General features: G+C 65.3%; 63 protein-coding genes and 1 tRNA gene (2 of these 64 only partly in view). 22 read left to right on the forward strand and 42 right to left on the reverse strand.

From position 1 onward, the window contains the following. The 5 genes from AWJ14_RS15505 to AWJ14_RS15525 form a co-directional block, all read right to left on the reverse strand. Nucleotides 1-512 carry the 5' portion of an AzlC family ABC transporter permease gene (locus tag AWJ14_RS15505; RefSeq protein ID WP_245304304.1) on the reverse strand. It extends 169 nt beyond the left edge of the window, so only the first 512 of its 681 coding nucleotides appear in the window; the start codon lies at nt 510-512; its stop codon lies off the left edge, out of view. Between the two features lie 105 nt (nt 513-617). Further along, on the reverse strand, nt 618-1,454 hold the full coding sequence (blaOXA, locus tag AWJ14_RS15510) for a class D beta-lactamase (protein ID WP_066181098.1): 837 nt from the start codon (nt 1,452-1,454) through the stop codon (nt 618-620). Nucleotides 1,455-1,545: 91 nt separating this feature from the next. Further along, nucleotides 1,546-4,083 carry an ATP-dependent Clp protease ATP-binding subunit ClpA gene (gene clpA / locus AWJ14_RS15515; protein WP_066181101.1) on the reverse strand — a complete coding sequence of 846 codons (2,538 nt, stop codon included), beginning with the start codon at nt 4,081-4,083 and terminating at the stop codon, nt 1,546-1,548. A gap of 10 nt (nt 4,084-4,093) precedes the next feature. Then, nucleotides 4,094-4,432, reverse strand: coding sequence for an ATP-dependent Clp protease adapter ClpS (clpS, locus tag AWJ14_RS15520; protein WP_066181714.1), 339 nt, complete (start codon nt 4,430-4,432; stop codon nt 4,094-4,096). Between the two features lie 238 nt (nt 4,433-4,670). Beyond that, complete coding sequence (locus tag AWJ14_RS15525) at nt 4,671-5,000, reverse strand: phasin family protein (protein ID WP_066181104.1); 330 nt, start codon at nt 4,998-5,000, stop codon at nt 4,671-4,673. Nucleotides 5,001-5,385: 385 nt separating this feature from the next. On the opposite strand from AWJ14_RS15525, the gene AWJ14_RS15530 reads away from it, so the two are divergent. Then, nucleotides 5,386-6,702: a D-alanyl-D-alanine carboxypeptidase gene (locus tag AWJ14_RS15530; RefSeq protein WP_066181717.1), complete on the forward strand. Its 1,317-nt coding sequence runs from the start codon at nt 5,386-5,388 to the stop codon at nt 6,700-6,702. Between the two features lie 81 nt (nt 6,703-6,783). Here AWJ14_RS15530 and AWJ14_RS23115 read toward each other — a convergent pair whose 3' ends face one another. From AWJ14_RS23115 to AWJ14_RS15550, 4 genes are all read right to left on the reverse strand, one after another. Then, nucleotides 6,784-7,479: a DnaJ domain-containing protein gene (locus AWJ14_RS23115; protein WP_066181111.1), complete on the reverse strand. Its 696-nt coding sequence runs from the start codon at nt 7,477-7,479 to the stop codon at nt 6,784-6,786. Continuing rightward, a complete protein-coding gene (locus AWJ14_RS15540; protein WP_066181114.1) occupies nt 7,476-8,246 on the reverse strand; it encodes a hypothetical protein in 771 nt (256 codons plus the stop codon). Before AWJ14_RS15540 ends, AWJ14_RS23115 begins: the two co-directional genes overlap by 4 nt. 127 nt (nt 8,247-8,373) lie before the next feature. Beyond that, nucleotides 8,374-8,811 (reverse strand): DUF1489 family protein, encoded by a 438-nt coding sequence (locus AWJ14_RS15545; RefSeq protein ID WP_066181117.1) that lies wholly within the window; start codon nt 8,809-8,811, stop codon nt 8,374-8,376. A 99-nt stretch (nt 8,812-8,910) separates the two neighbouring features. Continuing rightward, nucleotides 8,911-10,311, reverse strand: a complete 1,401-nt coding sequence (locus tag AWJ14_RS15550) for an L-serine ammonia-lyase (RefSeq protein WP_066181120.1) — start codon at nt 10,309-10,311, stop codon at nt 8,911-8,913. A 656-nt stretch (nt 10,312-10,967) separates the two neighbouring features. On the opposite strand from AWJ14_RS15550, the gene AWJ14_RS15555 reads away from it, so the two are divergent. The 3 genes from AWJ14_RS15555 to AWJ14_RS15565 are packed head-to-tail and all read left to right on the forward strand — an operon-like array spanning nt 10,968 to nt 12,906. Beyond that, nucleotides 10,968-11,666 carry a DUF599 domain-containing protein gene (locus tag AWJ14_RS15555; RefSeq protein ID WP_066181123.1) on the forward strand — a complete coding sequence of 233 codons (699 nt, stop codon included), beginning with the start codon at nt 10,968-10,970 and terminating at the stop codon, nt 11,664-11,666. Continuing rightward, on the forward strand, nt 11,663-11,977 hold the full coding sequence (locus tag AWJ14_RS15560) for a DUF3253 domain-containing protein (protein ID WP_245304306.1): 315 nt from the start codon (nt 11,663-11,665) through the stop codon (nt 11,975-11,977). The genes AWJ14_RS15555 and AWJ14_RS15560 overlap by 4 nt, the downstream gene beginning before the upstream one ends. Continuing rightward, complete coding sequence (locus AWJ14_RS15565) at nt 11,974-12,906, forward strand: DMT family transporter (RefSeq protein ID WP_066181129.1); 933 nt, start codon at nt 11,974-11,976, stop codon at nt 12,904-12,906. Before AWJ14_RS15560 ends, AWJ14_RS15565 begins: the two co-directional genes overlap by 4 nt. On the opposite strand, the gene AWJ14_RS15570 is transcribed toward AWJ14_RS15565, so the two are convergent. Continuing rightward, a complete protein-coding gene (locus AWJ14_RS15570; RefSeq protein ID WP_066181132.1) occupies nt 12,873-13,700 on the reverse strand; it encodes an aldo/keto reductase in 828 nt (275 codons plus the stop codon). The two genes, AWJ14_RS15565 and AWJ14_RS15570, sit on opposite strands and share 34 nt — an antisense overlap. A 72-nt stretch (nt 13,701-13,772) precedes the next feature. On the opposite strand from AWJ14_RS15570, the gene AWJ14_RS15575 reads away from it, so the two are divergent. The 3 genes from AWJ14_RS15575 (at nt 13,773) to AWJ14_RS15585 (ending at nt 15,911) form a co-directional block, all read left to right on the forward strand. Then, nucleotides 13,773-14,747 carry an acetyltransferase domain-containing protein gene (locus AWJ14_RS15575; RefSeq protein WP_066181135.1) on the forward strand — a complete coding sequence of 325 codons (975 nt, stop codon included), beginning with the start codon at nt 13,773-13,775 and terminating at the stop codon, nt 14,745-14,747. Between the two features lie 81 nt (nt 14,748-14,828). Then, the gene (locus AWJ14_RS15580) at nt 14,829-15,293 is read left to right on the forward strand and encodes a methyltransferase family protein (protein ID WP_066181138.1); all 465 of its coding nucleotides are present in this window, start codon (nt 14,829-14,831) and stop codon (nt 15,291-15,293) included. A 204-nt stretch (nt 15,294-15,497) separates the two neighbouring features. Next, nucleotides 15,498-15,911, forward strand: a complete 414-nt coding sequence (locus AWJ14_RS15585) for a hypothetical protein (protein ID WP_139112668.1) — start codon at nt 15,498-15,500, stop codon at nt 15,909-15,911. Between the two features lie 63 nt (nt 15,912-15,974). Here AWJ14_RS15585 and AWJ14_RS15590 read toward each other — a convergent pair whose 3' ends face one another. Beyond that, nucleotides 15,975-16,361 carry a MerR family transcriptional regulator gene (locus AWJ14_RS15590; protein WP_066181146.1) on the reverse strand — a complete coding sequence of 129 codons (387 nt, stop codon included), beginning with the start codon at nt 16,359-16,361 and terminating at the stop codon, nt 15,975-15,977. 90 nt (nt 16,362-16,451) lie between these two features. Then, nucleotides 16,452-17,885, reverse strand: coding sequence for a magnesium transporter (mgtE, locus tag AWJ14_RS15595; RefSeq protein ID WP_066181722.1), 1,434 nt, complete (start codon nt 17,883-17,885; stop codon nt 16,452-16,454). Between the two features lie 421 nt (nt 17,886-18,306). Between mgtE and AWJ14_RS15600 the strand changes: the two genes are divergently transcribed. After that, the gene (locus tag AWJ14_RS15600) at nt 18,307-18,594 is read left to right on the forward strand and encodes a hypothetical protein (RefSeq protein WP_066181149.1); all 288 of its coding nucleotides are present in this window, start codon (nt 18,307-18,309) and stop codon (nt 18,592-18,594) included. A gap of 121 nt (nt 18,595-18,715) precedes the next feature. Here AWJ14_RS15600 and AWJ14_RS15605 read toward each other — a convergent pair whose 3' ends face one another. After that, nucleotides 18,716-19,204 (reverse strand): RrF2 family transcriptional regulator, encoded by a 489-nt coding sequence (locus AWJ14_RS15605; RefSeq protein WP_066181154.1) that lies wholly within the window; start codon nt 19,202-19,204, stop codon nt 18,716-18,718. A gap of 165 nt (nt 19,205-19,369) precedes the next feature. Here AWJ14_RS15605 and cydD point away from each other — a divergent pair, with 165 nt between their 5' ends. From cydD to cydX, 5 genes are all read left to right on the forward strand, one after another. Next, the gene (gene cydD / locus AWJ14_RS15610; protein WP_210183557.1) at nt 19,370-21,031 is read left to right on the forward strand and encodes a thiol reductant ABC exporter subunit CydD; all 1,662 of its coding nucleotides are present in this window, start codon (nt 19,370-19,372) and stop codon (nt 21,029-21,031) included. Further along, the gene (locus AWJ14_RS15615) at nt 21,028-22,707 is read left to right on the forward strand and encodes an amino acid ABC transporter ATP-binding/permease protein (protein WP_066181159.1); all 1,680 of its coding nucleotides are present in this window, start codon (nt 21,028-21,030) and stop codon (nt 22,705-22,707) included. Before cydD ends, AWJ14_RS15615 begins: the two co-directional genes overlap by 4 nt. A 134-nt stretch (nt 22,708-22,841) precedes the next feature. After that, nucleotides 22,842-24,452 carry a cytochrome ubiquinol oxidase subunit I gene (locus AWJ14_RS15620; protein WP_066181162.1) on the forward strand — a complete coding sequence of 537 codons (1,611 nt, stop codon included), beginning with the start codon at nt 22,842-22,844 and terminating at the stop codon, nt 24,450-24,452. Nucleotides 24,453-24,457: 5 nt separating this feature from the next. Beyond that, nucleotides 24,458-25,621, forward strand: coding sequence for a cytochrome d ubiquinol oxidase subunit II (gene cydB / locus AWJ14_RS15625; RefSeq protein ID WP_066181164.1), 1,164 nt, complete (start codon nt 24,458-24,460; stop codon nt 25,619-25,621). A 16-nt stretch (nt 25,622-25,637) separates the two neighbouring features. Then, a complete protein-coding gene (gene cydX, locus AWJ14_RS15630; protein ID WP_066181166.1) occupies nt 25,638-25,772 on the forward strand; it encodes a cytochrome bd-I oxidase subunit CydX in 135 nt (44 codons plus the stop codon). A gap of 107 nt (nt 25,773-25,879) precedes the next feature. Here the strand turns inward: cydX and AWJ14_RS15635 are convergent. Continuing rightward, a tRNA-Leu gene (locus tag AWJ14_RS15635) sits at nt 25,880-25,964 on the reverse strand. A 263-nt stretch (nt 25,965-26,227) separates the two neighbouring features. Here AWJ14_RS15635 and lipB point away from each other — a divergent pair. From lipB to fghA, 4 genes are all read left to right on the forward strand, one after another. Next, on the forward strand, nt 26,228-26,977 hold the full coding sequence (gene lipB / locus AWJ14_RS15640; protein WP_066181169.1) for a lipoyl(octanoyl) transferase LipB: 750 nt from the start codon (nt 26,228-26,230) through the stop codon (nt 26,975-26,977). Nucleotides 26,978-27,440: 463 nt separating this feature from the next. Further along, nucleotides 27,441-27,836 (forward strand): helix-turn-helix domain-containing protein, encoded by a 396-nt coding sequence (locus AWJ14_RS15645; protein WP_066181174.1) that lies wholly within the window; start codon nt 27,441-27,443, stop codon nt 27,834-27,836. A 192-nt stretch (nt 27,837-28,028) separates the two neighbouring features. After that, complete coding sequence (locus AWJ14_RS15650) at nt 28,029-29,138, forward strand: S-(hydroxymethyl)glutathione dehydrogenase/class III alcohol dehydrogenase (RefSeq protein WP_066181176.1); 1,110 nt, start codon at nt 28,029-28,031, stop codon at nt 29,136-29,138. Nucleotides 29,139-29,267: 129 nt separating this feature from the next. Beyond that, entirely contained in the window at nt 29,268-30,101 is an 834-nt protein-coding gene (gene fghA, locus AWJ14_RS15655; protein ID WP_066181182.1) for an S-formylglutathione hydrolase, read from the forward strand. 3 nt (nt 30,102-30,104) lie between these two features. Here fghA and AWJ14_RS15660 read toward each other — a convergent pair whose 3' ends face one another. From AWJ14_RS15660 to crcB, 5 genes are all read right to left on the reverse strand, one after another. Beyond that, nucleotides 30,105-31,046, reverse strand: coding sequence for a hypothetical protein (locus AWJ14_RS15660; protein ID WP_066181185.1), 942 nt, complete (start codon nt 31,044-31,046; stop codon nt 30,105-30,107). Nucleotides 31,047-31,158: 112 nt separating this feature from the next. Beyond that, nucleotides 31,159-31,941 (reverse strand): ATP12 family chaperone protein, encoded by a 783-nt coding sequence (locus tag AWJ14_RS15665; RefSeq protein WP_066181187.1) that lies wholly within the window; start codon nt 31,939-31,941, stop codon nt 31,159-31,161. Between the two features lie 53 nt (nt 31,942-31,994). Then, nucleotides 31,995-32,705 (reverse strand): HAD-IA family hydrolase, encoded by a 711-nt coding sequence (locus AWJ14_RS15670; protein WP_083220303.1) that lies wholly within the window; start codon nt 32,703-32,705, stop codon nt 31,995-31,997. Further along, nucleotides 32,702-33,688 (reverse strand): RluA family pseudouridine synthase, encoded by a 987-nt coding sequence (locus tag AWJ14_RS15675; protein ID WP_066181189.1) that lies wholly within the window; start codon nt 33,686-33,688, stop codon nt 32,702-32,704. The genes AWJ14_RS15670 and AWJ14_RS15675 overlap by 4 nt, the downstream gene beginning before the upstream one ends. A gap of 18 nt (nt 33,689-33,706) precedes the next feature. After that, nucleotides 33,707-34,081, reverse strand: a complete 375-nt coding sequence (gene crcB / locus AWJ14_RS15680) for a fluoride efflux transporter CrcB (RefSeq protein ID WP_066181190.1) — start codon at nt 34,079-34,081, stop codon at nt 33,707-33,709. 317 nt (nt 34,082-34,398) lie between these two features. On the opposite strand from crcB, the gene AWJ14_RS15685 reads away from it, so the two are divergent. Next, nucleotides 34,399-34,653, forward strand: a complete 255-nt coding sequence (locus AWJ14_RS15685; RefSeq protein WP_066181192.1) for a type II toxin-antitoxin system HicA family toxin — start codon at nt 34,399-34,401, stop codon at nt 34,651-34,653. Further along, nucleotides 34,650-35,015, forward strand: a complete 366-nt coding sequence (locus AWJ14_RS15690) for a type II toxin-antitoxin system HicB family antitoxin (protein ID WP_066181195.1) — start codon at nt 34,650-34,652, stop codon at nt 35,013-35,015. Before AWJ14_RS15685 ends, AWJ14_RS15690 begins: the two co-directional genes overlap by 4 nt. Before the next feature lie 34 nt (nt 35,016-35,049). Here the strand turns inward: AWJ14_RS15690 and AWJ14_RS15695 are convergent, their stop codons facing one another. The 3 genes from AWJ14_RS15695 to AWJ14_RS15705 all read right to left on the reverse strand — a co-directional run bounded on the left by AWJ14_RS15695 (nt 35,050) and on the right by AWJ14_RS15705 (nt 39,039). Further along, nucleotides 35,050-36,084: a 2-dehydropantoate 2-reductase gene (locus tag AWJ14_RS15695; protein WP_066181198.1), complete on the reverse strand. Its 1,035-nt coding sequence runs from the start codon at nt 36,082-36,084 to the stop codon at nt 35,050-35,052. A gap of 89 nt (nt 36,085-36,173) precedes the next feature. After that, on the reverse strand, nt 36,174-37,487 hold the full coding sequence (locus tag AWJ14_RS15700) for a replication-associated recombination protein A (RefSeq protein ID WP_066181201.1): 1,314 nt from the start codon (nt 37,485-37,487) through the stop codon (nt 36,174-36,176). Nucleotides 37,488-37,491: 4 nt separating this feature from the next. Next, on the reverse strand, nt 37,492-39,039 hold the full coding sequence (locus tag AWJ14_RS15705; RefSeq protein WP_083220305.1) for a DegQ family serine endoprotease: 1,548 nt from the start codon (nt 39,037-39,039) through the stop codon (nt 37,492-37,494). 260 nt (nt 39,040-39,299) lie between these two features. Between AWJ14_RS15705 and msrP the strand changes: the two genes are divergently transcribed. Together msrP and msrQ are read left to right on the forward strand one after the other, a co-directional pair. Continuing rightward, complete coding sequence (gene msrP, locus AWJ14_RS15710; RefSeq protein ID WP_066181203.1) at nt 39,300-40,247, forward strand: protein-methionine-sulfoxide reductase catalytic subunit MsrP; 948 nt, start codon at nt 39,300-39,302, stop codon at nt 40,245-40,247. Between the two features lie 2 nt (nt 40,248-40,249). After that, nucleotides 40,250-40,879, forward strand: coding sequence for a protein-methionine-sulfoxide reductase heme-binding subunit MsrQ (gene msrQ, locus AWJ14_RS15715; protein ID WP_066181204.1), 630 nt, complete (start codon nt 40,250-40,252; stop codon nt 40,877-40,879). Here msrQ and AWJ14_RS15720 read toward each other — a convergent pair. After that, the gene (locus tag AWJ14_RS15720; protein ID WP_066181206.1) at nt 40,876-41,298 is read right to left on the reverse strand and encodes a ribosomal maturation YjgA family protein; all 423 of its coding nucleotides are present in this window, start codon (nt 41,296-41,298) and stop codon (nt 40,876-40,878) included. The genes msrQ and AWJ14_RS15720 overlap by 4 nt on opposite strands. 149 nt (nt 41,299-41,447) lie before the next feature. On the opposite strand from AWJ14_RS15720, the gene AWJ14_RS15725 reads away from it, so the two are divergent. Continuing rightward, nucleotides 41,448-42,323: a DUF817 domain-containing protein gene (locus AWJ14_RS15725; protein WP_066181727.1), complete on the forward strand. Its 876-nt coding sequence runs from the start codon at nt 41,448-41,450 to the stop codon at nt 42,321-42,323. A 128-nt stretch (nt 42,324-42,451) separates the two neighbouring features. Here the strand turns inward: AWJ14_RS15725 and rplQ are convergent, their stop codons facing one another. The 19 genes from rplQ to rplP all read right to left on the reverse strand — a co-directional run. Continuing rightward, nucleotides 42,452-42,880, reverse strand: coding sequence for a 50S ribosomal protein L17 (rplQ, locus tag AWJ14_RS15730; protein WP_066181209.1), 429 nt, complete (start codon nt 42,878-42,880; stop codon nt 42,452-42,454). A gap of 105 nt (nt 42,881-42,985) precedes the next feature. Then, the gene (locus AWJ14_RS15735; protein WP_066181212.1) at nt 42,986-43,996 is read right to left on the reverse strand and encodes a DNA-directed RNA polymerase subunit alpha; all 1,011 of its coding nucleotides are present in this window, start codon (nt 43,994-43,996) and stop codon (nt 42,986-42,988) included. Between the two features lie 102 nt (nt 43,997-44,098). After that, nucleotides 44,099-44,488, reverse strand: a complete 390-nt coding sequence (gene rpsK / locus AWJ14_RS15740) for a 30S ribosomal protein S11 (RefSeq protein WP_066181215.1) — start codon at nt 44,486-44,488, stop codon at nt 44,099-44,101. Nucleotides 44,489-44,630: 142 nt separating this feature from the next. Further along, nucleotides 44,631-44,999 (reverse strand): 30S ribosomal protein S13, encoded by a 369-nt coding sequence (rpsM, locus tag AWJ14_RS15745; protein ID WP_066181218.1) that lies wholly within the window; start codon nt 44,997-44,999, stop codon nt 44,631-44,633. A 350-nt stretch (nt 45,000-45,349) separates the two neighbouring features. Beyond that, complete coding sequence (locus AWJ14_RS15750; RefSeq protein WP_066181222.1) at nt 45,350-45,934, reverse strand: adenylate kinase; 585 nt, start codon at nt 45,932-45,934, stop codon at nt 45,350-45,352. Beyond that, a complete protein-coding gene (secY, locus tag AWJ14_RS15755; RefSeq protein WP_066181225.1) occupies nt 45,931-47,271 on the reverse strand; it encodes a preprotein translocase subunit SecY in 1,341 nt (446 codons plus the stop codon). Before secY ends, AWJ14_RS15750 begins: the two co-directional genes overlap by 4 nt. Nucleotides 47,272-47,468: 197 nt before the next feature. Next, complete coding sequence (gene rplO, locus AWJ14_RS15760) at nt 47,469-47,951, reverse strand: 50S ribosomal protein L15 (RefSeq protein ID WP_066181228.1); 483 nt, start codon at nt 47,949-47,951, stop codon at nt 47,469-47,471. Between the two features lie 16 nt (nt 47,952-47,967). Beyond that, nucleotides 47,968-48,168 carry a 50S ribosomal protein L30 gene (rpmD, locus tag AWJ14_RS15765; RefSeq protein ID WP_066181230.1) on the reverse strand — a complete coding sequence of 67 codons (201 nt, stop codon included), beginning with the start codon at nt 48,166-48,168 and terminating at the stop codon, nt 47,968-47,970. 38 nt (nt 48,169-48,206) lie between these two features. Then, nucleotides 48,207-48,767: a 30S ribosomal protein S5 gene (rpsE, locus tag AWJ14_RS15770; RefSeq protein ID WP_066181232.1), complete on the reverse strand. Its 561-nt coding sequence runs from the start codon at nt 48,765-48,767 to the stop codon at nt 48,207-48,209. A 45-nt stretch (nt 48,768-48,812) separates the two neighbouring features. Further along, a complete protein-coding gene (rplR, locus tag AWJ14_RS15775; RefSeq protein WP_066181236.1) occupies nt 48,813-49,175 on the reverse strand; it encodes a 50S ribosomal protein L18 in 363 nt (120 codons plus the stop codon). Nucleotides 49,176-49,187: 12 nt separating this feature from the next. After that, on the reverse strand, nt 49,188-49,721 hold the full coding sequence (rplF, locus tag AWJ14_RS15780; protein ID WP_066181239.1) for a 50S ribosomal protein L6: 534 nt from the start codon (nt 49,719-49,721) through the stop codon (nt 49,188-49,190). 38 nt (nt 49,722-49,759) lie between these two features. Continuing rightward, nucleotides 49,760-50,158 (reverse strand): 30S ribosomal protein S8, encoded by a 399-nt coding sequence (rpsH, locus tag AWJ14_RS15785; RefSeq protein WP_066181241.1) that lies wholly within the window; start codon nt 50,156-50,158, stop codon nt 49,760-49,762. Between the two features lie 12 nt (nt 50,159-50,170). Then, nucleotides 50,171-50,476 (reverse strand): 30S ribosomal protein S14, encoded by a 306-nt coding sequence (gene rpsN / locus AWJ14_RS15790; protein ID WP_066181244.1) that lies wholly within the window; start codon nt 50,474-50,476, stop codon nt 50,171-50,173. A gap of 33 nt (nt 50,477-50,509) precedes the next feature. Then, a complete protein-coding gene (gene rplE, locus AWJ14_RS15795) occupies nt 50,510-51,067 on the reverse strand; it encodes a 50S ribosomal protein L5 (RefSeq protein WP_066181247.1) in 558 nt (185 codons plus the stop codon). Continuing rightward, nucleotides 51,060-51,371, reverse strand: a complete 312-nt coding sequence (gene rplX / locus AWJ14_RS15800; RefSeq protein ID WP_066181250.1) for a 50S ribosomal protein L24 — start codon at nt 51,369-51,371, stop codon at nt 51,060-51,062. Before rplX ends, rplE begins: the two co-directional genes overlap by 8 nt. Nucleotides 51,372-51,382: 11 nt before the next feature. After that, nucleotides 51,383-51,751 (reverse strand): 50S ribosomal protein L14, encoded by a 369-nt coding sequence (gene rplN, locus AWJ14_RS15805; RefSeq protein ID WP_035528307.1) that lies wholly within the window; start codon nt 51,749-51,751, stop codon nt 51,383-51,385. Nucleotides 51,752-51,987: 236 nt separating this feature from the next. Beyond that, the gene (gene rpsQ / locus AWJ14_RS15810) at nt 51,988-52,227 is read right to left on the reverse strand and encodes a 30S ribosomal protein S17 (RefSeq protein ID WP_066181256.1); all 240 of its coding nucleotides are present in this window, start codon (nt 52,225-52,227) and stop codon (nt 51,988-51,990) included. A gap of 13 nt (nt 52,228-52,240) precedes the next feature. Further along, nucleotides 52,241-52,441, reverse strand: a complete 201-nt coding sequence (gene rpmC, locus AWJ14_RS15815) for a 50S ribosomal protein L29 (RefSeq protein ID WP_066181259.1) — start codon at nt 52,439-52,441, stop codon at nt 52,241-52,243. Nucleotides 52,442-52,452: 11 nt separating this feature from the next. Then, on the reverse strand, nt 52,453-52,668 hold the 3' portion of the coding sequence (rplP, locus tag AWJ14_RS15820; RefSeq protein ID WP_045648399.1) for a 50S ribosomal protein L16. 198 nt of this gene lie beyond the right edge of the window; 216 of the gene's 414 nt are visible here — the last part of the coding sequence; its start codon lies beyond the right edge, outside the window — the gene reads right to left on this strand; it ends in the stop codon at nt 52,453-52,455.

Below are 52,668 nucleotides of genomic sequence, written 5' to 3' on the forward strand. Positions count from 1 at the left end.
CAGATCGAGGTCAGGAAATAGACCGGGGTGAGAAAGAACAGCGCGCCCGCGACCATGGCCGGCAGCTGCGAGACGGTCGAATACAGCACCGCCACAAGCACGATATTGGCCCCCGTCACGGTGATGCCGAAACCCGCGAAGAAGGCCACGCGGTGCTCGCGCGGCACATCGCGGATGCGTTCCATGGTGAAGACATAGGCCGTGATCGCGATGAAATGCGACAGCAGCAGCAGCAGCCAGGTGGGGGTCTTCTCGGTGCGGATCTCGGGGATCAGCGCCGCGACCATCGGCATCAGCCGGATCGAGGACAGCGCCACGGTGATGAAGGCAGCGGGCAGCGAGGCGCCGGCGAGAATCGACCCCACCAGCAGCACCTTGGCCGGCAGTGCCCAGATCATGCCGGTCATGAACACGGTCTCGCCGAACGGCACGCCGGCCTCGACCGCGAAGCCGCAAAAGCCCACGAAGGCGCTCATCAGGATGATGGCCGGAAGGGAGAAGATGCCGCGCATCCCCCGGAAAAACCAATGGGATCCGCCGGCCGGATCGGCAGGTAAACTCATGCTGACTTGGTAGAGCGTTTTTCGCGCGGCGCAAAATCAAAAATGGCGCGCCGGCTATTTCCGCTCTCCGGCGAGCGCACCCGACGGCCCGAACAGATCGGCGATCACCCCGTCGCGGGCACGAAACCCGGGCGGTTCGGGCTGCCGCTTGCGGTCGCGGATCAACCGCGCAAACACCACCTGCCTGCCGTCCCGCTCGGCCCAGCCCACGAACCAGCCAAAAGGCTGGCCGCGCAGCGGCTTGCCGTCCGCCCCCTTGGGCAGGCCGGCGCCGGTCTTGCCGTGAACGCGCCAGCCGTCGCCCTTCATCCCGTAATCGGTGATCTCGGCGGTAAGCGCCACCGCGGCCTCGCTCACCGGCAGCTGGCCGCCGATCATCCGGCGCAGGAACGCGACCTGCTCGCGCGGCGAGATCTCGAGCGAGGAACTGAGCCAGGCATTGGTAAGGCCGTTGTTCTTGCCGGGGTCGCCGGAGAGGTCGCGATTGCCGTAATCGAAAGCCTCGACATAGGCGCTATAGCGCTCCATCCCGAGCATTCGGGTGACCTGCTGCGAATACCAGACCACCGACAGCTTCATCCAGCGCGCGGGCGTGGTCGGCTGCTTCCATTCAGGCCGCCAGTCGACATAGCCCGGCTGGAACGGCAGTTCGGGACGATCGGCGGTTTCGAGAACGCCCGCATCATGGCCCATCAGCGCGATCGCGATCTTGAAGGTGGAGGCGGGCGACATCCGCGCCGCGCAATCCCCTTGCTCGACTAATACCGCGCCGCTGTCCGCGTCGGCCGCCAGCGTGCAGACCACGTAGGTTTCGGACGGCGTTTCTGCCTGCGCCGGCTGAAACACGAGCACGACAAGCGCGGCTGCGGCGCAGACGGACCGGATCTTCATCGAAAAACTCCTCAAGCAGCAAAAGCACATCTCAAAAGACAAAAATGCCCCGGTTGTGGCCGGGGCATTCTGGTGGCCGGGAAAAATCCGGTCATTTCTTGCGCGGCACCTTCGGCACGGCGCTGGCGGCCTTTTTCGGCGCCGGCTTTTCGGCAACCTCGGCGCTCGCCTCGGCCTGCTTCGGGGCATCCGGCTCGGGATCCTTGCCCTTGGACGGTCCCTTGTCCGTCGACGGCTTGCGCGCGGCCTTGGCCGAGGCCGTCTTGGCCTTGGCCGTCGACGCCTTCTTCGCCGGCGCCTTTTCCGCCTTCGGCTTGACCGGCACTTCCGCCGGGATCGCCTCGAGGATCAGCCCCTTGCGGCCGTCGGCCTTGTCGCCGACGGAGACCTTGACGGTGCCGCCATGCTTGAGCTTGCCGAACAGAAGCTCGTTGGCGAGCTCCTTCTTGATGTTTTCCTGGATCACGCGCCCCAGCGGCCGCGCGCCCATGCGTTCGTCGTAGCCCTTCTCCGCGAGCCAGGCGACAGCGTCCTCGCCGAGATCGAAGGTGACGTTGCGTTCGGCCAGCTGTGCTTCGAGCTGCATGACGAATTTCTGCACCACCATGTGGATGACCTGCGTGGGCAGGCTGCCGAACGGGATGATGGCATCGAGACGGTTGCGGAACTCCGGCGTGAACAGCCGGTTGATCGCCTCCATGTCGTCGCCCTCGCGCTTGGACGAGCCGAAGCCGATGGCGGCCTTGGCCATATCGGACGCGCCGGCATTGGTGGTCATGATCAGGATCACGTTGCGGAAGTCGATCTTCTTGCCGTTGTGATCGGTGAGCGAGCCGTGGTCCATCACCTGCAGCAGGATGTTGAACAGGTCCGGATGCGCCTTCTCAATCTCGTCGAGCAGCAGCACGCAATAGGGATGCTGGTCGACGCCGTCGGTCAGAAGCCCGCCCTGGTCGAAGCCGACATAGCCGGGCGGCGCGCCGATCAGGCGCGAGACCGTGTGCCGCTCCATGTATTCGGACATGTCGAAGCGCAACAGTTCCACCCCGAGCGAGGAGGCCAACTGCTTGGCGACCTCGGTCTTGCCGACGCCGGTGGGGCCGGAGAACAGGTAGGAGCCGATCGGCTTGTCGGGTTCGCGCAGGCCCGCCCGCGCCAGGCGGATCGCGGCGGTGAGCGCGTCGATCGCCGTGTCCTGGCCGTAGACCACCGAGCGCAGTTCCTTGTCGAGATTGGCGAGAACGGTCTCGTCGTCCTTCGACACGGTCTTGGCCGGAATCCGGGCCATGGTGGCGATGGTGTTTTCGATCTCGATGTCGGTCAGGACCTTCTTGCGGTCCTTTTCCGGCAGCAGCATCTGCGCGGCGCCGGTTTCATCGATCACGTCGATCGCCTTGTCCGGCAGCTTGCGGTCGGTGATGTAGCGCGCCGAGAGTTCGACGGCCGCCTTGATCGCGTCATCGGTGTAGCCGACCTTGTGATATTCCTCGAAATAGGGCTTGAGGCCCTTGAGGATCTCGACCGCATCCGGGATCGACGGCTCGGCGACGTCGATCTTCTGGAACCGGCGCACCAGCGCCCGGTCCTTTTCGAAGAACTGGCGGTATTCCTTGTAGGTGGTCGAACCGATGCAGCGGATCGCGCCGGAAGACAGCGCGGGCTTGAGCAGGTTGGAGGCATCCATCGCCCCGCCGGAGGTCGCGCCGGCGCCGATCACCGTGTGGATCTCGTCGATGAACAGCACGGCGCCCGGCAGGTCCTCGAGTTCCTTGACCACCTGCTTGAGGCGTTCCTCGAAATCGCCGCGATAGCGCGTGCCGGCAAGCAGCGAGCCCATGTCGAGCGAGTAGATCACCGCATCCGAAAGCACGTCCGGCACATCGCCCTCGACGATGCGCTTGGCGAGCCCCTCGGCGATCGCCGTCTTGCCGACGCCGGGATCGCCCACATAAAGCGGGTTGTTCTTCGAGCGGCGGCACAGGATCTGGATCGTACGGTTGACCTCGTCCATGCGGCCGATCAGCGGATCGATCCGGCCGGTCTTGGCCTTCTCGTTCAGGTTGACGCAATAGGCGCTGAGCGCGTCCTGGCCCTTCTTCTTGCCGCCCTCTTCCGCGCCGGTCTCGGACTTGGCGGATTCGGATTCGGTCTCCTCCGCCCCGCGCACCGGCCGGGATTCGTCGGCGCCGGGGCGCTTGGCGATGCCATGGGAGATGAAATTGACCGCATCATAGCGGGTCATTTCCTGCTCCTGGAGGAAATAGGCGGCGTGGCTTTCGCGCTCGGCGAAGATCGCCACGAGCACATTGGCCCCGGTCACCTCTTCGCGGCCGGAAGACTGGACATGGATGACCGCGCGCTGGATGACGCGCTGGAACCCCGATGTCGGCTTGGAATCCTCGTCATAGCCGGTGATCAGGTTGCCGAGTTCCTTGTCGACATAATCGATCACGGTGCGGCGCAGCTGGTCGAGGTCGACATTGCACGCGCCCATGACCGCGGCGGCGTCGGGGTCCTCGATCAGGGCCAGGAGCAGATGCTCGAGCGTCGCATATTCATGATGCCGTTCGTTGGCGTAGGTCAGCGCCTGATGGATCGCCTTTTCGAGACTGTGTGAAAAGCTGGGCACGTTCAGGTCCTCATTTCTTTTCCATCACGCATTGCAGCGGATGGTGGTGTTCGCGGGCGAAATCCATGACCTGGGTCACTTTTGTTTCGGCCACCTCATAAGTGAATACTCCGCACTCACCGACCCCGTGATTGTGAACATGAAGCATGATCCGGGTGGCCTGTTCCCGGTCCTTCTGGAAAAAACGCTCAAGCACATGAATCACAAACTCCATCGGAGTGTAGTCGTCATTCAACAAAAGCACCCGGTAAAGGCTTGGCTTCTTTACCTGCGGCTTGGTCCGGGTGATGACGGAGGTTCCCCTGTCGGCTCCGCCATTTCCGGCCTTCTTGTCCGCCTGCAAGCTAATCCGGTTCGCGCTGTCTTTCACTCTGGCCACTTCCTGTCATTCGCAACCGGTGCATCGCATGCCGACGCACCGGTCATTGTGCTTAACTTAGTCTTTCCTGCAGGAATTTTAAGCCCCCCGGACCGGCAGAAAAGAGATTTGATCAACCGGCCCGGACACGAAAAACCCGGCCGCATGATCATGGGCCGGGTTATCTCATGTCAGGCATTCGCCGCGCTGACCACGCGGCGGCGTGTCGTCAGGCGGAGACCTTGGCCACGGCCGTTTCGAACGGCTTGTAGGCTTCCTTGGCGAGATCGGCGTAGAGCTCGCTCATCTTGGTGGCCTGGGCGACGAAAGACTCGTAAGCCGTCTTGGCATAGTCGGTCTGGATTTCGATGGCCTTGTCGAGGCTCTTGGCGGAGACCAGCTTTTCAGCGGCAGCGGCGCCGTCCTCATAGGACTTCTTGGAATATTCGGTGGTTTCGGCGGCAATCCGCTGGAAACCCTTGGTCATCGACGAAACCGTGGTCAGCATGCTGTCCATGGCTTCTTTGCTCATTTTCGAGGTGCTGTCAAAGTTCATCATGTTTCGGATCCTATCGTTCGATTAGGGGATGGCCTTAACTTAGGTGCACTGCACAAGATTGTCAAGTTTTATTGTGCATCGCACCAATAGAGCGCCTCCCCGCATCGCCGTGTCCGGCCCGGATCGGGACAGAAGGGATCGAAACGGCACAGGTTCGAAATCTCCTGATGGAAAGGAATGGTTCATCATAAACGGATTGGTAACGACGTGCGTCTAAGATCGGGCATAATGGCTGACTACGGACTGCGACAGTCAGAAACCCAAAATTGACCCGCCCGTAAATGAGTGAGTTGTCGTGCACCAGCGTAAATTTTCCTTCGTCTCCCGCCTCGCCGCCGCCCCAACCTTCGCCCTGCGCCTGGCCGCTCTGGTCGGAATTGCGCTGATGCTGGGGACCGCGCCGTCCGTCGCGAACCCGAAATATGCGGGCATCGTCGTCGACGCCAAGACCGGCAAGACGCTGTACGCCAACGATGCCGACGAATTGCGCTATCCCGCGTCACTTACCAAGATGATGACGCTCTACCTCACCTTCGAGGCGCTCGAACGCGGCAAGATCAAGCTCGACACGCGCGTGACCTTCTCGGCCAATGCGGCCAAGGAGCCGCCGACCAAGCTCGGCGTGGGCGCTGGCAACTCGATTACCGTCGAACAGGTGATCTACGGGCTCGTCACCAAGTCCGCCAACGATGCCGCCACCGCGATCGCCGAACACCTGGGCGGCTCGGAGGCCAATTTCGCCAAGATGATGACCTCCAAGGCGCGCGCGCTCGGCATGTCGCGCACCACCTTCCGCAATGCCCACGGCCTGCCCAATTCCGGCCAGCAGACCACGGCCCGCGACATGGCCACGCTCGGCATCGCGCTGCGCGAGCATTTCCCGCGCCAGTACAAATATTTCTCGACGCGCTCGTTCAAGTTCGGCAAGGCCCGGTTTGCCAACCACAACCGACTGCTGGGCGCCGTGCGCGGCGTCGACGGCATCAAGACCGGCTATACCCGCGCCTCGGGCTTCAACCTGGTCACCTCCGTGGTCGACCGCGACCGCTCGATCGTCGCCGTGGTGATGGGCGGCCGCACCGGCGCCAGCCGCAACGAGCAGATGAAGGACCTGATTTCGCGCTACCTGCTCAAGGCCTCGACCAAGGGCCGCGGCGATCTGATCGCCCGCGGTGCGCCGGCAAGCATCTCGGCCGGCATCGACACGGCGGCGCTGCAGCTCCCCAAGGTCGGCCCGGTTCCCGAACTTCGTCATGACGGCGACACCCGCATCGCGCTCGCCTATGCCACCCCCACCCCCGCTCCGGTGGTCGGCCGCGAGGCGCTGGCAAAATCGCTTGCCGCGCAGAAGATGACGATCCCGGTGCCGCAGCCCGCTCCCGCGGTCGTGCCGCCCGCGGCCATCGCCGGTGCCGAGAGCATCGACCCGGTGACCACCGCCTCCACCGCGGCCATGAGCGGCTGGATGATCCAGATCGGCGCGATGCCCGACCAGAACGCCGCGCGCGAGCTGCTGGCCCGGGCCCAGAGCGCCGGCGGCAAGGCGCTGCAGGGCGCGGAACCCTTCACCATGGCCTATGCCACAAACAATGCCCAGCTCTACCGTGCCCGTTTCGGCGGCTTCGACGGCCAGGGATCGGCGACCAGCGCCTGCAAGGCCCTCAAAAGGAAAGGCTTCGCCTGCTGGGCGACGGCCAACTGAAAGCCGCGGCGCGCACAGGCGCTGCGGTCCGGAATGCCCTCTTCCGGAAATTCCACGTTTTTGTACTGCGTATCGGGGAGTTCAGTTATGTCTATTCAAGAGAACGGTTTTGGCCTCGTTGATCCGGCCAGCAAGAAACGTCGAACCTCCCGTATCGGGATGCATCCGCTTCATGAGGCGGCGATGCGCCTCGCGGATCTCGGCTTCACTCGCCCCCGCAGCAAGTCCAAGGATCTCGTAGGCCTCCTGCTCTGTCATGGCGCCCGCGCCTGGCGCAGCGCCCAGCCCCGCGCCTTCGTCCGGATCAAGGCGGGAACGCCAGTCGGCTATTCGGCGGTCAAGATACGCCTCCAGTAGCGCCAGGCTTTCCGCGTCTCGCGCGAGTTCCCCATGCAGCCTTACGAGTTCGGCTTCATCGAGCGCATCGAGTTCCCGTCCCTCGAAACTGCCCGCCAGCACCAGGCCGTTCATGGCACCGGTGTCGAGATCGAGTTCCATTTCGAGCGCGGCCGAGCGGACATGGGAATATCCTCCGGCACTGCGCGTGGCTAGCGCCTGCGCGCGGGCACGCCCGAACAGCATGGTCGCAACCGCAATCACCGGCATGCCGATGCCGGCGCGGCCGATCAGCGTGAGCACCACCCCGAACCCGCCCAACGCCACCGGAACCCCGTAGCGCAGGATCCGTGCGAGATGGGTGGCGGGCACGCGCACGAGCCCCAACACCACCGCCACCAGCATCAGGATCCCGCCGAAAAACAGCGCGATCGGGCTCATGGCCGCCCCGCCCCCGAGGCGCCGGAGGTGCCCGGTCCCAGTTGCTCGAGCAGCAGCCGGGCGGCGGAGCCCCCGGTCTTTTCCAGCGCCTTGCGCCCGCCGGTGGCATAGGCCGCCACCGCGCGCAGCAGCGCGGCCAGCTCGGCGGCCGCATTCTGGTCGAAGCGCACATAGGCGCCGCCGGTCACCCGCGCGATCTCGCGAAAGCCCGCGGCGGCTGCAGGATCGTGGCCCTCGTGGAACATGAAGCAAGGCACCTTGCGCAGCGCCAGTTCGCCGGCGGTCACCGCCAGCTTGTCGATGTCCTCTTCCATGGCGTCGCCGATATAGACGAGCGCGCTCACGGGCTTTGCTTTCGCCTCGCCGGCGACATGGCTCAGGACCCGGCCGATCTGGGTCTGGCCGCCGCGACAGTCGATCCTGCTCATGAGTTCGGCCAGCGACCGGGTGTCGTTGACCCAGCGCGAGGCGCGGCACTCGCCGAGCCCGCGGAAATAGACGAGCTGCACCGAAAGATCGGTCGATTTGCCCACGGCATCGAACATGTCGGCCTGCAGCCGGCAGGCGGTATCCCAGGTGGGCTGGCGGCTCATGGTGGCGTCGAGCGCGAAGGCGAGACGGCCCGCGCCATCGGCCGCGGGCGCGAGCGAGCGGGCGGATTTCAGGAAGGCGGCGATCTCCGAGCGCGACGAAGCGGGCGTGGACGCGGCGGCCGCGCTGCCGCGCTGCGTCAAAACCCTGTCAGGTGCTGGTCTGTCCTTGGCCATGGTCGAGCCGTGGTCCCTCCGCTCCGAAACGATCCCTGCCGCATCCGGCCGCCTCGGCCGTTGCATGCGTCTGCTGTCAATTTGGCGCTTTGCGGGCCGAACACAAGGGCCTGTGCGCGCAGACGGTTCAGAGAAGCCCGAGGCCGGCCAGTTCGCGGCGCAGTTCGGGCGGGAGCTCGCCCCCCTCGTCTTCAGCCCCGCCCAGATCCGGCGGCGCGTCGCCGGGTTCGAGATAGCGCCACCCCTGGAACGGCCGCCGCGGCGCGAGCGAGGTCTCGTGCAGCACCGGCTCGAGCACCAGGTGGCAGCGCGAAATGCCTTCGGAATCGGTGAAAGGCCGGATATCGAGCAGCCGCTGGCGGGCCTGGATCGTGCCCTTGATCACCCAGTAGAGCGATCCGCCGTCAAGCAGTTCGCTTGCGCGCTTGGGCTGCATGCGGGTGGTGTGGAACTGCTCGGCCACCTGCCCGGCGGCGGTCATCGCCTTCAGCCGGCGGTCGATCCAGCCGCGAAGATCCTCGACGCTTTCAGCGCCCACGCACAATTTGACGAGATGAAGAGCCATTGGCCGGATATTTCGGGCGCGCAACGGCCCGGGTCAACCCGAAGGCGACCGAATCCCGGACACCGTCCACAGTCGTGGCGGCACGTCGGGCGCGCGGGCTCAGCATTCCACGACGTTGACCGCGAGGCCGCCGGTGGAGGTTTCCTTGTAGCGCTCGTTCATGTCGAGCCCGGTCTGGCGCATGGTCTCGATACAGGCGTCGAGCGGCACGAAATGGGTGCCGTCGCCCTTCATCGCCAAAGAGGCGGCGGTCACTGCCTTGACCGCGCCCAGCGCGTTGCGCTCGATGCAGGGCACCTGCACCAGGCCGCCGACCGGGTCGCAGGTCATGCCGAGATGGTGTTCGAGCGCGATCTCGGCGGCGTTCTCGACCTGCTCGGGCGTGCCGCCCATCACGGCGGCGAGGCCCGCAGCCGACATCGCCGCGGCGGAGCCGACCTCGCCCTGGCAGCCGACCTCCGCCCCGGATATGGAAGCATTGTGCTTGATGATTCCGCCCACGGCGGCGGCGGTGAGCAGATAGTCGCGCACCGCCGCCTGGTCGGCGCCGTCGTGGAACTGTAGCATGTAGCGAATGGTGGCGGGAATGACGCCGGCAGCACCATTGGTGGGCGCGGTGACGATGCGCCCACCCGCGGCGTTTTCCTCGTTGACCGCCATGGCGTAGACGCTGAGCCAGTCGTTGGCGAGCAGCGGGTTGCGGCGGTTCTGGCGCCACTCTTCCTGCAGCTTCTCGTACAGGATGCGGGCGCGGCGGCGCACCTTGAGGCCGCCGGGCATGATGCCCTCGCCGGCAAGCCCGCGGTCGATGCAGCCGCTCATCGCGCCCCAGATCCGGTCGAGCCCGGCGTCGAGCTCGTCCCGGCTCATGTGGCTTTCCTCGTTGGCGCGCTTCATCTGCGCGATCGACAGGCCCGAGCGCGCCGCCATGTCGAGCATCTGCCTGGCGTTGCGAAACGGATAGGGCACGGTCTTGTCGACGCTGGCACTGGTGGCGGTCTTCATCGCCTCGAGTTCGGTGTCGGACACGACGAAGCCGCCGCCCACGGAATAATAAATCCGCCGCAGCAGCATCGCCCCGTCGCGGTCGAAGGCCGAGAAGCTCATGCCGTTGGCGTGGCCGGGCAGCGGGGTCTTCTTGTCGAACACCAGGTCGGTGCGGGGGTCGAAGTCGTAGCTGTCGTGGGCGGGCGGGCTGATCCGGCGCGAGGCCTCGACGCTTGCGAGAATGTCCTCGATCCGGTCGGGATCGACATGGTCTGGCCGCTCGCCGGTGAGCCCCAGCACCACCGCCCGGCCGGTGCCGTGCCCCACCCCGGTAAAGGCGAGCGAGCCGTGCAGGCTCACCTTGATGCTGCGCACCTTCGCCCCCGCGGGGCGCGGCCAGTTGGGTCCGGCGATCTCGTCGAGAAAGCGCACCGCCGCCGACATCGGTCCCATGGTGTGGGAGCTCGACGGGCCCACGCCGATCTTGAAGACATCGAAAACGGACAGGAACATAGGGGCAGCTTCTCCGGTGACAGGGCTGCCATCCTACATGGGCGGCAATCGTGCAGCCGTCAATTCCCCGACTTCCGCTGCCGCTGGAGCGACACACGGGGGCGGCGGCTCCCGCTGCCGCTGAAAACGGCTCCGGCGCCGCGGGGAGGAACGCGGCGCCAGAGAAGGGTGCGCCGTTCGGCGCCCAAAGAAAAAGCAGCGCCGACCCGGTTCGGTCAGGCGCTGCCTGGTTTCATGCTATGGTCGCTCAGATGCCGCCGAAAAGGTAGGCCAGTGCGAGAATTCCAGAAAAACCGATGACTGCACGGGCGGTGATGCCCCAGCACGATTTCTGTACGGTGTCGTCCATGGTGACTCCGGTTGATGTGGCAGTTTACGACCGGGCAAATCTTAAGGATCCGCCCGGCGCAGGACCGGCTCTTTAACGAAGAGGTAATCTTTTCGCAACCGCAAAAATGGCAAATCCGTGGTTGGAAATTCACACCTGACATTCTCTGTTCACATGGCTGCACGGTAAATCAAGGACTTGCCGAAATATCCTCGAATCAGGCCCGCGCAGCCGACACACATTTCAACCACAGAAATGTTCAAAGCGTTAACCCGCGCAAAGCACGCGGGCCTTTGCCAAGCGCGCGGCGGCGTGCGAGAACGTGCCCATGACAAATCACGACTATCTGGCGATCGCCTGGTTCGCGCTCTCCTGGTTCCTGTTTTCCCTCGCCTCGACCAACCGGCTGCCGGTCGGGCGGGTGAGCCTGACGACGGCCATGAACCGGCATCGCAAATTGTGGATGCAGGTGGCGGCACGGCGTGACCTCAGGATGATCGACACCGCGATCATGGCCGGCCTGCAGAACGGCACCGCCTTCTGCGCCTCCACCACGATCTTCGCCATCGGCGGCTGTTTCGCGCTGCTCGGCGCCACCGACCGGGTGATCGCGGTCGCCGACGACCTGCCGATTCCGCTGGTGGCCGACCAGGCGGCCTTCGAACTCAAGGTGTTCGGGCTGATCGGGATTTTCGCCTATTCCTTCTTCAAGTTCGGCTGGTCCTACCGGCTGTTCAACTATGGCTCGATCCTGTTCGGCGCGATCCCGATGCGCGGCGAAACCGGGCCCGACGGGCACGCCGAGATCGACATCGCCGTCAACCGTGCCGCCGCGCTCAACGTGCTTGCCGGACGGCATTTCAATGCCGGCCTCAGGGCGATCTTCCTGTCGATCGGCTATCTTGGCTGGTTCGCCGGCCCGTTCGTGCTGATGGCCACGACGACGCTGGTGATTCTGGTGTTGGTGCGGCGGCAGTTCTTCTCCAATGCGCGCGCCGCCATCCTCAAGGACACCCTGCTGCCGTGACGTCTCCTGTTTCCCCCTCGCCCGGCCGGATCCCCGGCCCCGACCGGCTGCGCATGACCATTCTCGATCTCCTCTCGAAGGCGGGGCCGGGCAAGAGCATCAGCCCCTCCGACGCCGCCCGCGCGCTTGCGGGCTCCGACGAGCGGCAGTGGAGCCGGCTCATGAAACCGTTGCGGCAGGTTGCCATCGAGATGGCCAGGGCCGGCGAGATCGAGATCCGGCGCAAGGGCAAGACCGTCGACCCGGGCGATTTTCGCGGCGTCTACCGCCTCGCCCTGCCCGGCATCCCCCCCGCGGACGCGCGCCCATGAGCCAGCCGCCGGTGCAGAGCTTGCGCACGCCGACGCGCGGCGATCTCGCGCTGATGCTGGTGACCGCGCTGATCTGGGCGTCGGCCTTCGTGGCCGTGCGCCTTGCCGCTCCGGAACTCGGTCCGGTGTGGCTCGCCGCCATTCGCGTGACCGTCGGCTTTCTGGTGCTGCTGCCCTATGCGCTGTGGCGCGGCCTGATGTGGCCGTCCTCGCCGCGGCAGTGGTGGCTGATCCTCGGCATGTCGCTGCTCAACATCGTGGTTCCGTTCGGGCTGATCGCCTGGGCCGGCAAATCGCTCGAAGCCGGCGTGCTGTCGCTGCTGATGGGCACCGGGCCGTTCCTGGCGCTGATCGGCAGCCATTTCATGACCGATGACGACCGGCTGACGCGGCGCAAGCTGATCTCGGTGGTGCTGGGCATGGCGGGCATCGTCGTCGTCATCGGCCCGAGCGCGGTGGCCGGCCTCGGCACCGCCTCGCTGCAGGCGAGCCTGGCGGCGCTCGGCGCCTCGATGTGTTACGTGATCGCGGGACTGCTGGTGCGGCGCATCCACATGCCGCCCCTGCGCCTGTCCTGCCTTGCGCTCGGCCTCGGCACCGTGGCGCTGGTGCCAACCGCCCTGCTCCTGGACCCGGCCCCGCCCATCGGCCTCGACGGCCATATCTGGGCGGCGCTGATCTATCTTGGCGCGGTGCCGACCGGGCTCGCCTATATCCTGCGCTTCCACCTGATCCGCACCATCGGCTACACGCGGTTTTCGCTAACCGTGAACCTGATCCCGGTGTTCGGGGTGGGACTGGGCGTGCTGCTGCTCGGCGAACCGCTGACGCCCGATCTCCTGGTGGCGCTGGCGCTGGTGCTGGCGGGCCTGTTCGTCGCCAGCGGCGGCAAGGCTCAGTCGCCTTCCCAGGACAGATCGAACGGATAGTCGCAGATCCGGCGGCCGGCGACGCGAAGCGCCGAAATCGCCTCCATCTCGCTGGCCGAAAGCTCGAAATCGAAAATGTCGAGGTTTTCCGCGAGCCGGTCCGGGTTGGAGGTGCGCGGGATCGCCACCACGCCGGGCTGCTGCACCTGCCAGCGCAGGATCACCTGACCCGCGGTCTTGCCATGGGCGCGGGCGGCCGCGACCACCGCCGGGTCGGACAGCGTTTCGCCGCGCCCGAGCGGGCAATAGGCGACCAGCGCCATCTCGCGCCGGCGCAATTCGGCCAGCATCGAGGTCTGGTTGAGCTGCGGGTGGTACTCGACCTGATTGCACACGAGCGGCGCATCCGAGAGTGCCACCGCTTCGGCGAGCATCGAGCGGTTGAAATTGGACACGCCGATGTGGCGGGCGAGCCCGCGCGCCTGCGCCCGGTTGAGCGCGCCGATCGATTCGGCCAGCGGAATGGCGGGATTGGGCCAGTGGATCAGCAGAAGGTCGACATGGTCGAGCCCGAGACGCCGGAGGCTCGCCTCGGCGGAGGCTTCGAGATCGCCCGGAGCAATGTCGGTGAACCAGACTTTCGTGGTCACGAAGACGTCGTCGCGCGGCGTGCGCGCCTGCCTGAGCCCCTCGCCCACCGCTTCCTCGTTGCCATACATCGCAGCCGTGTCGACATGGCGGTAACCGGTATCGAGCGCACGCGCCACCATGTCGCGACAGGTCGCGTCCTTGAGGGTGAAGGTGCCAAGGCCCAGGGCCGGTATCGCGGCGCCGTTCGCCTTTACATGATGCATCGGAAAATCCTTTTGCTAGTGTGACGCGGCTGAGTCGGCGGCCGCGCCGGTGTGAGTGAAAAGGAACCTAGCGTGAGTGACGCCGCAGTCAAAGGGCCGCCCTCGCGACCCGCCGCAACCCGCATCGACCTGCTCGACATCGCCCGCGGCCTCGCGCTGTTCGCCATGGCGAGCTACCATTTTTCCTGGGATCTCGAACTGTTCGGCTATCTCGACCAGGGCCTGACCACGCACGGGCTGTTCAAGGCCTATGCCCGCTCGATCGCCGGCAGTTTCCTGTTTCTCGCCGGCGTGAGCCTGATGCTGGCGCATGGCAGCCGGTTCCGGCCGCCGGCCTTCGCCAAGCGGCTGGCGATGGTGGGCGGCGCCGCGGCGCTGATCACGCTCGTAACCGTCTTCGCCTTCCCTTTCGGCATCCTGCATGCGATCGCGGCGGCGAGCGTGGTCGGGCTCGCCTTCCTGAAGCTGCCGGGGCTCGTCACCGTGCTTGCCGGGATTGGATGCCTGGTGCTGCCGCATGTCTACCGCTCCGCGGCCTTCGATCCGATCTGGCTCAACTGGATCGGCCTGTTCGAAACCACGCCGCGCTCCAATGATTTCGTGCCGTTGCTGCCCTGGCTGGGACCGTTCCTGCTCGGCATGGGCGCAACCAGGCTTGCCGTCTCCGCCGGCCTCACCCAGCGCCTCGCCGCGATCCGGGCGGGATCCGGGCCGCTCGCAAGGGCGACGCGGTTTTGCGGCCGTCACAGTCTGGCCTTTTATTTGGTGCATCAACCGGTGCTGCTGGCCCTGGTGTGGACCGCGTCGCAGCTCGCGCCGCCATCGCCGGCCGACCCCGTGCCCGGTTTCATCGCCCAGTGCGAGGCCGGCTGTGAACAAGGTGGCAATGATGCAGCGTTCTGCGTGCGGTTCTGCGGGTGCGTCACGGACGACCTTCGGTCGGGCCAGCTGTTGGAGCCGCTGTTGGCCGGCAAGATCGACGGGACCGGCGACAGCCGGATTACGGCGATTGCCGAACAGTGCACGGCGTTGTCAGCGCGGCCCTAAGCCACTATTGTGGCCCGCAATTCTATTGCCGTAGCACTTTATTCTGACGGATGGCCCGTATTTTGGGAGGAGCCTGACCGCATGAATGCCTACCGGGCAAAGCCGAATCTTGTCCCCTGGCCGCCGCTTCTGCTGGTCAGCCTGACGCTTGCTGCGATCGTGCTCCATCTTTTCTTTCCGCTGCAGATGGCCTTTACCGGTATCCGGATCCTCGGCGGCGTGCTGATCGCGGTGGCGCTGGCGGTCGACTTGTGGGCGATGAAGACGCTGCACGACGCCCGGACCACGATCATGCCCCATCGCGGGTCGAGCCATCTCGTCACCCACGGCCCGTTCGGCTACAGCCGCAATCCGATCTATGCGGCCAATATCGTGCTGATGGTCGGCATGGGCTGCTTCGCCATGAATGCGTGGTTCCTGCCGCTGGCGGCGCTCAACGGCCTGCTCACCCATTTCCTCGCCGTGCGCCGCGAGGAAAACCACCTGATCGCGCGGTTCGGCTACCAGTTCGAACTCTATTGCCGCAAGGTCCGGCGCTGGATCTGAGGCGTGGCCCGCAGCACCGGATTGATCCAGTTCCGCCGGCGAATTCTAAAATTGCCCGCAAATCGTTAATCAGCTTTTCAGCAGACAGCCGTAGCATCGTCTTTCCCGGAGGAAATGCGCGGCCCGCGACATCCACCACAGAGGACGCGTCAACAGGAACGACCCATTCGACCACAGGCCGTGGGAGGTGACCAACAGGCTCGGATGACACATCACCCTGACACCCCATCGATCCGGCGGATCTCGTCGTTCATGTATGACGAGGAGCCTCGCTTTCCGTTCAAGGCCACCCGCAACGCCGGTCACATCGAATATTCCCGCAACGCACTTGCGCTGATCCAGCAACGCTGCTCGCTGCGCAACATCTCACGATCGGGCGCCATCATCGAAATCTACGCGACGCTCGAGCCGCCCGCCGCGATCTCGCTCGAAATCCCGGACTCCCAGGCGGGCAAGATCGGTTGCGTGCGATGGAGCGGCACATCGTCGATCCGGATGGGAAAGAAGATCGCGCTGCGGCTGCGGTTTCTCAAGCTCCTGAGCGAGGAAGATGTCGGGCGCATCCTCGCCAACAGCACGCTGGTGGGCGAACCGCGCGACTTCGCCTTTTTCGTCTGACCGCATGCGCAAGGCGCCGCGCGGCGGCAATGGCCCTGCGGCCTGCCGCCCCGGCCTGCGGTTTCAGGTGCTTACGCCGATCTCGGCGAGCCGCGTGAGGCAGGATTCCTCGATATTGTCGAGTTCGAGCAGTGTTTCCTCGATGTCCTTGCGCTTCTGGCGCAGGTCCTCGCGCTTTTCCTCGACCTTGCGCATCAGCAGCCGCAATTGGCCTGCCTCGCCCGGCGGATCCTTGTAGACCTGGATGATTTCGCGGATCTCGGCCACGGTGAAACCGATGCGCCGGCCGCGCAGGATTTCCTGGATCAGGCGCCGGTCGGCGGCACGGAACAGCCGCGTGCGGCCGCGCCGTTCCGGCTGGATCAGGCCCTCGTCCTCGTAAAAGCGCAGGGTGCGGGTCGAGATTCCGAACTCGCGGGTCAACTCGGTAATGGTATAATACTTGTCCACTGCAGATCGTTTCCCGAAACAGGCCTGAGGCGACTTACGCTTACGTATAAGTCAAAACAGGCCGTCTGGCCACCGCGTCGCCGCGATTATTCAGGCAAACGACAGCCACCAGCCGGCCAGGCCGAGAAAGGCGAAGAAGCCGACCACGTCGGTGACGGTGGTCACGAACACGGCCGAGGCGATCGCCGGGTCGGCGCCGACCTTGTCGAGCAGCAGCGGCAAAAGGATGCCCGCCAGCGCCGCGGCGAGCATGTTGACGATCATCGCCGCGGCGATGATCAGCCCGAGTCCGTTGCTGCCGAACCAGAGCCCGGCCACCAGGCCGATGATCAGCGCGAACAGGAATCCGTTGATCAGGCCGACGGCGGCCTCGCGGCGGATGATGCGGCCGGCATTGTAGATGTCGAGATCGCGGGTGGCGAGCGCGCGCACCGTCACCGTCATGGTCTGCGTGCCGGCATTGCCGCCCATCGAGGCGACGATCGGCATCAGCACCGCCAGCGCCACCATCTGCTCGATGGTCGCATCGAACAGGCCGATGACTGCGGAGGCCAGAATGGCGGTGCCGAGATTGATCAAAAGCCAGCTGAAACGCGAGCGCACCGTCGACAGGATGCTGTCGGACAGTTCCTCGTCGCCGACACCGCCCAGGCGCTTGATGTCCTCGTCGGCCTCCTGGTGGATCACGTCGACGACGTCGTCGATGGTCAGCACGCCGACCAGCCGCTCGTTCTCGTCCACCACGGCGGCCGAGAGCAGGTCGTACTGCTCGAACAGTTGCGCGGCCTCTTCCTGGTCCATTTCGGCATCGATCCGATACCGCGCCTCGTCCATCACGTCCTCGATGCGGATCAGGCGCTTGGACCGCAGGATGCGGTCGAGATCGACGGAACCGACCAGCTTGAAGGTCGGGTCGATGACGAAGATCTGGCTGAAGCTGTCGGGCAGATCCGCCTCGTCGCGCATGTAGTCGATGGTCTGGCCCACCGTCCAGAACGGCGGCACGGCCACGAACTCGGTCTGCATGCGCCGGCCGGCGGTGTCTTCGGGATAATCCAGCGAGCGGCGCAGGCGCACCCGCTCGGTGAACGGCAGCGCGGCGAGAATCTCCTTCTGGTCGGCCTCGTCGAGGTCCTCGAGAATGTAGACCGCGTCGTCGGAATCGAGTTCGCCCAGCGCCTCGGCGATGCGGTCGTTGGGCAGCGCCTCGATGATCTCGAGGCGGATCGCCTCGTCGACCTCGGTCAGGGCGGCAAAATCAAAGTCGTCGCCGAGCAGATGCACCAGCGCCTGGCGCTGGGCGGCATTGATCGATTCGAGCAGGTCGCCAAGTTCGGACTCGTGCAGCCGAACGATGTGTTCGCGCAGGAACAGCGTGTCGCGGTCGGCGATCGCCGCCCCGATCGCGGCCAGGTAATCCTGCCGGATCGATCCGTCCTCGCCGTAGATGTCGTCGTGCTCGACCGCCTCGGCGGCTGCCTGGGGCGTGATGATGTCTTCCTCTGTATCGGCGGACTCAGTCATGGCCATGGCTCGCGGATGGAGTGCGTCGGCCCTCGGCGACCGGCGTATTCGTCAGGTACAGCGTAAGGGCAAATCACCGGTCTCGACCGGTGTTTCCACCAGGCGCCGCCGCAGCAGCGTCACACAGGAGAGTGTGTTTAATTCATGCGGGCGCGGAAGGACAGGCGTTTTTTGGCCCGATTTTGCAGGATTTGCAGGCTTCCCCACAGCGGGCGGCCCCGCCTGCCGGTGCAGCCACGCGGCTGACCCCGGCCGATTGGGCGGTGCCGAAGTGAAGCTTGCGCGAAACTTTCAGCCGATTTTGCCCGCCATAGACAAAGATACAAGAATCATCGACCTTTTCTATCGACAGCGAAGTCCAGCCAGTAATGCCGTCGCGTGATTTGAGTTTTATCGGACAAACTCCATTCGGGACGATCCCATGCCCTACGCCACTCGACTCGCGAAACTCCAGCAAATCCACACCGAGAAAGCGCCGCAGATCATCCGCATCGCATCGGATGCGAAGGTCTCCAACCGCCACAAGCAGCTGCTGTATGCCTGCCTGAACAATCTGTGCCGGATTTCGGCCCGGCTGTTCGGCGAAATATCTTCCGTGCCGGGCAATTACGACCTGCTCGAGCAAGCGGCCGCGCTCGACGAGGCGCTTCTGCAATTGCGCCGCCTCGTCGGCCGCAACATTTCGGTGAGGGTCAACCAGGCAGCCTGAGCCCCGGTTTTCGGGTTTTCAATCCGGCCGCACCGGCCCCGAGTCCGCCCGGCGCGATCGCGCCTCGGGCGCGCAAGAGGGCTGCCCGGGCGCATCTTGCGCCGCGACCGTGCTTGACGGCTCAGGCGACCGCCTGATGCTCGGTTGCCGGATTCGTGCATTTGGACGGCCGCTTCGGCGCCATCTGCAGGATCGTCTCCAGCCCGCAATTGCCGCGCACCAGATCTTCGAGCGTGACCATGTCGAGCTCGTGATAGAAGGCTTCGACCGCGCGGGTGATGAAGCCGCGCAGGCGGCATTCGACGGTCAGCGGACAGTTGTTCTTGGCGCCGGTGAAGCATTCGGCGAAGGGAACCCCCGCCTCGAACAGCCGGAACACCCGGCCGATGCTGATCTCACGCGGCTTGAGCGCCAGTTGCAGCCCGCCCGCGCGTCCGCGCATGGTCTCCACGAAGCCATATTGCTGAAGCTGATGGATGACATGGCCGAGATGGTTGTTCGACGCGTTGCAGGCCTTTGCAATGTCCGAAGACCTGACGACTTGCCCCTCGTGCACCGCGCAATACATCAGCACCCGGGTGGCAAGATTTGTTCTGGTCGTCAGCCTCATGGTGAATTCCCGCTATCTGTTTTTATGACCCACCGCATATACCGGTTGTCTCGGGAAGGAATTGATTCAGATCACACAAATCCCCTTCGCGAGCGGATAAGACCCAAATCGAAAGCAGCTTTGCGGGTAAAGATGGCGCGACAGGCGAAATCCAGGACAGACGAAGTGTCCCTGAAGGAACTGGTGGCGGGAGCCGGCACCGGCATCCGTCGCGCCTCCTGGGTTTCTGCGCTGGCGTCGCTGATCTGGCCACTGCAGGCCGGGGTCGTGGCGCTTGCGATCGCCTCGCTGGTGACCGGCGAGCCGGGACCGGGCGCGCTGCTGGCGGGCGCGTCCTTCGCGCTGCTCGGCGCCGCGCGCGCGATCCTCAACCACCGCGCCGAAGCGATGCTGTTCGATGCGGCGACCCACGTCGTCACCACCGCGCGCGAAGACATCGTCCGGCGCGAGATGCGCACCACGCGCGCGGCCAGCGCCGCCGCCACCGCCTCGCTCGCGACCGAAAAGCTCGACATGCTCGTCCCCTATATCACCCGCTACGCCCCGGCGCGGGCGCGGGTGATGACGGTTCCCTTCGCCATTCTGGCGCTCGCCTTCTGGCAGTCCTGGGCGGTGGGGCTGGTGCTGCTGGTCACGGGGCCGCTCATTCCGGTGTTCATGGCGCTGGTCGGCATCGCCGCCAAGGACGCGAGCCGGCGGCAGCTGGCCGATGTCGGCTCGCTCAACGACCTCCTGATGGAACGGCTCTCCGCTCTGGTCGACATCCGCCTGCTCGATGCCGGGCCCTCCGTGATCGCGGGCTTCGCGGACCGGGCCGACGGCCTGAGGGCCAAGACCATGAATGTGCTCAGGATCGCCTTCCTGTCCTCGACGGTGCTGGAGCTGTTCGCCGCCATCGGCGTGGCGATGGTCGCGGTCTATGTCGGCTTCGCGCTGCTCGGCGCGCTCGGCTTTGGCTCCTGGGGCACGCAGCTGAGCCCGGCGGCCGGGCTGTTCCTGCTGCTGCTCGCGCCCGACTATTACCAGCCGCTGCGCGACCTGTCGGCCGCATGGCACGACAAGGCGTCGGCGCTGGCGGTGGCGGGAGAACTGGCCGCCGCGCGCGCCGAGACGCCTGCCCCCCTGCTCGGCCGCGGTGGCGACGCCGCACCGCTACCGGGCGAGGCCGTGATTACGCTCAAGGGCGTGACCGTCGATCCCGGCAACCACCCGATCCGCTATCCCGACATCACCATCAGATCCGGCGAAAGCGTCGCGCTGATGGGACCGTCGGGCGCAGGCAAGACCACCTTGCTGCGGCTGATCGCCGGCCTGTGCAGCCCGGAGGCAGGCGAGATCACGGTCGCGGGCCACCGGCTCGACGACACCACCGCCGATGCCTGGCGAGCCCGGCTCGGCTGGATGCCGCAGGCGCCACATTTCCTCAATGCCAGTCTCGCGCGCAACATCACCTTCGGCCAGGACGGGGATCTCGAGCGTGCCTTGAGATCGGCGGCCGTCGATACCGTGGTGGACGCCCTGCCCGCCGGCCTCCAGACCCGGCTCGGCGAAACCGGCGGCGGGCTCTCGGGCGGCGAAGCCCGGCGCATCACCCTCGCCCGGGCGATCTTCGCCGGTCCCGACATCCTGCTTGCCGACGAGCCGACCGCCGATCTCGACGCGGCCACGGCGGAAGCGGTGATGGCGGGACTCGATGCGTTTTCGCGGCGTGGCGGCACCTTGCTGATCGCCACCCATGATCCGGTGCTCGCCGCACGGATGCAGCGGACCGTCGAGATCTCCCCCGCGCGGCAGGCCGCCCGCGCCATGATCGGCAGCGACGCATGAGGGCGATCTGGCACATCTTCCGGCTCATCCTGGCCGATCAGCGCGCGGCGCTGTTGCGCGGGGCGGCGCTCAGCCTCGCGGTTCTGGTCGCGGGCGTCGCGCTGCTGGGCCTGTCGGGCTGGTTCGTCACCGCGGCGGCCGCGGCGGGGCTTGCCGGTCTCGGCGCGATTTTCGACGTGTTCCGCCCGGCGGCGATGGTGCGCTTCCTCGCGCTCGGGCGCACCGCGGCGCGCTATGGCGAGCGGCTGTTCACCCATGACGCGACGCTGCACGCGCTCACCTCGATCCGCATCCGGCTGCTCGAAGCCACCGCCGCCGCCCCGCATGAGGTGCTCGCGCGGCTGCGCGGGCCGCAGGCGCTCAACCGGCTGATGGCCGATGTCGACGCGCTCGACGGCGTGCCGTTGCGGCTGGTGTTGCCGCTCGCGGCGGGGCTTACCGCCCAGTTCGCCGCCTTCGCCATGCTGTGGTGGCTGGTCGATCCGCGCGTCGCGCTGTGGATCGCGACCGGGTTCCTGGCCGCCTCGGCCGTGATCCTCACGCGCAGCGCGCGCCAGGCCGCCCGCGCCTCGCGCAACGAGGAAGCCTCGGCGCAGGCGTTCCGCTCCGGCGTCATCGACCTGATCCGCGCCCGCGCCGACCTCGCCGTCTATGGCCGGCTCGCGCGGCAGGGCGAGTCCGTGCTTGCGATCGACCGGGCACGGCAGCGCGACCGGGCCAGCATCGACCGGATCGAGCGGCGCGCCGGGCTGTGGCTGTCGCTCACCGGAACGGTCGTGGCCGCGGGAGCGCTCACACTCGGAATGCAGCTTGCCCAGTCCGGCACGCTGTCGCCGGCGCTTGCCGCGATCGGCTTCTTCGCCTCGCTCGCGCTGATGGAGACGGTGGCGCCGCTGCGCCGGGCCATGGCCGAGATGGGGCGGATGCATGTCGCCGCCCGGCGGGTGGGCGGGACCCTCGCCGTCCGCCAGGACACGATAGCCGGTTCGGATGGCGCGCCGGCTGCAGATCTCCGCATCGAAAATCTCCGCTTCCGCCGCGGGCAGGCGGTGCGGCCGGTGCTCGACGGCGTGTCGCTCGATGTCGGCAAGGGCGAAAGCGTTGCCCTGACCGGGCCGAGCGGCTCCGGCAAGAGCACGCTGCTCTTGCTCGCCGCGCGGCTGCTCACGCCCGACGACGGCCGTCTTCTCCTGGGCGGCAAGCCGCTCGGGGCCTGGGATGAAACCGCACTGCGCGCCGCGGTCATGCTGGTGCCGCAGCGCAGCGCCCTGATGGCGGGCACGGTGGCCGACGCGCTGCGGCTGGCCGATCCCGATGCCGACGACGCCACCCTGTGGCGCGCACTCGATGCGGTGGCGCTTGAAGGGGTGATCACGGCCAAGGGCGGGCTCGGGCTTGCGCTCGGTCCCGGCGGCTCCGGCCTGTCGGGCGGCGAGGCCCGCCGGCTGGTGCTCGCACGCGGGCTGTTGCGGCGGCCGAACCTGCTGCTGCTCGACGAGCCGACGGAGGGCCTCGATGCCGACACCGCGCTCAAGGTGCTCAGGGGCGTGCGCGCCTTCCTGCCAACGGCTGCGATCCTGACGGCGTCGCACCGCAAGACCGAGACCCTGTGGGCCGACCGCGTCGTCGCGCTCGACCGGCGCCCGGCCAGGGCCTGCGCCCCGGCCGGAAACTGAGCGTCAAAAAGCCACATCGTCAATGCATCTTATTTGATACAGATCAAGGGGACCGATCGGGACCTCTTATATTCAGAATGTCCTATATTACGTCGAGGGCATCCGCTTTGCCCTCGTTGCTAGGAGCGTAGCAAATGGAATTCGGAATCGTCGAACTGTCGCGGCTGCAGTTCGCACTCACAGCCATGTATCACTTCCTGTTTGTGCCGCTGACGCTGGGACTGTCGGTGGTCATCGCCATCATGGAGACGGTCTATGTGATGACCAATCGGCCGATCTGGCGGCAGATGACCAAGTTCTGGGGGACGCTGTTCGGCATCAACTTCGTGCTCGGCGTCGCCACCGGCATCACCATGGAATTCCAGTTCGGCATGAACTGGAGCTATTTCAGCCATTATGTCGGCGACATCTTCGGCGCACCGCTGGCGCTCGAAGGCCTGATGGCCTTCTTCATGGAGGCGACCTTCGTCGGGCTGTTCTTCTTCGGCTGGGACAAGTTGAGCAAGGTCGGCCACCTGATCGTCACCTGGCTGGTGGCGATCGGCTCGAATTTCTCGGCGCTGTGGATCCTGATCGCCAATGGCTGGATGCAGAACCCGGTAGGCGCCGAGTTCAATCCGATGACCATGCGCATGGAATTGACGGATTTCTATGAGGTGATGTTCAACAGCGTCGCCCAGGCCAAATTCGTCCACACCGTCTCGGCGGGCTATGTGACCGCGGCGGTGTTCGTGCTCGGGGTGTCGGCCTGGTACCTGCTCAAGAACCGGCACATCGAACTGGCGCGCCGCTCGATCACGGTGGCGGCGGCCTTCGGCCTGGCCTCCGCGTTTTCGGTGGTGCTGCTCGGCGACGAATCCGGCTACGACGCCACGCTCAACCAGAAAATGAAGCTCGCCGCGATCGAGGGCATGTGGGAGACGGAACCCGCGCCCGCGCCGTTCACCGTCTTCGGCTTTCCCGACCAGGAGGCGCGCGAGACCCATTTCGCGATCCATGTTCCCTATGTCATGGGCCTGATCGGCACCCGCTCGCTCACCACCGAAATCCCGGGCATCGCCCAATTGGTGGACGAAGGCGAAAACCGCATCCGCTCCGGCCTGATCGCCTATGACGCGCTGATGCATATCCGCGAGGCCCGCCAGACCGCGGACCCCGCGGAACTGGCGCGGTTCGAGGCCCATTCCGACGATCTCGGCTTCGCCTTCCTGTTGCGCAAATATCTCGACGATCCGCGCGAGGCGAGCGACGAGCAGATCCGCATGGCGGCCGAGGACACCGTGCCGCGCGTCTGGCCGCTGTTCTGGGCGTTCCGGATCATGGTGGGCCTGGGCTTCGGTTTCATCGCCACGATGATCTATTTCTTCTATCTCGCCTCGTTCAAGGGCATGCGCTTTCCCCGCCCCGCCCTGCATCTGGCGGTGTGGATGATTCCCGCGCCCTGGATCGCGGCAGAGATGGGCTGGATCGTCGCCGAATTCGGGCGCCAACCCTGGACCGTGGACGGGGTGCTGCCGACGGCGATGTCGGTCTCGGCGCTGTCGATCACCGAGGTGGCGCTTACGCTGGCCGGCTTCATCCTGTTCTACACCGTGCTGTTCGTGGTCGAGGTCAGCCTGATGCTGAAATATATCCGAAAGGGGCCGGTCCAGGACGTCGAGGAAACCGAAGCCTGGTTCGCCACCCATTATGACCGGCTGGGCGGCAGGCGCGAGAGCGCTGCCCTCGCCACGCCGGCGGAGTAAGACTGATGATCCTGCATACCTTAATCGACTATGACGTGCTGCGCGTCATCTGGTGGGTGCTGCTCGGCGTGCTGCTGATCGGCTTTGCCCTGACCGACGGCTTCGACATGGGCGTGGGCGCGCTGTTGCCCTTCGCCGCCCGCACCGACATCGAGCGGCGCGTGGCGATCAACACGGTGGGCCCGGTCTGGGAAGGCAACCAGGTCTGGTTCATCCTCGGCGGCGGCGCGATCTTCGCCGCCTGGCCGCCGCTCTACGCGGTCTCGTTCTCGGGCTTCTACCTCGCCATGTTCGTGATCCTGGCGGCGCTGATCGTCAGGCCGGTGGCCTTCAAGTACCGCTCCAAGCGCGACGGCGCGCGCTGGCGCGCGACCTGGGACTGGGCGCTGTGCGCCTCCGGCGCGATCCCTGCGCTGCTGTTCGGCGTGGCCGTCGGCAATGTCATCCAGGGCGTGCCGTTCCTGTTCACGGACGACCTGCACACCCTCTATCAGGGCGCCTGGTACACGAAGTTCGTGGGCCTGCTCGACCCGTTCTCGCTGCTGGCGGGCGTGGTGTCGCTGTCGATGCTGGTGATGCATGGCGGCGCCTGGCTCACACTCAAGGCGGAAGGCGCGGTGCGCGACCGCGCCCGCCGCTTCGGCTCGGTCGCAGCACTCATCGCCCTTGCCGGCTACGCGCTTGCGGGCCTCTGGATGGCCTACGGCATCGAGGGCTACCGGATCGTCGGCGCCTACACCACGACCGCGGCCTCCAATCCGCTGCAGTTCGAGGTGGAGCGCAGCGCGAGCTGGCTTTCGGCCTATGCGGAGCACCCCTGGATCATGATCGCGCCGGCGCTCGCCTTTGCCGGCGGGATCCTGACCTTTTTCGGCCTGCGCGCCGGACGCGAGGTGTCGACGCTGCTGTTCTCGAAACTGTCGATTCTCGGCGTGATCTCCTCGGTGGGGCTGACCATGTTCCCCTTCATCCTGCCGTCATCCTCAGACCCGCGCTCGTCGCTCACGGTCTGGAACGCCTCCTCCTCGCATCTCACCCTGTTCGTCATGCTGGTGTCGACCGTCATCTTCATGCCGCTGATTCTCGCCTACACGGCCTGGGTCTACAAGGTGCTGTGGGGCAAGGTCACCGAGGACGACGTCACCGGCAAATCCGATTCCGTCTACTGATCGAAAGGATCGTCACATGTGGTATTTCGCCTGGATACTCGGCCTGCCGCTCGCGGCCATGTTCGCCGTCGTCAACGCGATGTGGCTCGAACTGCAGGAAGACCGCCGGATCATGGAGGAACGCGCGAGCAAGACGCCGGGCAGCAGTTGAGCCCGCACCACCCGCATCCGGCACGACCCAAGGCGCGGCCCCTCTCCGGGGCCGCTTTTTTTCCGGCAGATTCAAGACACAAAAAAACCCGCCGAAGCGGGTGATTTTGGTGCGGTCGAGAAGACTCGAACTTCCACGGGTTGCCCCACAGCGACCTCAACGCTGCGCGTCTACCAATTCCGCCACGACCGCACGTGGTAGGCCGGAACCTGTCCGGCGCGCTGCATGTAGCAAAAGGATTCGGGTGGCACAAGCGCATTCCGCAGCATTCCGTGCAAAAATGACATGGCCGGCAAAACCACCCGGGCATGCGGCCTTTGGACACCGCGGCGGACCCGCCGGAGAGATCGATTGCGACGCGGCAGGCCCGCGGAAAACGCCCGGCAATGGCTCTGCCGCGCCCCGGCTTCCACCCCTTGCTTTTCTTTGGCAGCAAACCGATCTAGAGAGAAGCCATGATCCAGCGCGACACTCTCGAAACCCGGTTTTTCCCCCGTGACGGCACGCCGCCGATCCGGTGGCGAATCTCCGACGGCCTGACCCCCTACCCGGCCGCGGTGGCAACCATGGAGGCCGAAGCCGAGCGAATCGCCGCAGGCGCGGCCGACGAACTCATATGGCTGGTCGAACACCCGCCGCTCTACACCGCCGGCACCAGCGCCAAGACGGAAGACCTGGTCGCGCCCGACCGGTTCGAGGTGCACCAGACCGGCCGCGGCGGCGAATACACCTATCACGGCCCCGGCCAGCGGGTGGCCTATGTGATGGTGGACCTGAAGCGCCGCCGCCAGGACGTGCGCGCCTTCGTCTCCGCGCTCGAGGCGGTGATCATCGCCACGCTCGCAAGCATGAACGTGACCGGCGAACGCCGCGAGGACCGGGTCGGCGTGTGGGTGCGCAGGCCCGACAAGCCGCGGCTTGCCGACGGCTCGATGGCCGAGGACAAGATTGCCGCGATCGGCATCCGCCTGCGCAAATGGGTGAGCTTTCACGGGCTCGCGCTCAATGTCGATCCGGATCTCGAGCATTTTTCCGGGATCGTGCCCTGCGGCGTGCGCGCCCACGGGGTGACGAGCCTGGTCGATCTCGGCCTGCCGGTGCCGATGCACGAAGCCGACATAAGGTTGCGCGACGCCTTCGAGAGCGTGTTCGGCCCGACCCGCGACGAGACGGTGCTGCAGCCGCGCGGCATGGAGCGCGCATAGGAACGCCCGGGCGGGCAAAAGGCCGCAGCGCGGAGCCCGCCGAGTCTACTCCCGTGACCCGCGCCAAAACCCCGCCGGCTCAGGTTCCAAGCGCCTTCGGATGCCACGGGACGACGGCGTCAGCCGCCGGCCAAGGCAAGCCGCGCGTCGCCCGAAGGGCGAGAAATGCCGGTACCAGACTGGACTGCACCGGGACAATCGCCGATAGTGGGTGCGCCGGGACCTGAAGAGACGGACCCTGATGACGTTGTCCCGGCATCTGCATCCCGCGAGACCTGACCGGGGCGCTAGTCTTGTGCCCGGCTGTCGAAGTCTCGCCACGCCCGACGCCACTGCCCGGTCTCCGGCCACACGCCTATCGTGTCTGCCCTCACCTGCCGCGGCGGTATCATACTGACCGGGTCGGCCTTGCGCGCCATCGCGCAGCTGGCGGACGGGTCATGGATCCAAAGGACGGACACACATGAACGAGATTACTGCGGACGCCACTGCCGAAGCCTATGACGACGGAGACACGCTGGGGGGACGAATCACCCGCGCACGCGATCTTGCAGGCCTGTCGCTGGAGGACGCCGCGTCCCATATCGGCGTGACCCAGGACACGCTGTCGGAATGGGAGAACGACCGCTCCGAACCGCGCGCCAACAAGATCATGACGCTCGCAGGCGTGCTCGGCGTCTCTCCGGCCTGGCTGATCAGCGGCGCCGGCGATCCGCCGCAGGTCCCGGGCATCTCCGTGGCGGTGGATGAACTGTCGGGCGAGATCAACCGGCTGCGCGAGCTTGCGCTGCAGATCACCGCGACCGTCGAGATCCTCGACAGCCGCCTGCTCGCGCTCACCCGGGCGATCAACGAGTAGCAACCGCCCCGGATTGCCTCGCGCAGGAAGCCGTCAAGCGATTCGTTTCAAGACGTTGGGGGCAATGTCTCATCTTCCGGATGAGCCATTGCGCTGGGGGTTCATGCCTCACGCCTGAATTTCGGGCTTGAGCCGGGCTGCCCGCTCTGGCAGGTTCGGCCCGAATTCGAGACAAGCCCCCGGAGGATATCCATGGACGTTCGCGCAGCCGTCGCCTTTGAGGCGGGAAAACCGCTTGAGATCACCACTGTCCAGCTCGAAGGCCCGCGCGCGGGCGAAGTGCTGGTCGAAATCAAGGCCACCGGCGTGTGCCACACCGACGAGTTCACGCTCTCGGGCGCCGATCCCGAAGGCATCTTCCCGGCGATTCTCGGCCATGAGGGCGCGGGCGTCGTGGTCGATGTCGGCCCAGGCGTCACGTCGCTGAAAAAGGGCGACCACGTGATCCCGCTCTACACGCCCGAATGCCGGGAATGCGAATACTGCCTCAATCCGAAGACCAATCTGTGCCAGGCGATCCGCACCACCCAGGGCGCCGGCCTGATGCCCGACGGCACCTCGCGCTTTTCGGTGAATGGCGAGAAGGTGTTCCACTACATGGGCACCTCGACGTTTGCCAATTTCACGGTGCTGCCGGAAATCGCGCTCGCCAAGATCCATCCCGACGCGCCCTTCGACAAGGTCTGCTATATCGGCTGCGGGGTCACCACCGGCATCGGCGCGGTGATCAACACCGCCAAGGTCGAGATCGGCTCGAAGGCGATCGTCTTCGGTCTGGGCGGCATCGGGCTGAACGTGATCCAGGGCCTGAGGCTCGCCGGCGCGGACATGATCGTCGGCGTCGACCTGAACCCCGGCAAGGTGGAGATGGCCACGCGCTTCGGCATGACCCATTTCGTCAATCCCAAGGAAGTGGAAGGCGAACTGGTGCCCTATCTGGTGAACCTCACCAAGGGCGGCGCCGACTACACCTTCGACGCCACCGGCAATGTCGGCGTGATGCGCACCGCGCTCGAATGCGCGCACAAGGGCTGGGGTGAATCGATCATCATCGGCGTGGCCCCGGCGGGCGCGGAAATCTCCACGCGGCCGTTCCAGCTGGTCACCGGCCGCTCTTGGCGCGGCACCGCGTTCGGCGGCGCGCGCGGGCGCACGGACGTGCCGAAGATCGTCGAGTGGTACATGGAAGGCAAGATCGAGATCGACCCGATGATCACCCACACCATGGGGCTCGAAGGCATCAACGAGGCCTTCGACCTGATGCATCGCGGCGAAAGCATCCGCAGCGTGGTGGTCTACTGACCGAGACCCGGGCATGAGCCCCAGGCCGCCGCGCACCCCGCGGCGGCTATGCCGCCCGTTGAACCATATCGAACGCCCTGCGTTCCTTCCGCACCTCAATTCCATTCAAGACCGAAGCGGACCGACCCCATGAAGATCATTTCCGAAGCCAAGGCCCATGGTGGAACCCAGGGCGTCTATTCCATGGAATCGGAGGCCTGCGGCTGCGACATGACCTTCGCCGTGTTCCGGCCGATCAAGGCCAAGGAGCGGCTCTTGCCGGTGGTGTGGTATCTCTCCGGGCTCACCTGCACCCATGCCAATGTGATGGACAAGGGCGAATACCGGCGGATGGCGGCCGAACTCGGGCTGATCATCGTCTGCCCCGACACCAGCCCGCGCGGCGACCATGTGCCCGACGAGCCCGACAACTGGCAGTTCGGCAAGGGCGCGGGCTTCTATCTCGATGCCACGCAAGAGCCGTGGTCGAAGCATTACCGCATGGAAACCCACATCCTGACGGAGCTTTCCGACAAGATCGCCGGCCATTTTGCCGTCGACATGGGCCGGCAGGGAATCATGGGCCATTCGATGGGCGGGCACGGGGCGCTGACCTTCGCGCTCAGGCATCCCGACCGGTTCAGGAGCTGCTCGGCCTTCGCGCCGATCGTCGAGCCCTCGACGGCGGACTGGTCACGCCCGGCGCTCGAGAAATATCTCGGCGCCGACGAGGCCCTGTGGCGCAGCCACGACGCGGTGCGGCTCATCGAGGACGGCGCCCGCTTCGGCGAATTCCTGATCGACCAGGGTACGGCGGACGGGTTCCTCGACAACGGCCTGCGCCCCTGGCTGTTCGAGGAGGCCTGCAAGAGCGCCGGCATCGACCTGACGCTGCGGATGCAGGAGGGCTACGACCACTCCTACAACTTCATTTCCACCTTCATGGACGACCATCTGCGCTGGCACGCCGACCGGCTGGGATAGGTCTCAGCGGGCGTCGGGGTCGGCGCAGTCGTTGTCGAGCGTGATGACGCAGGGCTCGTCGCCTGTCGCCGCGCCTTCGGTTGCCGGAGCGGTTTCGGGCCGGGCCGGCATCTGCGCCGACTGAGGCGCCTGCGGGCCGGTTTCGGGAAGCGGACGCGCGGGTTTTGCCTCGGGAACCGGCGCATCGGCCACTTCCGCCGCTTGGCCTTCTGCGGCCCCCGTTGCATCGGCCCCTGTTGCATCTGACTGGGGCGTGGCATCGGACGGGGGCGTCAACAGCGGCCGCGACAGATCGGGCAGCGACCGCTCAGGCGCCGTGTCGAAATCGACCGTGGTCGGCGTCACGGTTCCGTTGAGAAGCGGATCGGCAGACATCGCCGCATCGGAGAGAGATGCATCCTCGCTTGCGGCGGGCCGGGTCGACGGCAGGGCGACCCTGCGCTTGCTGCCGCTTACCGGATAGGGCTGGGTGCCGGAAAGCCCGAGCAGCGCCCGGATCTCGCGAACCAGCGCCTCGACCAGTTCCGCATCGGCGGCCGCGCCGCCACGGGCGGCAATAGCGGCATGCACGAGCCGGCTTCTCAGCATCTGCCCGGTTTCCGCATCGACGAGCACGACATCGAGCGTGGCGGAGCGCGTCCGCGCGGCGAACATCCCCGCCTCCGCGGGCTCTGCCGCGCGGTCGAGCACCACGATCCTGAGGATCGCATTGAGCCCGATATCGGATGTGGCGCGGCCGGCGGTGGCCGAGAGTCGCTCCTGGAGATGGTCGGCAAAGCCGAAATCGGCCATGCTCTGGGTCGCAACCCGCACCTCGGTCACGGTGAAGGGCTGGGTCGGCTCGACCGGGCGCGGGCGACCGGCGCAGGCTGCGAGCAGAAGCACGACAGAGAAGAGCATCAGCGCCCGGGCCGCGGGCATCGAAAGGAGCTTGCTGCGAACCACGACGTTTCTCCGGGCCACCGTTTATCTGGTTCCCGAAAAATCGCAGTTTATGGTTAGCGCATGGTTAAGACGTGGACAGACGGAAGCCGGTCCGGCTCACGGCTGCCCGGCCTCACCGGAGCGACAGGATCAGCGCTGCCGCCTCGAACTCGACCTTGCGCTTGGCGCGGCGCTCGGCGGCCTCAAAATCCTCGCCCCACTGGGAGATGTTGTAATCCTCGTCCGCATGCGCCGCCGCCCAGATCTCCTCGGCCGTCGCCTCGCCCTCGGCCAGCGCCAGCGCAAGCACCAGCGAGCCGGTGAGCGAGGTGACCGCGTGCAGCGCGGTCAGTTCGAGCGGCGTCGGATAGCGGCGCAGGAGGGCTGCGATGGCGCGGATCGCTTCGGCGGGCTGCTCGACATGGACGATGCCTTCCGAGAGCACCAGGCGCGCGCCACGGCTCGCCGCCCAGTCGAGATAGGGATCCCAGAGCGCGGTTTCGCGCTCGACCAGCGCCTGCGGGCCATCGGCGCGGTAGCACAGCATGTCGGAACCGGCATAGCGCAGGATTTCCTCGAACACCGCCTCGCTGGCGGCCTCGACGCCGTCGATGGCGGTGGTGAGCATGCGGGTGAGCGGCATGGTGGCGGGATCGATGACCTCGGCCTGCGCGCGCCACTCGGCGGCCAGCGCTTCCGCAAGATCGGGATGGGCGACGCTCAGTTCCTTGCGCGAGGGCGTGCGCACCGGCTTGCCGTCGAGCGTGACGACGAAGCCGCCCTCTCCTCCGGCGGCCACCGCCGCCTCCGTATAGAACCGTTTCGGCAATGCCTTTTTCAGGCCCGCCTGGGCTTCACGGATCGGATCGGACAGCTTGTCGCCGCCGAGATCATGATCGCCGAGAATGTCACGCATGACGTGTCTCCTGTGAGTGTGTGCCGGGGCTGTCGCGGAGAGGGCGCCCGGACCTATCCGTGCAACCGGTCCGTTCCCCGATGCCGCCCGGCCACCGCCGCGACTGCATCCGCGCCGAAAATCAGCGCGCCGATTTCATCCGCCCGGTCGACCACATGCGTGGCGCCGGCGGCTTCGAGCCGCTCCACCGGGCCGTAGCCCCAGGAAACGCCGATCGAGCGCGCACCGGCATTGACGGCCATTTCGATGTCATAGACCGCGTCGCCCACCACCCAGGTGTGGGCGGGATCGATGCCCGCCGCAGCGCAGCATTCGAGCACCATCGCCGGATGCGGCTTGGAGGGGCAATCGTCGGCGGTGCGGCTTGCGAAAATCGCGCCGGACAGGCCGTGATGGGCGAGGATCACCTCGAGCCCGCGCCGCGACTTGCCGGTGACCACGCCCACGATCACCTCGTCGCGGGCAGCGAGATCCAGGATCAGCTCGACCATGCCCGGATAGGCAGGTTCCATCGACCCGCCCGAGCTGCGGTAGAGCTGGAAGTGTTCCTTGTAACGCGCGGTCATTGCAGCGATTTCCGCATCAACCGGGCGCCCGAGGACCCTGGCGATGGCGATATCGAGCGTGAGCCCGATCACCGATTTGGTGTGCGCCATGTCCGGCCGCGGCAGTCCGAAGTCCTCGAAGGTGCGCTCCATGCAGCCATGGATCACCGCCGCGCTGTCGACGATGGTGCCGTCGCAGTCGAACAGGACCAGCTTCATGCGTCGATTCCCCCGGATGTCTCGTCGAAGCCGAGCAGGTTCCAGCTCTGCACCATGTGCGGCGGCAGCGGTGCGGTCACCGACAGCCGGCCGCCATCGGGATGGGGCACCGAGATGTGGCGCGCGAGCAGGTGCAGCCTGTTCTGCAGCCCGCTCGGGAACTCCCAGTTCTTGTCGAAGGGGAAATATTTCGGATCGCCGAGGATCGGATGGCCGAGATGCAGGCAGTGCACGCGCAGCTGGTGGGTGCGGCCGGTATATGGCTCAAGCTCGAGCCAGGCGAGGTTCTGCGCCGCCTGGTCGATCAGGCGATAGTAGGAAACCGCGTGATCGGCGCCCTCCTCGCCGTGCCTGGCGATGCGCATGCGGTCCCCGTCCTCGGTCGGCTCCTTGACCAGCCAGGTCGAGATCTTGCCTTCCTTGACGCGCGGCACGCCCTTGACCAGCGCCCAGTAGGTCTTCTTGGTGGTGCGCTCGCGAAACGCGGCCGTCAGCGCCTGGGCGGCGCCACGGGTGCGTGCGACCACCAGCACGCCGGCGGTGTCGCGGTCGAGCCGGTGCACCAGCCGCGGCTTCTCGCCCTTCTTGTTGCGCCAGGCTTCGAGCATGTCGTCGACATTGCGGGTGACGCCGGAGCCGCCCTGCACGGCAAGGCCTGCGGGCTTGTTGAACACCAGCACCTTGGCGTCCTCGTGGAGCAGCATCTGCCGGAGCACGTCGTCGTCGCCGCGGTTCTTGATGGTGTTGGCGGTGAGCGGCCCTTGCGCCTTGGCATCGACATCCATCGGCGGCACGCGCACGGTCTGGCCCGGCTGCACGCGGGTGTCGGACTTGACCCGGCCACCATCGACCCGGACCTGGCCCGAGCGCAACAGCTTCTGCAACGGTCCGAAGCCGAGCCCGGGGTAATGCACCTTGAACCAACGGTCGAGCCGCATGCCCGCCTCGTCGGCCTCAACCTTTATGAGCTCAACGCCCGCCATATCGCTTGTTCTCTCGGATCAGAACTGCCGCGCCAGCCAGAGGCCGCCAAACAGCGCCAGGATCGACACCGTCACGCTGGCAATCACATAGGCAGCCGCCGCCGTCAACGCGCCGCGCTCGTAAAGCGTCACCACATCAAGGGAAAACGCCGAAAAGGTGGTAAAACCACCCAGGAAACCGGTGGCGAGCAGCAGCCTGAGCGAGGAATCGCCCGCCGAGCGGCGCGCGAGCCAGGCGATCAGCAGGCCCATCGCCAGCGAGCCCAGGATGTTGACGGCCATCGTCCCCCAAGGGAAACGCCCGCCGGACACGCGCATCACCGCCATGGAGGCGACATGGCGCGACATGGCGCCCAGACCGCCACCGAGGAAAACGAGCACGAGACCATTCATGCGTGGCTCATTAGCCGATATCGGCCCGGCAATAAAGCGCAACGCGCCGCAGGAGGCGCAAATTGCGCGCGCCTGCGGCATGGTGGCCGCTGAAAATTGAGCCCGACACGCGGGTCCCGCCGCGCACTGCGCCGGGCCTTGCGTACCGGCCCAAGCGGCCGCATGCTCGCTCTCTTGCGGCACCCCCAGACCAGCAGACGACCGGAACTGCCCGACGGGGGACAATGCAGCCAAAACCCAAGGCCGTGCGCACCCTGCCCCCCTTGCGCTTGCATAATGTGCTTGCATTTTATCGAGACCAGCCTCATGATTTCACCATGAACAGCAAGCAACGACGGATGCTCGAGGCCATCTTCGCGGACCCGGTTTCCGGGACGATTGCCTGGGCCGACATCGAAAACCTGCTTGTTGCTGTCGGGGCGACGGTGATCGAAGGGAACGGATCATGGGTCCGCTTTGCCAAAGACCAGGTCGTGGCCTCGTTTCACCGCCCGCACCCCGCCAAGGAAGCCAAACGGTATCAGGTTCGCGATGCACGCGCGTTCCTGGAGCAGATCGGAGCCAAGCCATGAACACGATGAGCTACAAGGGGTTTCAGGCCCGAATCGAATTCGACAGCGAAGACGAGATCTTCACGGGCCGGATTGCCGGGATCCAGGATATCGTCGGCTTTCACGGCGACAGCGTGACCGCACTCAAATCCGCGTTCCACGAAGCGGTCGACGACTATATCGAAACCTGTGCGACAATCGGCAAGGCGCCGCAAAAGCCCTATTCAGGCAAGGTGATGTTCCGGATTGACCCGGAGACCCATCGCAAGGCGGTGATTGCCGCCGAACTCAAGGGCAAAAGCCTCAATCAGTGGGCGGAAGAGGTACTGGCAAGGGCGGTTGAGGAGGAGGAGCGCCCTGCAGAGACGAGGCTGTCGGCCTGACTGGATGAAGGCGCGCGGCCTTGCAGGCCTTGATCTAGCTTTGTGCCTTGCGCGCACTCCTGAGCAGGTCATCGCCTGGCAGCCGCGGCGACTGGCCTTCTGAGAAAGCTTGATCGACCAGGTGGCAGATCAGGGCATTAACCGGGGCTTCGCGCCCGTTCGCCTGCGCCAGCGCGACGACCGCCCCGTTGAGGAACCGGGTTTCGGGCTCCCTGCCCGCCATCAGGTCGTCCCAGCTCGACGAGCGCGCGGTGTCGTCCATCCGGAGTTGCTGGCGCGCGAGCAGCGTGAACAGCCAGGTCGGCAGCCTGAGCAGTTTCGGGATCAGCCGCGGATTGGTGCGGGTGGCGCCCACCGGCTCGATCCCGGCGGCATCGAGGGCTGCGAGCAGTTCCTCCATCGCCATCACCAGCACCTGCCGGTAACCGCGATCGGCGAACTGGCGCTTGAGCGGAAGCCCGCTCAGCACATTAAGGCCGTTGTTGAGATTGAGCAGCAGCTTGCCCCACTGCACCGCTTCGAGATCGGCGCGGACCGCAAGCTTGAGCCCGGCCCGGCGCGCGGCAGAGGCAAGCGCTTCGGAGGCTTTCGAAACGCCGACCAGCACCGTGCCGTCCATGGCGCAATGCACCGCATTGGGCGAGAGCCGCACGACATTGAACGGCACCGTGCCCGCGACGATCTCGTGGCCCGGCAGTGCCTGTTTCAACAGGTCGACATTGCCGACCCCGTTCTGCAGGCTGATGATGGTCTTGCCCCGCTCCAGAACGGGCGCCAGCGCGGCTGCGGCCTCGCCGGTGTCGCCGGATTTGGTGCAGAACAGGACGATGTCGCAGTCGGCGAGCAGTTCGACGCCGCCGGCGACATAATTTTCCGGCTTCAGCTCCGCCTTGAAGCCGTCGTGACGGGTGATGGCAAGGCCGCGCCCCAACGCTTCCAGCGTGCGCCCGCGTGCGGCAAACGCCACAGGCGCGCCGCCATGCGCCAGCACGCCGCCGACATACAAGCCGATGGCGCCGGCGCCCATGATGCCGATTTTCGGTTCCGCTGTGGCGATCGTCACGGCCATGTCCGCGCATTTCCTTCGTTCCGGAGCGACTGATTGATAGCGAAGGAAACCGGGCGTGGGAAGCGGTGGAAGGCCGTGCGGCATGCCCCTTACCCCTTGCCGCCGCGTTCCTTTCTCAGCCGCGACCAGAAATCCAGCCGTTTGCGGATGTCGCGTTCGAAACCGCGTTCGGGGGGATCGTAGAAGGTCTTGCGACCCATGGCTTCCGGGAAATAGTCCTGGCCGGAAAAGGCGTCGGGCTCGTCGTGGTCGTAGCGGTAGCCGTCGCTGTAGCCTTCGGATTTCATCAGTTTCGTGGGCGCGTTGAGGATGTGCTTGGGCGGCAGCAGCGAGCCGCCTTCCTTGGCTGCGCGCATCGCGGCCTTGTAGGCCTTGTAGACGGCGTTCGACTTGGGCGCGGTGGCGAGATAGACGCAGGCCTCGGCAAGCGCCAGTTCACCCTCGGGTGAGCCCAGGAAGTCGTAGGCGTCCTTGGCGGCATTGGCGACGACCAGCGCCTGCGGGTCGGCAAGCCCGATATCCTCCGAGGCCATCCGCACCAGCCTGCGGCCGAGAAACAACGGATCCTCGCCGGCGTCGAACATGCGGCAGAGATAGTAGAGCGCCGCATCGGGGTCGGAGCCGCGCACCGCCTTGTGCAGGGCCGATATCAGGTTGTAGTGCCCGTCCTGGCCCTTGTCGTAGACCGGCGCGCGGCGCTGGACCACTTCGACCAGGGCCGCGGTGTCGAACACCTCGCCTTCGCGGGCGGCGCGCCAGACTTCCTCGGCCAGCGTCAGCACCGCGCGGCCGTCGCCATCAGCCATGCCGAGCAGGCTCGCGCGCGCGGCTTCGTCAAGCGGCAGCAGCTTGCCGGTCTCCTCCTCGGCGCGGCCGAGCAGGTGTTCGAGGCTCTCGGTATCATGCGGCCGGAAGCTCAGCACCCGCGCCCGCGACAAAAGCGCGGCATTGAGTTCGAACGAGGGGTTTTCGGTGGTGGCGCCCACCAGCACGATGGTGCCGTCCTCCATCACCGGCAGGAAACTGTCCTGCTGGGCGCGATTGAAGCGATGGATCTCGTCGACGAACAGCAGCGTCGCACGGCCGTTCATGCGGCGCGCGCGGGCGGTTTCGAACACTTTCTTGAGATCGGCCACGCCGGAAAAGATCGCCGAGATCTGGTCGAAGGCGAGATCGGTTTCGCCCGCGAGCAGCCGCGCCACGGTGGTCTTGCCGGTGCCGGGCGGCCCCCAGAAGATCATCGAGCCGAGACTGCCCGAAGCGATCATCCGGGTGATCGCCCCGTCGGGGCCGGTCAGGTGCGGCTGGCCGGTCACCTCCGACAGGGTCTTGGGCCTGAGCCGGTCGGCAAGAGGGCGGTGGCCGCCCGGGGCCGGGCCGGCAGAGGCGAACAGGTCACTCATGCCCTCACCTTATGATCTGGCGGATGCGCTGGCCACCGCGCACGATCTCGAAGCGCCAGAAACTCGCCCCCTCCCGAAGGATCGCCTCGAGCGTGTCGACATCGGTGATCTCCACGCCGTTGATGTCGGCGATCAGGTCGCCGGGCAGGAAGCCATAGCGGGCGGCGATGGAATTGGCCGGCACGTCGGTGATGACGACGCCGCGCTGCGAGGACGGCAGCCGCAGCTTGCGGGCGATGCGCGGGGAGATCTCGGAGACGACCGCGCCGGCAAAGGGGTTGCGGCCCGCAAGCGTGCGGATCGCGTCCGGGTTCTCGGCCGGCGGGGTCGCGAGCGTGATTGCGACGGCCCGGCGCCCTTCCCGTCCGAGCACGTCGAGCGTCGCGGTGGAGCCGGCGCTGGTGGTGGCGAGCCGGTAGCCGAGCGCATCGGGATGCTCGATCGGGCGGCCGTTGAAGCCGAGCACGATGTCGCCCGCGCGCAGGCCCGCCTTGCCGGCGGGGCCGTCATCGGCCACGTCGCTGACCAGCGCGCCAGTGGCCCGGTCCAGCCCGAGCGCTTCGGCGATGTCGGGGGTGACGGGTTCGAAGGTGGCGCCGATATAGGGCGGTTCGAAAGCCTCGCCGCCCGCTTCGGCAACCTGGGCGACCGCGCGCACCAGGTTGGCGGGAATGGCAAAGCCGATGCCGTTGGAGCCGCCGGAGCGGGTGAAGATGGCGGAGTTGATGCCGATCAGCTTGCCGTTCATGTCGATCAGCGCGCCACCGGAATTGCCCGGATTGATGGCCGCGTCGGTCTGGATGAAGGAGCCGAAATCCGACACGCCGACGCTGTTGCGCGCAAGCGCCGAGACGATGCCGCTGGTGACCGTCTGGCCGACGCCGAAGGGATTGCCGATGGCGAGAACGATATCCCCCACTTCGGTGGTGTCGGTGTCACCGAATTCGACGATCGGGAACGGGCGGTCGCCTTCGATCTTGAGGATCGCGAGGTCGAAGCGCTCGTCCTTGAGCAGCACCTTGCTCTGGAACTCGCGGCCATCGGTCAGCGCCACGCGGATGTCGTCGGCGCCTTCGATGACGTGATTGTTGGTGACGATGATGCCGTTTTTCTGGATGATCACGCCGGAGCCGAGCGAGGACTGCTTTTCGGTACGGTTGGGCATGCGCTGGCCGAAGAAGCGTTCGAAGAACGGATCGCCGGCAAAGGGCGACATCGAACGCTGGACCAGCCGGTCGGCATAGACATTGACGACGGCCGGCGCGGTGGCTTTGACGAGCGGCGCAAAGGACTGCTTCATGTCGGCTTCCGAGCGCGGCACCACGCGCTCGACCGGCGCGGCCTCGGGAGCTGCCGTCACTGGCGCCGGCGGCGGGGCGGGCTTGGCCTTGTCTTCGTCACCGCCGATCACGTCGCGGAAAATCTTGCCGATACTTTCGGTCAGCGAGTCGCCCGTGTCCGTCCCGGTCTCGGCCAGCACCGGCGCGCCGAGCGCACAGACGACAATCAGACTGGTCAGGACGACGCGAAACCGCGAACGATCTAAAATCATGGCGTTATTCCTCAGTGATTTGGGCCGAGCCCGATGTGAATAGCAAAGTCACCATGAGTTTGACAGCTTCATGGCGACCAGGCCGGCGCAGCCGGTGCATGCCGGTTGCCATGGCCCGCGATCCGCGGCGAAACGCGGGCGATCACCGGCCCTACACGAAATTGTGGTCGGGCAGACGCTTTGCCATTCGCCCCAATCGTATATTCTGCCTACGTGAGGCCATGCCCCTTAGGCCTCCCAAGCGAGGAGCCGAGACCGCCATGCCCCCTTACCGCCCCGCCCGCATTGCCGGATCCGAAATCACCCCCGAATCGAGCTATTTCGGCCGGCGCGATCTCTTGCGGCTTGGCGCCGCCGGCGCCGTCGCGCTCGCCACTCCGGGTCTCGCCCTGGCCGCCACCGACCTTGCGGCCAAACCGGGCGGTTACGGCACGGACGAGCAATTGACCCCGGAAGCCGATGTCACCGGCATCAACAATTTCTACGAGTTCGGCACCGGCAAATCCGATCCGGCCGAAAAATCGGGCGATTTCAAGCCCACGCCCTGGACCGTGAAAGTGGACGGGATGGTGGCCAAGCCCAAGACCTTCGATCTCGACCAGTTGACCGCCCTCGGTCTCGAGGAACGGGTCTACCGCATGCGCTGCGTGGAAGCCTGGTCGATGGTGATCCCCTGGATCGGATTTCCGCTCGCCGCCCTGCTCGACCGGGTCGAGCCGCTCGGCAGCGCCAAATATGTGGCCTTCGAGACGGTGGTGCGGCCCGAGGAAATGCCCGGCCAGCGCGGCCTGTTCCAGCCCCTGCCATGGCCCTATGTCGAGGGGCTCAGGCTCGACGAGGCGCGGCATCCGCTCACACTCCTCGCCATGGGCCTCTATGGCAAGACGCTGCCCAACCAGAACGGCGCGCCGATCCGGCTGGTGACGCCTTGGAAATACGGCTTCAAGGGAATCAAGTCGATCGTCCGGATCTCGCTTACGGAAACCGAGCCGCCGTCGACCTGGAACAAGCTCGCACCGAGCGAGTACGGGTTCTACGCCAACGTCAATCCGGAGGTCGATCACCCGCGCTGGAGCCAGGCCACTGAAAACCGCATCGGCGGCGGCGGCTTTTTCGGCTCCAACGACCGGCCGACGCTGATGTTCAACGGCTATGGCGAGGAGGTGGCGAGCCTCTATGCGGGCATGGACCTGAAGGCGAATTTCTGACCATGGCGCTGCCCGCCCTGCCCCGGCGCTATCACGCCGCCTCGATCTGGCTCGTCTACGCGCTCGGGCTCGCGCCGGCCGCGTGGAGCTTCTATCTCGGCGCCACCGGCCAGCTCGGCGGCAACGCGGTCGAGAGCTTCGAGCATCTCCTGGGCGAATGGGCGCTCCGGTTCCTGATCCTGACGCTGGCGATCTCGCCGATCAGGGATCTCTTCCGCATTAACTGGCTGCGCTACCGGCGCGCGCTCGGCCTGCTCGCCTTCTGGTATGTGCTGATGCATTTTTCCACCTATGTGGCGCTCGACAAGCGGTTTGCGCTTGGCGTGATCGCCGAGGACATCGTCAGGCGCTGGTTCATCACCATCGGCATGGGCGCTCTTGTCGCGTTGATCCCGCTCGCGCTCACCTCCAACGCCTGGTCGATCCGGAAGCTCGGCCCCACATGGACCCGGTTGCACCGGCTGATCTATCCGATCGCCGCGCTCGGCGCGCTGCATGCCTGCCTTTCGGTCAAGGTGATCGGGCCGGACCTGATGGTCTATGCCGCCCTGATCGCCCTGCTGATCGGATGGCGGCTGGTGCGCCCGCGCTACATGGAGCGCAAGCGCGCCATGCGGCTCGCGCGCGGCTAGGCGTCGCCTGGACGCCTTCGCGCGAGGATCCGCCATTCGGCCACAGCCGCAAGCAGGATGCCCGCGAGATAGGCGACGATGTTGAGCCAGGAGAAGATGCGGCCGAGCAGCAGCGCGCCGATGAGTTCGAGCCGAAACGCATCGAGCCACGGCGTGTGATAGAGCCGCGAAAACTCGACCAGCGCCGCGCATACCGCCGCGATCAGCGCCAGACGGACCAGGGAGAGGCCGGGCAGGACCATGGCGATGAGCCAGAACACCATCATGCCCCAGAGCATCGAGCCGCCATATTTGACCAGCCGGTAGGGCAGACCGATCTCGTAACCCAGGAGCCGCAACGCCAGCCCCAAGGCGATCACGCCCAGCGCGATCCCCAGCCGCCTGAGGACATCGCCCCGCCTTGCCTTGATTTCGTCCATGATGTCTCAGTACTAGATCCCGCGGCCGGGCGGAATCCCCTGACGCCGACAAGTTGCTCTGAATCCTCGGATTTCGGGCAATGACCAGGCGCCCCGCTTCGGAGTCAGGGGGCTCCGGGAGCCAAAGAGCGAAATGGAGAATGACCGGCATGACAGCGACGAACACCCTGCTACAGCCGGGCCTGCTGCAACGGCTCGACACCTTGCTGATGGTGACCGCCCCTGCCCCGCAGCTGACCGGCATCCGGCGCTTCGCGGTCGAGTTCCTGATGTTCGGCATCAAGGAGGCGCGCGCCTGCCTGTTCGCCGGGCTGTTCTTCGTGTCAATCTTCGTCACCCCGCGCGACGGCCTCTGGGGCATCCCGCGCTATGACCTGCTGCTGCTGATCGCCATCGCCATCCAGGCCTGGATGCTGTGGACGAAGCTTGAGACGACGGATGAGTTCAAGGCGATCTGCCTGTTCCATGTGGTCGGCTTCGCGCTCGAGGTGTTCAAGACCTCCGGCACCATCCAGTCCTGGTCCTATCCCGATTTCGCCTATACCAAGCTCTTCGGCGTGCCGCTGTTTTCAGGCTTCATGTATGCGGCCGTCGGCAGCTACATCATCCAGGCCTGGCGGATCCTCGATGTCCGCATCGAGCATCACCCGCCCTACTGGATGGCGACGCTGGTGGCGCTGGCGATCTACGCCAACTTCTTCACCCATCATTATATCGGCGACTATCGCTGGTATATCGCGGCCCTGGCGATCGGGCTCTATGCGCGGGCGACCGTGATCTACCGGCCGTTCGACCGCGACCGGAAAATGCCGATGATCCTGTCCTTCATCCTGATCGGCTTCTTCATCTGGCTCGCCGAAAACATCTCCACCTTCTTCGCGGTCTGGCACTATCCGAACCAGATCGGCGCGTGGTCGACGGTACACCTGGGCAAATGGAGTTCGTGGACGCTTCTGGTGATCATGACGTTTACCATCGTCGCCTCGCTCAAGCATATCCGCGACACCATCTACATCCCCAAATGACGGGCCGCGGCTGAGCTGACGGGGCGGAACGGTTTCGGCTCAGCCCCCGCCACTGCCGCGGACACGAAAAAGGCCGGACGCGCGAAGCATCCGGCCTTTTGAGTGTCGCCCCTTGCGGGATGAAGCGCTTACGCGGCTTCGTCTTCCATCGCAGCTTCGGCGGCCACGCGGGCACGATCCTTGGCGCCCTTGGCGTCGACGTCACGGTCGACGAACTCGACAACGGCCATCGGCGCGTTGTCGCCGGTGCGGAAGCCGGCCTTCATGATGCGGATATAGCCGCCGTTGCGGGTGGCATACCGGGTCGCGATGGCGTCGAACAGCTTGCGCACGGCGTCATTGTCGCGGATCTGCGAGATCGCCTGACGGCGGGCGTGCAGGTCGCCGCGCTTGCCGAGGGTCACGAGCTTTTCAACGATCGGACGGATTTCCTTTGCCTTCGGCAGGGTGGTCACGATCTGCTCATGTTCGATGAGCGAAGCCGCCATGTTGGCGAACATCGCCTTGCGGTGGCTCGAGGTGCGATTCAGCTTGCGGCCTGAATTTCCGTGGCGCATGGCCTGTCTCCTTCACATGCAGGCACGGCCTGCCGTTTGAACATTTTTCTGTTTCAACGCAATTCCGGACGGAAAACCGGATCCCACTTTTCCTGGAATTGCGGCTTAATACTGGTCTTCGTAACGCTTGGCGAGATCTTCGATGTTTTCCGGCGGCCAGGACGGAACTTCCATCCCGAGATGCAGGCCCATGGAAGCGAGAACTTCCTTGATCTCGTTGAGCGACTTGCGACCGAAGTTCGGAGTCCGAAGCATCTCTGCTTCGGTCTTCTGGATAAGGTCGCCGATATAGACGATGTTGTCGTTCTTGAGGCAGTTGGCCGAACGCACCGACAGCTCGAGTTCGTCGACCTTCTTGAGAAGCGACGGGTTGAACGCGAGTTCGGCAACGGTCTCCTCGTGGACTTCCTTCTGCGGCTCGTCGAAATTGACGAAGACGCCAAGCTGGTCCTGCAGGATGCGCGCCGCATAGGCCACGGCATCCTCGCCGCTCACCGACCCATCGGTTTCGATGTTCAGCGTCAGCTTGTCATAGTCGAGAACCTGGCCCTCGCGGGTGTTTTCGACCTTGTAGGAGCACTTCTTGACCGGCGAATAGAGGCTGTCGACCGGGATCAGGCCGATCGGCGCATCTTCGGCGCGGTTGCGGTCTGCCGGCACATAGCCCTTGCCGTTGTTGACGGTGAATTCCATGCGGATTTCAGCGCCTTCGTCGAGCGTGCAGAGCGGGTGCTCGGGATTGAGGATCTCGATGTCGCCCACGGTCTGGATGTCGCCGGCGCGGACAACGCCCGGGCCCTGCTTGCGCACGACCATGCGCTTCGGCTCGTCGCCTTCCATCCGGATGGCGATTTCCTTGATGTTGAGAATGATGTCGGTGACATCTTCGCGCACGCCGGGAATGGAGGAAAACTCGTGCAGAACGCCGTCGATCTGCACCGCCGTGACAGCGGCGCCGCGCAGCGAGGACAAGAGCACGCGACGCAGGGCATTGCCCAGCGTCAGGCCGAAACCACGCTCAAGCGGTTCAGCAACCACCGTGGCCTTGGTGCGGCCGGTGGTATTGAACTCAACCTTGCTGGGTTTGATCAATTCCTGCCAGTTCTTCTGAATCATGTGTGTTGCCTTCCTGTTGCCGCACTATCCAATCGTGCGGCCAAGTGAGAAGAAGATCGGACGGGCGCAGGTGACCCTGGCCCGTCGAACATCGAGTTCGTCTCAGACGCGGCGCTTCTTGCGCGGGCGGCAGCCATTGTGCGGGATCGGCGTCACATCACGGATCGAAGTGATCGTAAAACCAGCGGCCTGAAGGGCGCGCAGGGCCGACTCACGGCCCGAACCGGGACCGCAGACTTCGACTTCCAGCGACTTCATGCCGTGTTCCTGGGCCTTCTTCGCAGCGTCTTCGGCAGCCATCTGGGCGGCGAACGGCGTCGACTTGCGCGAGCCCTTGAAGCCCTTCGAGCCGGCGGACGACCACGAAATCGCGTTGCCCTGGGCATCGGTGATCGTGATCATCGTGTTGTTGAAGCTGGAATTGACGTGGGCGACGCCCGACGAGATGTTCTTGCGTTCGCGACGTTTGACGCGTGCGGCTTCCTTGGCCATGTTCTTTCCTTTCGAGATATCAGCACCGCCGTAACACCAGCGGCTCCACCGGGATGCTCCCGGCCGGCGCACACTCCGCGAAGGCCGCGGTTACATGAACCGCAGGCCCGTGGCTCGTACGCCGGTCAGGCGAACCCCTTGATTACTTCTTCTTGCCGGCGATTGCCTTGGCGGGACCCTTGCGGGTGCGAGCATTGGTGTGGGTCCGCTGACCACGCACCGGCAGGCCGCGACGATGGCGCAGGCCGCGGTAGCAGCCAAGGTCCATCAGACGCTTGATATTCATCGAATTCTCGCGGCGCAGGTCACCTTCAACCTGATAGTCGCGATCGATGGTTTCGCGGATCTGCAGCACTTCGGCGTCCGAAAGCTGGTTGACGCGACGATCGAGCGGAATACCGACCTTCTCGACGATCTCGGCGGCGAACTTGCGGCCGATGCCGTGAATGTAGGTCAGCGCGATGATGACGCGCTTGTTGGTCGGGATGTTAACGCCTGCTATGCGGGCCATGTGCTTCTCCATGTGGGCCGGGACAGACCTGGTCTGGCCGGCGGGTTATCGTTGACCCGCGTCCGGTGGAGGCCGGCCCTTGCGGGGTAGTCCATCTTGCGATTGCCGCACCGGCCCGAAAGCCGAACGGCAAAAGCTCCGTCGTCCAACGCGGCATGCATAAAAGCGACCAGAGACGATCCCTCAAGCCTTCGAGGAATCGCACCGATCGCCTGCATGTCGCGAGTTGAGCGGTTCATAGCGGAAGCGGCAGGCTTTCGTCAACCTCCCGCGCCCGTTTTTCGCGGCATTGGCGAAGATCGTCCGCCCCTCCCCCGAAAGTGAGGTCCGGCAAGTCTCCGCCACACCCATCAGAGCGAGGCCAGCACGGCCTCGATCTCTCCAGTCACCTCGTCGATCGAGCCCATGCCGTCGACGGTGCGCAGCGCGCCCTTGGCATAATAGTAGCCGGTCAGCGGCGCGGTCTTCTTGTAGTATTCGCGCAGCCGCTCTTCGAACACCTGGGCATTGTCGTCCTTGCGCACCGGCTGTCCGGCAGCGGCGGCCTCTTCGGCGCGCTTGATGATGCGGCCGACCAGAGCCTTGTCGTCGACGACCAGCTCGATCACGGTATCGAGCTTCAGCCCCTTGGCCGACAGCATGGCCTCGACGGCGTCGGCCTGCTGCAGCGTGCGCGGATAGCCATCGAGGATGAAGCCGTTGGCGCAATCGGGCTCGTCGACCCGTTCGGAGACGATGGCGTTGACGATGTCGTCGGACACGAGTTCGCCCGCATCCATCACCGCCTTGGCGCGCTTGCCCACTTCGGTCTGCGCAGCCACTGCGGCGCGCAGCATGTCTCCGGTGGAGAGCTGCGGAATGCCGTGTTTTTCGACCAGACGCTGGGCCTGGGTGCCCTTGCCCGCGCCGGGCGGTCCCAACAGGATAAGTCTCATCGTCCCTTCTTGCCTCCCCGAAGTTTGGACTTCTTGATCAGCCCCTCATATTGCTGGGCGATCAGATGCCCCTGAATCTGCGCAACCGTATCCAGCGTCACCGACACGACGATCAGAAGCGATGTTCCACCCAGATAGAACGGAACCCCGGTCTGCGCGATTAGAAATTCGGGCAAGAGACAGACGAAGATCAGATACAAGGCGCCGATCACGGTGATGCGCGTGAGCACATAATCGATGTATTCGGCCGTACGCTCGCCGGGGCGGAATCCGGGAATGAACCCGCCATGGCGCTTGAGGTTGTCGGCGGTGTCCTTCGGGTTGAACACGATCGCCGTATAGAAGAAGGCGAAGAAGCCGATCATGGCCGCATAGAGCAGCATATAGGCCGGCTGGCCGTGGCCAAGCGACGCCAGCAGCGAGGACGCCCAGGACGGCAGGTTGCCGGTGTTGGCGAAGCCCGCGATCGTGGCCGGCAGCAGCAGCAGCGACGAGGCGAAGATCGGCGGGATCACGCCGGCGGTATTGAGCTTAAGCGGCAGATGCGAGGTGTCGCCCTGGAACATGCGCGAGCCGACCTGGCGCTTCGGATACTGGATCAGCAATTGCCGCTGCGCGCGCTCGATGAAGACGATGAAGGCGATCACGGCGATGGCGACCACGATCACGGCGATGATCAGGCCGGTCGACAGCGCACCGGTGCGGCCGAGTTCGAGGGTGCCGGCGACAGCCGTCGGCAGGGCTGCGACGATGCCCGCGAAGATGATCAGCGAAATGCCGTTGCCGATGCCGCGCGCGGTGATCTGCTCGCCGAGCCACATCAGGAACATGGTGCCGCCGACCAGCGTGATCACGGTGGCGATGCGGAAGAACCAGCCCGGATCGGTGACGATGCCGCTGCCCGATTCGAGGCCGACGGCGATGCCATAGGCCTGGACGGTGCCGAGCAGCACTGTGCCGTAGCGCGTGTACTGGTTGATGATCTTGCGGCCCTGCTCGCCCTCTTTCTTGAGCTGCTCGAGCGTGGGCACGACCGAGGTCATCAGCTGGATGATGATCGAGGCGGAGATGTAGGGCATGATGCCGAGCGCGAAAATCGCCATGCGCCCCACGGCGCCGCCGGCAAACATGTTGAACAGGCCGAGAATGCCGCCGGACTGGCTCTGGAAGGCTTGCGCGAAGGCGTCGGGATTGATGCCGGGAAGCGGAATATAGGTGCCGAGACGGTAGACGAGCAGAGCGCCAAGCGTGAACCAGATCCGCTTCTTGAGATCATGGGCCTTGGCGAAGGCGCCGAAATTCAGGTTGGAAGCAAGTTGTTCGGCTGCAGATGCCATTGCGTTCTCCGCGCAGCCCACCCGGCGCGTGATGAACCCAATCATCTCCGGAGGGTCTGAGTTGGTTTCACCGGGCGGTGCGGCCTGGCGAAATCAAAAGCCCGGCCCCTGCCCTCTCCGTCGCGGCCCAGCGCAACGGCAGATCCCATATGGGACGAAAACCGCCCGATGTGAAGCACCGGGCGGTCAGATTCTTGTTACTTTTCCTCAGCCGCGGCTGCCGGGGCGAGCAGCTTCACGGACCCGCCGGCCTTCTCCACCTTTTCGATGGCAGAGCGCGATGCGCCGGCCACTTCGAGGCTGAGCTTGGCCTTCACGTCGCCGTCGGCGAGAACGCGGACACCGTCCTTGAGGCGGCGGATCACGCCTGCGCCCTTGAGGGCTGCAGCGTCGATCGCCTTCTTGCCGTCAAGCTTGCCGGCGTCGATGGCGGCCTGGATGCGGCCGACCGACACGACGTTGAAGTCGGACGAGAAGATGTTGTTGAAGCCGCGCTTCGGAAGGCGCCGGTAGATCGGCATCTGGCCGCCTTCGAAGCCGTTGATGGCGACGCCCGAACGCGACTTCTGACCCTTGACGCCGCGGCCGCCGGTCTTGCCGGAGCCCGAACCGATGCCGCGGCCAACCCGCTTGCGGTTCTTGGTAGCGCCTTCGTTGTCGGTGATCTCATTGAGTTTCATGACAGTTCACTCCCACTCACTTCTCGTCGACGACGCGGACGAGGTGGCTGACCGAACGGATCATGCCACGGACGGCCGGGGTGTCTTCGAGGGTCCGGACGCGGTGCATCTTGTTGAGGCCCAAGCCGATCAGCGTCTGGCGCTGCACGTTCGGGCGGCGAATCGGGCTGCCGATCTGTTCGACGGTGACCGTCTTGCCCTTCTTGTTGTCAGCCATGGTCTTGGCTCCCTAATACGATAAAGGCGGAGGCCCGATTACTCTTCGGCGCCCGCGGAAACTCCGCGGCGTTCCTGGAGCGTGGAATACTTGATGCCGCGCTGGGACGCGATGTCCTTGGGGTGCATCTGGTTCTTGAGCGCATCAAAGGTGGCGCGGACCATGTTGTAGGGGTTGGACGACCCCGTCGACTTGGCCACGACGTCCTGCATGCCGAGCGTCTCGAAGACGGCGCGCATCGGACCGCCGGCGATGATGCCGGTACCGGGCTTGGCAGCGCGCAGAAGCACCTTGCCGGCGCCGTGACGGCCATGCACGTCGTGGTGCAGGGTCCGGCCGGAGCGCAGCGGCACGAAGATCAGGTCGCGCTTGGCCGATTCAGTGGCCTTGCGGATGGCTTCCGGCACTTCGCGTGCCTTGCCGTGACCGAAGCCCACGCGGCCCTTCTGGTCGCCGACAACCACGAGGGCTGCGAAACCGAAGCGACGGCCGCCCTTGACGACCTTGGCAACGCGGTTGATGTGTACGAGCTTGTCGACGAATTCGCTGTCGCGCTCTTCGTCCTTACCGCGGTTGTCGCGGCGACCTTCCTTGGCCATTGTCCTGTTCCTTGTTCTTTTCCGGAATCAATCGGCGGGTTTGACTTAGAAGCTCAGGCCGCCTTCGCGGGCAGCTTCGGCGAGGGCCTTGATGCGGCCGTGATAGATGAAAGCGCCACGGTCGAAGACCACTTCCGTGATCCCGGCCTTGACGGCGCGTTCTGCAACGAGCTTGCCCACCGCCGCGGCAGCGGCGATATCGGCACCCGTCTTGAGCTCGGCGCGAAGGCCGGCGTCAAGCGTGGATGCAGCGGCGAGCGTGCGGCCAGCTGCGTCGTCGATGACCTGAACATAGATGTTCTTCGACGAGCGATGAACCGACAGGCGCGGACGGCCATTGGCCACCGCTTTGAGCTGGCGGCGGACCCGGGCGGACCGACGCGTAAGGGATTGTTTCCTGCTAGCCATTTCGCGTCTTCCTTACTTCTTCTTGCCTTCTTTGCGGACAATCCGCTCTTCAGCATACTTGACGCCCTTGCCCTTGTAGGGCTCGGGGCCGCGGTAGCCGCGGATCTCGGCGGCGGCCTGGCCGAGCACCTGCTTGTCGATGCCGGTCAGGACAATTTCCGTCGGCTTCGGGCAGGCAATGCTCACGCCCTGCGGCGGCTGGTAGATCACGTCGTGGCTGAAGCCGAGCGCGAGCTGCAGGTTCTGGCCCTGCATGGCGGCGCGATAACCCACACCGTTGATCTCGAGCTTGCGCTCATAGCCATCCTTCACACCGGTGAGGATGTTGGAGATCATGGTGCGCGACATGCCCCACTTGGACCGTGCGTCCTTGGAGTTGTCGACGGGCTTGACGACGACCGCGTTGTTTTCAAGCGAGAGCGACACTTCGTCGTTCGCGACGAAGCTCAGTTCGCCCTTCGGACCCTTGGCGACCACTTTCTGGCCGTCGATGGTCGCGGTGACACCGGCGGGAACCGGAACGGGCTTTTTACCGATACGAGACATTGTTCAACCTGTCTGTTCGAGTTGGAGATCCTGCACGATCAGAAGATCGAGCAGAGAACCTCGCCACCAACATTGTGCTCGCGCGCAACGTGATCGGCCAGAACGCCCTTCGGAGTCGAAAGGATCGTGATGCCGAGACCGTTGGCGACCTGCGGAATGGACTTAACGGAGACGTAGACACGCCGGCCGGGCTTGGACACGCGGGCGATCTCGCGGATCACCGGTGCGCCTTCGTGGTACTTGAGCTCGATGCTCAGTTCCGACTTGCCGTTGTCGAACGACACTTCGGTGTAACCGCGGATGTAGCCTTCGGCCTGCAGCACATCGAGCACGCGGGCGCGCAGCTTGGAAGCAGGCGTCGACACCGAGGACTTGCGGCGTGCGACGCCGTTGCGGATGCGTGTGAGCATATCGCCCAGTGGATCAGTCATTGCCATATTTCGCGCTCCTTACCAGCTGGACTTGACCAGGCCGGGCACCTTGGCCACGGACCCGAGATCACGCAGTGCGATACGCGACATGCCGAGCTTGCGATAATACGCACGCGGACGGCCCGTCACCTGGCACCGGTTGCGAATCCGGACCTTGGCGCCGTTGCGCGGCAGTTCGGCCAGTTTCAGGGTTGCGCGGAACCGTTCCTCGATCGGAAGTTCCTGGTTTTGAGTGATCGCCTTCAGGGCGGCGCGCTTGGCGGCGTCGCGAGCGACCATTTTCCGGCGGCGCTTGTTCTTCTCGATTGCGCTGACTTTCGCCATGATCAGATATCCTTTTTTCGAATGCCGTTACGATTACTGGCGGAAGGGGAAGTTGAACTCTTTGAGAAGAGCCCGCGCTTCGTCATCCGTTGGCGCCGTCGTACAAACGATGATGTCCATGCCCCAGATCTGGTCGACCTTGTCGTAGTTGACCTCCGGAAACACGATGTGTTCCTTGATGCCCATGGCGAAGTTGCCGCGGCCGTCAAAGCTCTTCGGGTTCAGGCCGCGGAAGTCACGCACGCGCGGCAGCGCGATGGTGATCAGGCGATCCATGAATTCAAACATGCGGTTGCCCCGCAGCGTGACCTTGGCGCCGATCGGCATCTGTTCGCGCAGCTTGAAGCCGGCGATCGAGTTGCGGGCGCGGGTGATGACCGGCTTCTGGCCGGCGATCGCTGCGAGATCCTCGGCGGCAACGGCGGGCTTCTTGGAGTCGGCAGTCGCCTCGCCCACACCCATGTTGATCACGATCTTGTCGAGGCGCGGGATCTGCATTTCGTTCGCATAGGCGAACTGGTCCTGCATGGCCTTGCGGATGCGCTCGTTATAGTCCTTCTTGAGCCTGGGCTCGTACTTTGCTTCAGCCATCGATGACCACTCCCGAACGCTTGGCCACGCGCACCTTCTTTTCGCCTTCCATGCGGAACCCGACGCGGGTCGGCTTGCCGTCCTTGGGGTCGGCAATCGCAAGGTTGGAGAGATGAAGCGAGGCTTCCTTGTTGATAATGCCGGCTTCCTGGGTCTGGGTCTGGCGCTGGTGGCGCTTGACCATGTTCAGGCCCCGGACGATCGCACGGCCTTCCTTCGGCATGACGGCCAGAACTTCGCCGGAACGGCCCTTGTCCTTGCCAGTAAGAACGACGACCTTGTCGCCTTTGCGGATCTTTTGCATCGGTTCGTTCCTTACAGCACTTCAGGAGCCAGCGAGATGATCTTCATGTGGCTCTTGGCGCGGAGCTCGCGCGGAACCGGTCCGAAGATACGGGTGCCGATCGGCTCTTTCTTGTTGTCGATCAGGACAGCGGCGTTCCGGTCGAACCGGATCACGCTTCCGTCGGCGCGACGGATGTCCTTGGCTGTACGAACGACAACCGCCTTCATCACATCACCCTTCTTGACGCGGCCGCGCGGAATGGCTTCCTTGATCGAGACGACGATGATGTCGCCGATCGAAGCGTATTTCCGCTTGGAGCCGCCCAGAACCTTGATGCACATGACACGACGTGCGCCGGAATTGTCCGCGACGTCGAGGTTTGTCTGCATCTGAATCATATCAGGCCGCCTTCTTGTTGTGACCGGCACGGTTGGGCGCTTCAGGCCCCCTATGCCAGCTTATGAGTCAATTCTTTTGTGCGCGGGAAGGATATTGCCAAGGTGGTTTCCCCGTGGGGACCTTCCATGCGCTGAAAGCAGAAGAACGCCCTTGCTCGGGCGTTCTGCGCCAATGGCCTGCTTCATACAGGATTCTCGGCAAGGTGCAAGTGGCCCCTCGCCTTAAAACCGTTCATTCAGGCCTGAACTGCCTCGACGACAGTCCAGCACTTGTCTTTCGAGATGGGCGCGCATTCCTGGATGGAAACCTGGTCGCCCACCTTGTACTGGTTGTTCTCATCGTGCGCCTTGTAGTTCTTGGTGCGGCGGACGATCTTTTGCATGACCGGATGCGCGAAACGGCGTTCGACGCGGACGACCACGGTCTTCTCGTTCTTGTCACTGACAACAGTGCCCTGCAGAATGCGTTTTGGCATGGTCTCTAAGTCCTTAGGCCTTGGATGCGGCCGCCTTCTGGCGGGCAATAGTCTTGATGCGTGCGATATCGCGACGGACCTGCTGGACCCGCGACGTCTTTTCGAGCTGGCCGGTGGCGCCCTGGAAACGCAGGTTGAACTGCTCTTTCTTGAGCTTGGCAAGTTCGTCGTTGAGTTGGTCGACGCTCATGGCGCGAACATCTGCGGCTTTCATGATCCGTCTCCTTACTCTGCGATGCGCTGAACGAAGCGCGTCTTGACCGAGAGCTTGGCGGCGCCGAGGCGCAGGGCTTCCCGGGCGAGCTCTTCGCTGACGCCGTCGATTTCGAACATGATCCGGCCGGGCTTGACCTTTGCAGCCCAGTAATCCACCGAACCCTTGCCCTTACCCATGCGGACTTCCGTCGGCTTGGAGGTGACCGGGACATCCGGGAAGATGCG

It is taken from the genome of Parahoeflea olei (assembly GCF_001703635.1).
Classification (GTDB): domain Bacteria; phylum Pseudomonadota; class Alphaproteobacteria; order Rhizobiales; family Rhizobiaceae; genus Hoeflea; species Hoeflea olei.

Coding starts and splice junctions, on each gene's coding strand:
- AWJ14_RS15580 (WP_066181138.1), top strand. CDS start 14,829: ATGAATGCCTACCGGGCAAAGCCGAATCTTGTCCCCTGGCCGCCGCTT.
- AWJ14_RS15585 (WP_139112668.1), top strand. CDS start 15,498: ATGACACATCACCCTGACACCCCATCGATCCGGCGGATCTCGTCGTTC.
- blaOXA (WP_066181098.1), bottom strand. CDS start 1,454: ATGAAGATCCGGTCCGTCTGCGCCGCAGCCGCGCTTGTCGTGCTCGTG.
- AWJ14_RS15665 (WP_066181187.1), bottom strand. CDS start 31,941: ATGCGTGACATTCTCGGCGATCATGATCTCGGCGGCGACAAGCTGTCC.
- rplN (WP_035528307.1), bottom strand. CDS start 51,751: ATGATTCAGATGCAGACAAACCTCGACGTCGCGGACAATTCCGGCGCA.
- AWJ14_RS15545 (WP_066181117.1), bottom strand. CDS start 8,811: ATGGCTCTTCATCTCGTCAAATTGTGCGTGGGCGCTGAAAGCGTCGAG.
- AWJ14_RS15555 (WP_066181123.1), top strand. CDS start 10,968: ATGACAAATCACGACTATCTGGCGATCGCCTGGTTCGCGCTCTCCTGG.
- AWJ14_RS15650 (WP_066181176.1), top strand. CDS start 28,029: ATGGACGTTCGCGCAGCCGTCGCCTTTGAGGCGGGAAAACCGCTTGAG.
- AWJ14_RS15570 (WP_066181132.1), bottom strand. CDS start 13,700: ATGCATCATGTAAAGGCGAACGGCGCCGCGATACCGGCCCTGGGCCTT.
- AWJ14_RS15700 (WP_066181201.1), bottom strand. CDS start 37,487: ATGAGTGACCTGTTCGCCTCTGCCGGCCCGGCCCCGGGCGGCCACCGC.
- AWJ14_RS15530 (WP_066181717.1), top strand. CDS start 5,386: ATGCTGGGGACCGCGCCGTCCGTCGCGAACCCGAAATATGCGGGCATC.
- AWJ14_RS15540 (WP_066181114.1), bottom strand. CDS start 8,246: ATGGCCAAGGACAGACCAGCACCTGACAGGGTTTTGACGCAGCGCGGC.
- crcB (WP_066181190.1), bottom strand. CDS start 34,081: ATGAATGGTCTCGTGCTCGTTTTCCTCGGTGGCGGTCTGGGCGCCATG.
- cydX (WP_066181166.1), top strand. CDS start 25,638: ATGTGGTATTTCGCCTGGATACTCGGCCTGCCGCTCGCGGCCATGTTC.
- secY (WP_066181225.1), bottom strand. CDS start 47,271: ATGGCATCTGCAGCCGAACAACTTGCTTCCAACCTGAATTTCGGCGCC.
- AWJ14_RS15725 (WP_066181727.1), top strand. CDS start 41,448: ATGACAGCGACGAACACCCTGCTACAGCCGGGCCTGCTGCAACGGCTC.
- AWJ14_RS15550 (WP_066181120.1), bottom strand. CDS start 10,311: ATGTTCCTGTCCGTTTTCGATGTCTTCAAGATCGGCGTGGGCCCGTCG.
- AWJ14_RS15620 (WP_066181162.1), top strand. CDS start 22,842: ATGGAATTCGGAATCGTCGAACTGTCGCGGCTGCAGTTCGCACTCACA.
- AWJ14_RS15690 (WP_066181195.1), top strand. CDS start 34,650: ATGAACACGATGAGCTACAAGGGGTTTCAGGCCCGAATCGAATTCGAC.
- rpmD (WP_066181230.1), bottom strand. CDS start 48,168: ATGGCTGACAACAAGAAGGGCAAGACGGTCACCGTCGAACAGATCGGC.
- rpmC (WP_066181259.1), bottom strand. CDS start 52,441: ATGAAAGCCGCAGATGTTCGCGCCATGAGCGTCGACCAACTCAACGAC.
- rplE (WP_066181247.1), bottom strand. CDS start 51,067: ATGGCTGAAGCAAAGTACGAGCCCAGGCTCAAGAAGGACTATAACGAG.
- rpsE (WP_066181232.1), bottom strand. CDS start 48,767: ATGGCCAAGGAAGGTCGCCGCGACAACCGCGGTAAGGACGAAGAGCGC.
- AWJ14_RS15735 (WP_066181212.1), bottom strand. CDS start 43,996: ATGATTCAGAAGAACTGGCAGGAATTGATCAAACCCAGCAAGGTTGAG.
- AWJ14_RS15605 (WP_066181154.1), bottom strand. CDS start 19,204: ATGAGGCTGACGACCAGAACAAATCTTGCCACCCGGGTGCTGATGTAT.
- mgtE (WP_066181722.1), bottom strand. CDS start 17,885: ATGACTGAGTCCGCCGATACAGAGGAAGACATCATCACGCCCCAGGCA.
- rplQ (WP_066181209.1), bottom strand. CDS start 42,880: ATGCGCCACGGAAATTCAGGCCGCAAGCTGAATCGCACCTCGAGCCAC.
- AWJ14_RS15750 (WP_066181222.1), bottom strand. CDS start 45,934: ATGAGACTTATCCTGTTGGGACCGCCCGGCGCGGGCAAGGGCACCCAG.
- AWJ14_RS15695 (WP_066181198.1), bottom strand. CDS start 36,084: ATGGCCGTGACGATCGCCACAGCGGAACCGAAAATCGGCATCATGGGC.
- lipB (WP_066181169.1), top strand. CDS start 26,228: ATGATCCAGCGCGACACTCTCGAAACCCGGTTTTTCCCCCGTGACGGC.
- msrP (WP_066181203.1), top strand. CDS start 39,300: ATGCCCCCTTACCGCCCCGCCCGCATTGCCGGATCCGAAATCACCCCC.
- cydB (WP_066181164.1), top strand. CDS start 24,458: ATGATCCTGCATACCTTAATCGACTATGACGTGCTGCGCGTCATCTGG.
- rpsQ (WP_066181256.1), bottom strand. CDS start 52,227: ATGCCAAAACGCATTCTGCAGGGCACTGTTGTCAGTGACAAGAACGAG.
- rplR (WP_066181236.1), bottom strand. CDS start 49,175: ATGGCTAGCAGGAAACAATCCCTTACGCGTCGGTCCGCCCGGGTCCGC.
- AWJ14_RS15565 (WP_066181129.1), top strand. CDS start 11,974: ATGAGCCAGCCGCCGGTGCAGAGCTTGCGCACGCCGACGCGCGGCGAT.
- rplO (WP_066181228.1), bottom strand. CDS start 47,951: ATGAAACTCAATGAGATCACCGACAACGAAGGCGCTACCAAGAACCGC.
- AWJ14_RS15615 (WP_066181159.1), top strand. CDS start 21,028: ATGAGGGCGATCTGGCACATCTTCCGGCTCATCCTGGCCGATCAGCGC.
- AWJ14_RS15600 (WP_066181149.1), top strand. CDS start 18,307: ATGCCCTACGCCACTCGACTCGCGAAACTCCAGCAAATCCACACCGAG.
- AWJ14_RS15675 (WP_066181189.1), bottom strand. CDS start 33,688: ATGGCGGGCGTTGAGCTCATAAAGGTTGAGGCCGACGAGGCGGGCATG.
- fghA (WP_066181182.1), top strand. CDS start 29,268: ATGAAGATCATTTCCGAAGCCAAGGCCCATGGTGGAACCCAGGGCGTC.
- rpsK (WP_066181215.1), bottom strand. CDS start 44,488: ATGGCCAAGGAAGCCGCACGCGTCAAACGTCGCGAACGCAAGAACATC.
- msrQ (WP_066181204.1), top strand. CDS start 40,250: ATGGCGCTGCCCGCCCTGCCCCGGCGCTATCACGCCGCCTCGATCTGG.
- AWJ14_RS15525 (WP_066181104.1), bottom strand. CDS start 5,000: ATGATGAACTTTGACAGCACCTCGAAAATGAGCAAAGAAGCCATGGAC.
- AWJ14_RS15685 (WP_066181192.1), top strand. CDS start 34,399: ATGAACAGCAAGCAACGACGGATGCTCGAGGCCATCTTCGCGGACCCG.
- rplX (WP_066181250.1), bottom strand. CDS start 51,371: ATGCAAAAGATCCGCAAAGGCGACAAGGTCGTCGTTCTTACTGGCAAG.
- AWJ14_RS15670 (WP_083220303.1), bottom strand. CDS start 32,705: ATGAAGCTGGTCCTGTTCGACTGCGACGGCACCATCGTCGACAGCGCG.
- rpsN (WP_066181244.1), bottom strand. CDS start 50,476: ATGGCGAAAGTCAGCGCAATCGAGAAGAACAAGCGCCGCCGGAAAATG.
- AWJ14_RS15720 (WP_066181206.1), bottom strand. CDS start 41,298: ATGGACGAAATCAAGGCAAGGCGGGGCGATGTCCTCAGGCGGCTGGGG.
- AWJ14_RS23115 (WP_066181111.1), bottom strand. CDS start 7,479: ATGAGCCCGATCGCGCTGTTTTTCGGCGGGATCCTGATGCTGGTGGCG.
- AWJ14_RS15705 (WP_083220305.1), bottom strand. CDS start 39,039: ATGATTTTAGATCGTTCGCGGTTTCGCGTCGTCCTGACCAGTCTGATT.
- rplF (WP_066181239.1), bottom strand. CDS start 49,721: ATGTCTCGTATCGGTAAAAAGCCCGTTCCGGTTCCCGCCGGTGTCACC.
- rpsM (WP_066181218.1), bottom strand. CDS start 44,999: ATGGCCCGCATAGCAGGCGTTAACATCCCGACCAACAAGCGCGTCATC.
- AWJ14_RS15645 (WP_066181174.1), top strand. CDS start 27,441: ATGAACGAGATTACTGCGGACGCCACTGCCGAAGCCTATGACGACGGA.
- rpsH (WP_066181241.1), bottom strand. CDS start 50,158: ATGGCAATGACTGATCCACTGGGCGATATGCTCACACGCATCCGCAAC.